The sequence below is a fragment of the Geodermatophilus pulveris genome (genome assembly GCF_900188375.1).
Lineage (GTDB): Bacteria > Actinomycetota > Actinomycetes > Mycobacteriales > Geodermatophilaceae > Geodermatophilus > Geodermatophilus pulveris.
Genome location: NZ_FZOO01000008.1, coordinates 56,939 through 112,747, shown reverse-complemented (window position 1 = coordinate 112,747; position 55,809 = coordinate 56,939). Strand labels below are relative to the sequence as shown.

Annotated in this window: 56 protein-coding genes, 1 pseudogene and 1 riboswitch (2 of these 58 only partly in view); of the genes and pseudogenes, 25 read left to right on the top strand and 32 right to left on the bottom strand. The window is 76.8% G+C overall.

All coding sequences use genetic code 11. From position 1 onward, the window contains the following. The 7 genes from CHB98_RS16110 to CHB98_RS16080 all read right to left on the bottom strand — a co-directional run. Positions 1-957: the 5' portion of an HNH endonuclease gene (locus tag CHB98_RS16110; protein ID WP_089306611.1), read on the bottom strand. 291 nt of this gene lie to the left of the window's left edge; only the first 957 of its 1,248 coding nucleotides appear in the window; the start codon lies at positions 955-957; its stop codon lies beyond the left edge, outside the window. Between the two features lie 337 nt (positions 958-1,294). Continuing rightward, complete coding sequence (locus tag CHB98_RS16105) at positions 1,295-1,969, bottom strand: glycosyltransferase (protein WP_089306610.1); 675 nt, start codon at positions 1,967-1,969, stop codon at positions 1,295-1,297. After that, positions 1,966-2,820: an NAD-dependent epimerase/dehydratase family protein gene (locus tag CHB98_RS16100; RefSeq protein WP_089306609.1), complete on the bottom strand. Its 855-nt coding sequence runs from the start codon at positions 2,818-2,820 to the stop codon at positions 1,966-1,968. Before CHB98_RS16100 ends, CHB98_RS16105 begins: the two co-directional genes overlap by 4 nt. Then, positions 2,817-3,599 carry an aldolase gene (locus tag CHB98_RS16095; protein WP_245821241.1) on the bottom strand — a complete coding sequence of 261 codons (783 nt, stop codon included), beginning with the start codon at positions 3,597-3,599 and terminating at the stop codon, positions 2,817-2,819. Before CHB98_RS16095 ends, CHB98_RS16100 begins: the two co-directional genes overlap by 4 nt. Before the next feature lie 38 nt (positions 3,600-3,637). After that, positions 3,638-4,690, bottom strand: coding sequence for an ABC transporter ATP-binding protein (locus CHB98_RS16090; protein ID WP_089306607.1), 1,053 nt, complete (start codon positions 4,688-4,690; stop codon positions 3,638-3,640). After that, positions 4,687-6,138, bottom strand: a complete 1,452-nt coding sequence (locus tag CHB98_RS16085; protein WP_245821239.1) for an ABC transporter permease — start codon at positions 6,136-6,138, stop codon at positions 4,687-4,689. The genes CHB98_RS16090 and CHB98_RS16085 overlap by 4 nt, the downstream gene beginning before the upstream one ends. 140 nt (positions 6,139-6,278) lie before the next feature. Beyond that, the gene (locus tag CHB98_RS16080; RefSeq protein WP_245821237.1) at positions 6,279-7,301 is read right to left on the bottom strand and encodes an iron ABC transporter substrate-binding protein; all 1,023 of its coding nucleotides are present in this window, start codon (positions 7,299-7,301) and stop codon (positions 6,279-6,281) included. 111 nt (positions 7,302-7,412) lie between these two features. Here CHB98_RS16080 and CHB98_RS16075 point away from each other — a divergent pair, with 111 nt between their 5' ends. After that, a complete protein-coding gene (locus CHB98_RS16075) occupies positions 7,413-7,862 on the top strand; it encodes a GNAT family N-acetyltransferase (RefSeq protein WP_179224584.1) in 450 nt (149 codons plus the stop codon). A gap of 18 nt (positions 7,863-7,880) precedes the next feature. Here the strand turns inward: CHB98_RS16075 and CHB98_RS16070 are convergent, their stop codons facing one another. After that, the gene (locus tag CHB98_RS16070) at positions 7,881-8,768 is read right to left on the bottom strand and encodes a bacteriorhodopsin (protein ID WP_179224582.1); all 888 of its coding nucleotides are present in this window, start codon (positions 8,766-8,768) and stop codon (positions 7,881-7,883) included. A 278-nt stretch (positions 8,769-9,046) separates the two neighbouring features. Between CHB98_RS16070 and CHB98_RS16065 the strand changes: the two genes are divergently transcribed. Beyond that, on the top strand, positions 9,047-9,430 hold the full coding sequence (locus tag CHB98_RS16065; RefSeq protein ID WP_089306603.1) for a PaaI family thioesterase: 384 nt from the start codon (positions 9,047-9,049) through the stop codon (positions 9,428-9,430). A gap of 79 nt (positions 9,431-9,509) precedes the next feature. Continuing rightward, positions 9,510-9,779, top strand: a complete 270-nt coding sequence (locus CHB98_RS16060) for a DUF4242 domain-containing protein (RefSeq protein ID WP_089306602.1) — start codon at positions 9,510-9,512, stop codon at positions 9,777-9,779. On the opposite strand, the gene CHB98_RS22505 is transcribed toward CHB98_RS16060, so the two are convergent. Further along, positions 9,762-10,421: a helix-turn-helix transcriptional regulator gene (locus tag CHB98_RS22505; RefSeq protein WP_245821234.1), complete on the bottom strand. Its 660-nt coding sequence runs from the start codon at positions 10,419-10,421 to the stop codon at positions 9,762-9,764. The two genes, CHB98_RS16060 and CHB98_RS22505, sit on opposite strands and share 18 nt — an antisense overlap. Between CHB98_RS22505 and CHB98_RS23100 the strand changes: the two are divergent. From CHB98_RS23100 to CHB98_RS16040, 4 genes and pseudogenes are all read left to right on the top strand, one after another. Then, positions 10,401-10,445 (top strand): annotated as a pseudogene (locus CHB98_RS23100) (hypothetical protein); the annotation flags it as partial. The gene CHB98_RS22505 and the pseudogene CHB98_RS23100 sit on opposite strands and share 21 nt — an antisense overlap. Before the next feature lie 394 nt (positions 10,446-10,839). Continuing rightward, positions 10,840-11,352 (top strand): BBE domain-containing protein, encoded by a 513-nt coding sequence (locus tag CHB98_RS22500; RefSeq protein ID WP_245821232.1) that lies wholly within the window; start codon positions 10,840-10,842, stop codon positions 11,350-11,352. A 10-nt stretch (positions 11,353-11,362) separates the two neighbouring features. Beyond that, on the top strand, positions 11,363-11,719 hold the full coding sequence (locus CHB98_RS16045) for a cupin domain-containing protein (protein WP_089306601.1): 357 nt from the start codon (positions 11,363-11,365) through the stop codon (positions 11,717-11,719). Positions 11,720-11,771: 52 nt separating this feature from the next. Continuing rightward, complete coding sequence (locus CHB98_RS16040) at positions 11,772-12,053, top strand: DUF427 domain-containing protein (RefSeq protein ID WP_089306600.1); 282 nt, start codon at positions 11,772-11,774, stop codon at positions 12,051-12,053. A 37-nt stretch (positions 12,054-12,090) separates the two neighbouring features. On the opposite strand, the gene CHB98_RS16035 is transcribed toward CHB98_RS16040, so the two are convergent. From CHB98_RS16035 to CHB98_RS16000, 8 genes are all read right to left on the bottom strand, one after another. Next, positions 12,091-12,321: a hypothetical protein gene (locus CHB98_RS16035; RefSeq protein ID WP_089306599.1), complete on the bottom strand. Its 231-nt coding sequence runs from the start codon at positions 12,319-12,321 to the stop codon at positions 12,091-12,093. Between the two features lie 144 nt (positions 12,322-12,465). Further along, positions 12,466-12,888, bottom strand: coding sequence for a hypothetical protein (locus tag CHB98_RS16030; RefSeq protein ID WP_089306598.1), 423 nt, complete (start codon positions 12,886-12,888; stop codon positions 12,466-12,468). 173 nt (positions 12,889-13,061) lie between these two features. Beyond that, entirely contained in the window at positions 13,062-14,033 is a 972-nt protein-coding gene (locus CHB98_RS16025; RefSeq protein WP_089306597.1) for a hypothetical protein, read from the bottom strand. Between the two features lie 400 nt (positions 14,034-14,433). After that, entirely contained in the window at positions 14,434-14,928 is a 495-nt protein-coding gene (locus CHB98_RS16020) for an NUDIX hydrolase (RefSeq protein WP_089306596.1), read from the bottom strand. A 71-nt stretch (positions 14,929-14,999) separates the two neighbouring features. Continuing rightward, positions 15,000-15,611, bottom strand: a complete 612-nt coding sequence (locus CHB98_RS16015; RefSeq protein WP_089306717.1) for an isochorismatase family protein — start codon at positions 15,609-15,611, stop codon at positions 15,000-15,002. Continuing rightward, positions 15,608-17,485, bottom strand: a complete 1,878-nt coding sequence (locus CHB98_RS16010) for a hydantoinase B/oxoprolinase family protein (RefSeq protein WP_089306595.1) — start codon at positions 17,483-17,485, stop codon at positions 15,608-15,610. The genes CHB98_RS16015 and CHB98_RS16010 overlap by 4 nt, the downstream gene beginning before the upstream one ends. A gap of 3 nt (positions 17,486-17,488) precedes the next feature. Next, a complete protein-coding gene (locus tag CHB98_RS16005) occupies positions 17,489-19,549 on the bottom strand; it encodes a hydantoinase/oxoprolinase family protein (protein WP_089306594.1) in 2,061 nt (686 codons plus the stop codon). Then, positions 19,546-20,214 (bottom strand): GntR family transcriptional regulator, encoded by a 669-nt coding sequence (locus CHB98_RS16000; RefSeq protein WP_245821230.1) that lies wholly within the window; start codon positions 20,212-20,214, stop codon positions 19,546-19,548. The genes CHB98_RS16005 and CHB98_RS16000 overlap by 4 nt, the downstream gene beginning before the upstream one ends. 118 nt (positions 20,215-20,332) lie before the next feature. Here CHB98_RS16000 and CHB98_RS15995 point away from each other — a divergent pair, with 118 nt between their 5' ends. Beyond that, complete coding sequence (locus CHB98_RS15995) at positions 20,333-21,220, top strand: isocitrate lyase/PEP mutase family protein (protein ID WP_218822392.1); 888 nt, start codon at positions 20,333-20,335, stop codon at positions 21,218-21,220. A 68-nt stretch (positions 21,221-21,288) separates the two neighbouring features. Here the strand turns inward: CHB98_RS15995 and CHB98_RS15990 are convergent, their stop codons facing one another. Continuing rightward, positions 21,289-22,305: a collagen-like domain-containing protein gene (locus CHB98_RS15990; RefSeq protein WP_089306591.1), complete on the bottom strand. Its 1,017-nt coding sequence runs from the start codon at positions 22,303-22,305 to the stop codon at positions 21,289-21,291. Between the two features lie 952 nt (positions 22,306-23,257). Continuing rightward, positions 23,258-24,052 carry an enoyl-CoA hydratase/isomerase family protein gene (locus CHB98_RS15985; RefSeq protein ID WP_089306590.1) on the bottom strand — a complete coding sequence of 265 codons (795 nt, stop codon included), beginning with the start codon at positions 24,050-24,052 and terminating at the stop codon, positions 23,258-23,260. 90 nt (positions 24,053-24,142) lie between these two features. Between CHB98_RS15985 and CHB98_RS15980 the strand changes: the two genes are divergently transcribed. Further along, the gene (locus CHB98_RS15980; protein WP_143425116.1) at positions 24,143-25,048 is read left to right on the top strand and encodes an SCO6745 family protein; all 906 of its coding nucleotides are present in this window, start codon (positions 24,143-24,145) and stop codon (positions 25,046-25,048) included. A gap of 65 nt (positions 25,049-25,113) precedes the next feature. Here CHB98_RS15980 and CHB98_RS15975 read toward each other — a convergent pair whose 3' ends face one another. The 5 genes from CHB98_RS15975 to ilvA all read right to left on the bottom strand — a co-directional run bounded on the left by CHB98_RS15975 (position 25,114) and on the right by ilvA (position 30,368). Beyond that, positions 25,114-25,293, bottom strand: a complete 180-nt coding sequence (locus tag CHB98_RS15975) for a hypothetical protein (protein WP_089306588.1) — start codon at positions 25,291-25,293, stop codon at positions 25,114-25,116. Next, complete coding sequence (locus tag CHB98_RS15970) at positions 25,242-25,952, bottom strand: alcohol dehydrogenase catalytic domain-containing protein (RefSeq protein ID WP_089306587.1); 711 nt, start codon at positions 25,950-25,952, stop codon at positions 25,242-25,244. Before CHB98_RS15970 ends, CHB98_RS15975 begins: the two co-directional genes overlap by 52 nt. A gap of 53 nt (positions 25,953-26,005) precedes the next feature. Next, positions 26,006-28,147, bottom strand: coding sequence for a transketolase-like TK C-terminal-containing protein (locus CHB98_RS15965; RefSeq protein ID WP_245821268.1), 2,142 nt, complete (start codon positions 28,145-28,147; stop codon positions 26,006-26,008). Then, complete coding sequence (locus tag CHB98_RS23095; protein ID WP_089306585.1) at positions 28,113-28,988, bottom strand: CoA transferase; 876 nt, start codon at positions 28,986-28,988, stop codon at positions 28,113-28,115. Before CHB98_RS23095 ends, CHB98_RS15965 begins: the two co-directional genes overlap by 35 nt. Positions 28,989-29,084: 96 nt before the next feature. Beyond that, positions 29,085-30,368, bottom strand: coding sequence for a threonine ammonia-lyase IlvA (ilvA, locus tag CHB98_RS15955; RefSeq protein WP_245821228.1), 1,284 nt, complete (start codon positions 30,366-30,368; stop codon positions 29,085-29,087). A 621-nt stretch (positions 30,369-30,989) separates the two neighbouring features. Between ilvA and CHB98_RS22790 the strand changes: the two genes are divergently transcribed. The 6 genes from CHB98_RS22790 to CHB98_RS22085 all read left to right on the top strand — a co-directional run bounded on the left by CHB98_RS22790 (position 30,990) and on the right by CHB98_RS22085 (position 43,085). Further along, on the top strand, positions 30,990-36,929 hold the full coding sequence (locus tag CHB98_RS22790; RefSeq protein ID WP_089306584.1) for a DUF4011 domain-containing protein: 5,940 nt from the start codon (positions 30,990-30,992) through the stop codon (positions 36,927-36,929). A 296-nt stretch (positions 36,930-37,225) separates the two neighbouring features. Further along, positions 37,226-38,323, top strand: coding sequence for a serine/threonine-protein kinase (locus tag CHB98_RS15940; protein WP_179224580.1), 1,098 nt, complete (start codon positions 37,226-37,228; stop codon positions 38,321-38,323). 35 nt (positions 38,324-38,358) lie between these two features. Next, a complete protein-coding gene (locus tag CHB98_RS21765; RefSeq protein WP_179224578.1) occupies positions 38,359-38,496 on the top strand; it encodes a hypothetical protein in 138 nt (45 codons plus the stop codon). Positions 38,497-38,498: 2 nt separating this feature from the next. Continuing rightward, the gene (locus CHB98_RS15935; protein ID WP_089306582.1) at positions 38,499-39,659 is read left to right on the top strand and encodes a TRAFAC clade GTPase domain-containing protein; all 1,161 of its coding nucleotides are present in this window, start codon (positions 38,499-38,501) and stop codon (positions 39,657-39,659) included. Beyond that, positions 39,656-41,317, top strand: coding sequence for a GAP1-N2 domain-containing protein (locus CHB98_RS15930; RefSeq protein ID WP_143425114.1), 1,662 nt, complete (start codon positions 39,656-39,658; stop codon positions 41,315-41,317). The genes CHB98_RS15935 and CHB98_RS15930 overlap by 4 nt, the downstream gene beginning before the upstream one ends. Before the next feature lie 259 nt (positions 41,318-41,576). Continuing rightward, entirely contained in the window at positions 41,577-43,085 is a 1,509-nt protein-coding gene (locus tag CHB98_RS22085; RefSeq protein ID WP_089306580.1) for a serine/threonine protein kinase, read from the top strand. Positions 43,086-43,092: 7 nt separating this feature from the next. Here CHB98_RS22085 and CHB98_RS15920 read toward each other — a convergent pair whose 3' ends face one another. Next, positions 43,093-43,449: a cupin domain-containing protein gene (locus CHB98_RS15920; RefSeq protein WP_089306579.1), complete on the bottom strand. Its 357-nt coding sequence runs from the start codon at positions 43,447-43,449 to the stop codon at positions 43,093-43,095. Between the two features lie 224 nt (positions 43,450-43,673). On the opposite strand from CHB98_RS15920, the gene CHB98_RS15915 reads away from it, so the two are divergent. Further along, positions 43,674-44,048, top strand: a complete 375-nt coding sequence (locus CHB98_RS15915) for an STAS domain-containing protein (RefSeq protein WP_089306578.1) — start codon at positions 43,674-43,676, stop codon at positions 44,046-44,048. Between the two features lie 31 nt (positions 44,049-44,079). Here CHB98_RS15915 and CHB98_RS15910 read toward each other — a convergent pair whose 3' ends face one another. Further along, positions 44,080-45,048, bottom strand: a complete 969-nt coding sequence (locus tag CHB98_RS15910) for a TIGR03557 family F420-dependent LLM class oxidoreductase (protein ID WP_089306577.1) — start codon at positions 45,046-45,048, stop codon at positions 44,080-44,082. Positions 45,049-45,245: 197 nt separating this feature from the next. On the opposite strand from CHB98_RS15910, the gene CHB98_RS15905 reads away from it, so the two are divergent. Further along, positions 45,246-46,145 (top strand): SMP-30/gluconolactonase/LRE family protein, encoded by a 900-nt coding sequence (locus tag CHB98_RS15905; RefSeq protein WP_089306576.1) that lies wholly within the window; start codon positions 45,246-45,248, stop codon positions 46,143-46,145. Positions 46,146-46,189: 44 nt separating this feature from the next. On the opposite strand, the gene CHB98_RS21760 is transcribed toward CHB98_RS15905, so the two are convergent. The 3 genes from CHB98_RS21760 to CHB98_RS21755 all read right to left on the bottom strand — a co-directional run bounded on the left by CHB98_RS21760 (position 46,190) and on the right by CHB98_RS21755 (position 47,645). After that, positions 46,190-46,351: a hypothetical protein gene (locus CHB98_RS21760; RefSeq protein WP_179224576.1), complete on the bottom strand. Its 162-nt coding sequence runs from the start codon at positions 46,349-46,351 to the stop codon at positions 46,190-46,192. 96 nt (positions 46,352-46,447) lie between these two features. Next, positions 46,448-47,404, bottom strand: a complete 957-nt coding sequence (locus CHB98_RS15900; protein WP_218822391.1) for a D-2-hydroxyacid dehydrogenase family protein — start codon at positions 47,402-47,404, stop codon at positions 46,448-46,450. 70 nt (positions 47,405-47,474) lie between these two features. Then, a complete protein-coding gene (locus CHB98_RS21755; RefSeq protein ID WP_179224574.1) occupies positions 47,475-47,645 on the bottom strand; it encodes a hypothetical protein in 171 nt (56 codons plus the stop codon). A 330-nt stretch (positions 47,646-47,975) separates the two neighbouring features. Then, positions 47,976-48,127, top strand: a riboswitch (cyclic di-AMP (ydaO/yuaA leader). 12 nt (positions 48,128-48,139) lie between these two features. On the opposite strand from CHB98_RS21755, the gene CHB98_RS15895 reads away from it, so the two are divergent. Continuing rightward, positions 48,140-48,649 carry a C40 family peptidase gene (locus tag CHB98_RS15895; protein ID WP_089306575.1) on the top strand — a complete coding sequence of 170 codons (510 nt, stop codon included), beginning with the start codon at positions 48,140-48,142 and terminating at the stop codon, positions 48,647-48,649. A gap of 63 nt (positions 48,650-48,712) precedes the next feature. Here the strand turns inward: CHB98_RS15895 and CHB98_RS15890 are convergent, their stop codons facing one another. Next, complete coding sequence (locus CHB98_RS15890) at positions 48,713-49,069, bottom strand: hypothetical protein (protein ID WP_143425113.1); 357 nt, start codon at positions 49,067-49,069, stop codon at positions 48,713-48,715. Positions 49,070-49,182: 113 nt separating this feature from the next. Continuing rightward, complete coding sequence (locus CHB98_RS15885) at positions 49,183-49,872, bottom strand: NUDIX domain-containing protein (protein ID WP_089306573.1); 690 nt, start codon at positions 49,870-49,872, stop codon at positions 49,183-49,185. On the opposite strand from CHB98_RS15885, the gene CHB98_RS15880 reads away from it, so the two are divergent. The 5 genes from CHB98_RS15880 to CHB98_RS15860 all read left to right on the top strand — a co-directional run bounded on the left by CHB98_RS15880 (position 49,865) and on the right by CHB98_RS15860 (position 53,589). Further along, on the top strand, positions 49,865-51,394 hold the full coding sequence (locus tag CHB98_RS15880; protein WP_245821225.1) for an ADP-ribosylglycohydrolase family protein: 1,530 nt from the start codon (positions 49,865-49,867) through the stop codon (positions 51,392-51,394). The two genes, CHB98_RS15885 and CHB98_RS15880, sit on opposite strands and share 8 nt — an antisense overlap. Beyond that, positions 51,391-52,059 carry an HD domain-containing protein gene (locus CHB98_RS15875; protein ID WP_089306571.1) on the top strand — a complete coding sequence of 223 codons (669 nt, stop codon included), beginning with the start codon at positions 51,391-51,393 and terminating at the stop codon, positions 52,057-52,059. Before CHB98_RS15880 ends, CHB98_RS15875 begins: the two co-directional genes overlap by 4 nt. Positions 52,060-52,123: 64 nt before the next feature. Beyond that, positions 52,124-52,975, top strand: a complete 852-nt coding sequence (locus CHB98_RS15870; protein WP_179224572.1) for a carbohydrate kinase family protein — start codon at positions 52,124-52,126, stop codon at positions 52,973-52,975. 36 nt (positions 52,976-53,011) lie between these two features. Beyond that, positions 53,012-53,215: a DUF6290 family protein gene (locus CHB98_RS15865; protein WP_179224570.1), complete on the top strand. Its 204-nt coding sequence runs from the start codon at positions 53,012-53,014 to the stop codon at positions 53,213-53,215. Continuing rightward, on the top strand, positions 53,212-53,589 hold the full coding sequence (locus CHB98_RS15860) for a type II toxin-antitoxin system death-on-curing family toxin (protein ID WP_089306569.1): 378 nt from the start codon (positions 53,212-53,214) through the stop codon (positions 53,587-53,589). Before CHB98_RS15865 ends, CHB98_RS15860 begins: the two co-directional genes overlap by 4 nt. Here the strand turns inward: CHB98_RS15860 and CHB98_RS15855 are convergent. Beyond that, a complete protein-coding gene (locus tag CHB98_RS15855) occupies positions 53,572-54,633 on the bottom strand; it encodes an NAD(P)/FAD-dependent oxidoreductase (protein WP_218822390.1) in 1,062 nt (353 codons plus the stop codon). The two genes, CHB98_RS15860 and CHB98_RS15855, sit on opposite strands and share 18 nt — an antisense overlap. Before the next feature lie 486 nt (positions 54,634-55,119). On the opposite strand from CHB98_RS15855, the gene CHB98_RS15850 reads away from it, so the two are divergent. Then, entirely contained in the window at positions 55,120-55,638 is a 519-nt protein-coding gene (locus CHB98_RS15850; RefSeq protein ID WP_089306568.1) for an HAD domain-containing protein, read from the top strand. A gap of 42 nt (positions 55,639-55,680) precedes the next feature. Continuing rightward, positions 55,681-55,809: the beginning of a winged helix-turn-helix transcriptional regulator gene (locus CHB98_RS15845; RefSeq protein ID WP_245821223.1), read on the top strand. It continues 378 nt past the right edge of the window; 129 of the gene's 507 nt are visible here — the first part of the coding sequence; the start codon lies at positions 55,681-55,683; its stop codon lies off the right edge, out of view.

Below are 55,809 nucleotides of genomic sequence, written 5' to 3'. Positions count from 1 at the left end.
GCGCAGGTGCGCCGGCACGACCCGCTGGGTGCGGCCGACGTCCAGCGGCAGCCCGTCCGGGCCCATCACGATGCGGGTGACCGCGCCGTCGCAGGCCAGCCAGCGGGCCCGCGCGGCGGAGATCAGCGCCCCGGAGCCCAACTGCGCCGCGTCCGCGCCCGCGCCGGTGGCCGGGTCGGCCAGGTCCTCGACGTCGACGGTGACCACGACGTGCGGCTTGACCGTCCGGAGCACCGGTAGACCCCCGGAGGCCAGCTGGTTGTCGCTCAACTGCACCAGCGCGTCGGCCTGCTGCTGGCTGCGGGTGCGCTCGTCGCCGGCGCACCGGCCGGCCTGCACGATCGCCTCGATCGCGGTGCAGAACCGCTCCCCGCCGACGGCGTCCAGGTCGAATCGCCCGGACACCGAGCCGTCGGCGTGCCGCACGATCGACAGCCGGCGGCCCTCGGTCGGGTCGGGCTCGGGGCCGTCGGCGTCCAGCCGGTCGGCATAGTGCCGCACCGCCTTCGCGGTGTCGGCGTACGGCCGGGTCCGGGCCACCCCGGTGAGCAGCCCGTCGACGACCGCCAGGTCCACGTTCTGCTCCGCGGCGAGGGTCAGCTTGCCCGGCTCGGCAATCGTGCCCAGCACGGCGGCCTGCTCGCCGGTCACCTCCCCGGCGGCGAGCGCCGCGGCCATCGCCGGCAGGTGCACCAGCGCCCGGCCGGCGCGCACCACCCGGGCGGCCTCGGCACCGGACAGGTGCCCGTGCCCGCGCAACCAGGACGCCATGGTCGTCAGCCCGTCGTGCTCGGCGGCGCCGGACACCTCGCACTCGGCCACCGTGCGCGCCACCTCCGCCGCCAACCGGTTCTGCGCCACCAGCAGCGGCCGCAACCGCTCCAGCAGCGCCGGACCGCACAGCGGGGCCAGGTCCTCGGCGGCCAGGGCGTCGACGGCAGCCAGCAGCTCGTCCACGACACCCCTCCCCACCGGCTCGATCACGTGTTCGAAGTCTACCACGGACACAGCGGTTGATCAACGCGAATCCGCAGCTCAGACGGCCGTCCACAGATCGACCGAAAGGCTTGACAGCCTGCGGAGGAGCGGCCGGCCGCGTCGGTCGTCGTGGGGAACGTCCCCGTCGTCGAGACCATCCGGAGACAGGCCTGGCCAGCACTCGGCAGCAGACGGCTCCCCTCACCGTCCGTCGTGATCGGGTGGATCGCGTCCCAGGGCCCGACGGCACGGAGAGGCGCAGCAACCTGACGGCGCCCGACACGTCGGTCGACTGCGCGGTGCGCACCGCGTACTGCTACCGCTGGCGCAGCGCCCAGCCGAGCGAGCGCGCCGACTGGCTCAGCCGGGCCCGCGCCGTCCACGCCGACCGTCCCTCCGGCCGGGCGTCCCGCGCCACCGGCAGGCTGGTCACCGGCCGCCCGGCCAGCCCGACGGCGAGCACCACGCTCGGGGCCTCCGGAGCAGCCAGCACGGCGGCCCGCACCGCCGGGCCGAGCGCGAGGAACGCGCCGGCGTCCGGCGGCAGCCCGGTCAGCCGGGCCGCCACCCGCCGGTGCAGGTCGCCCGACACCCGCCGCGCCCACGACTCGTAGGCGCCCCGCCGCCCGGCGAACACCGCCTCGACGTCGCCGCCGGCCAGCCGGTCGAGCAGCCCCGGCACGGCCTCCGGCGGGTCCTGCAGGTCGGCGTCCAGGCACACCCAGGCCCCGGCGTCCGGCTCGAGGGCCAGCCCCCGCCGCAGCGCGGCGTGCTGGCCGCCGTTGACCGGCAGCACCGTCACCGCCACCCGCGGCCCGGCCAGCGACCGTGCCACCTCGGCACTCCCGGCCGGGCAGGCGTCGACCACCAGCCGCAGCCGCCAGTCCCGCCCGGCCAGCGCCAGGCCCAGCCGGTCGACCAGCGCCGGCAGCGTGGCCGCGTTCCGGTACACCGGGACGACGACGGCGACCCGGCCCCCCGCAGCGCTCACGCGAGCGCGGCCCAGGTGCGGGCCAGTCCCTCCGCCAGGTCGACCGTCGGCACCCAGCCGAGCAGCGAGGCGGCGAGCGCCGGGTCGCTGACCCAGCAGTCGGTGTCCCAGTCGCGCCCGGGGTGCGCGCCGGCGGCCACGGCGATCGGCCGGCCGGTCACCCGAGAGGCGACCGCCGCCAGCTCCTCCGTCGAGGTCTGCACACCGGTGCCGATGTTCAGCACCTGGCCGGGCGGCAGGTCGTCGGCGAGCGCGGCGCGGACGCAGGCGTCGACGACGTCGCCGACCCACACCCAGTCCCGCCGGCTCACCCGCGCCGGCAGCGGCACCGCGGCCCCGGTGCGGGCGGCGTCGAGCACGACGGGCACCAGCCGGGTCGGGTGGTCGCCCGGCCCGTACACTTGGAAGGCCCGCAGCACCGCCGCGCGCACCCCGCGCTCGGCGGCCGCGGCCTGCAGCAGCAGCGAGCCGGCGGCCTTGGTGGCCCCGAAGAAGCCGCGCGGGCGCAGCGCGGCGTCCTCGGCCAGCGGCACCGGTGCCGCGGCGTACTCGGTGGAGGACCCCAGCCGCACGACCACCCGGCAGCGCGCAGGCAGCGCGTCGACCAGCCACGGCGACGTGTTGACCGCCGTCGTCGCCGCCCGCTCGGCCGCGGTGGCCCGGCGTCGGCCGGCGGCCAGCGAGAAGACGACGTCGGGGTCGGCCGCACGGACGGCCGCCGCGGCGGCGCCGGCGTCGGCCAGGTCGACGCCGGCGCGGGTCAGCGGGACGACGTCCCAGCCGTCGCCGCGCAGCCGGGCGACCAGGTGCCGGCCGACGAACCCGCCGGCCCCGGTCACCAGCGCCCTCACGCGACCACCGGCACCCTCCCGGTCACCGCCGCCACGAGGGCGGCCCGCCGCCCGGCCACCTCCGCCGGGCCTGCGGCGGCCATCCCGGCGAGGGCGGCGAGCAGCCGGGGCACCTCGACGAACGGGTCGCGGCCGGCCATGTCGGCGGTGAACGACCGGCGCAGGAAGGTGAAGTCCGCGCCGCAGCGCACCAGCTCCGCGGCGAGCAGCTCGGCCGGCACCGGCGCGCCACCCTCGGGCAGGGTGAGCCCGCCGACGCCGAAGGAGCCGGGCACCACGGCGCGGACGGCGTCCACCGTGCCGTCGACCAGGGGCGTGAACAGCTGGTCGGCGCCACGGTCGATGCGCAGGTCGTTGAGGCCCACGTACACCCGGGACAGCGGCCGGCGGGCCAGCTCGGCGGCGCGGGCCACGCCGTCCTGCGTCTCGACGAGGATGCCCAGCCCGCAGCGGCCGGCGACCGCGTCCAGGGTCCGGTCGAGCTGCTCGGTCGTGCGGACCATCGGCAGCAGCAGCTCGTCGGCGCCCCGGGCGACGGCGTCGTCGACCTCGGCGGGCGTCCACGGGCCGAAGCCGTTGAGCCGGCAGACCAGCAGGCCGTCCGTGGCGGCCCGCATGCGGCTGAGGTCGGCGGGGGTGTCGTCGTTGATCTGGGTGCCCTCGCCGAGCTGGCGGCGGTGCTTGCCGCGCCGCTCCCAGTCCACGACGATCCCGGCCGCACCGGCGGCGACCACGTCGGCGCCCCACGCGGGGTCGACCGTGAAGAGGAGGAGGTCCACGCCGGTGAGCTTAGGCACACCTAACTCACCGCCCGCACTCAGGCCGGGACGCGGGCGCCGTCCCCCGGGAACGGCAGGGCCGCCCCCAGCACGCCGACCGTCACGTCCTCCCCCGCCGCCGGCAGGTCCCAGCCCTCCAGCCGGGCGCTGAACGCCACCCCGGAGGGCAGCTCGAGGCGCACCCGCGCGTCGTGGCCGTAGAAGTCGACGGCGCGGACGCGGGCTCGCGGTCCGGCCCCGGACGGCGGCCCCAACCGCAGCTGCTCGGGGCGCAGCAGCACCCGCGCCGGCCCGTCGGGGCAGGACCGCTCCAGGTCGAGCACGCCGAGGGCCGAGTGCGCCCGGCCGCCGCGGACGTCGGCGTCGAGCACCACCGACTCCCCGACGAAGGTGGCCACGTCGAGGTCCCGCGGGCTGCGGTAGAGGGTGCGCGGGTCGGCCAGCTGCACCAGCCGGCCGCCGCGCAGCACGGCCACCTGGTCGGCCATCGACAGCGCCTCGGCCTGGTCGTGGGTGACCAGCACGGTGGTCGCGCCCGCGGCGGCCAGCGCGTCGGCGACCGCCTGCCGGGTCTCCTCCCGCAGCGACGCGTCCAGCGAGGAGAACGGCTCGTCGAGCAGCACCAGGGACGGCGCCGGCGCCAGCGCGCGGGCCAGCGCGACCCGCTGCTGCTGGCCGCCGGACAGCTGGTGCGGCGCGCGCCCGGCCAGCGCGGGGTCCAGGCCGACCAGCTCCAGCAGCGCGGCCACCCGCCCGGCGTCCCGGCGCTGCCGCCGGGGCAGGCCGAAGCTGACGTTGCCGGCCACCGACAGGTGCGGGAACAGCCCGCCCTCCTGCGGCACGAAGCCGATCCGGCGGCGGCGGGCCGGCACGCTGCGGCCGGCGCCGGCGACCGTCCGCCCGCCGACCTCCACGGTCCCGGTGTCGGGGTCGTCGAAGCCCGCGACCAGGCGCAGCAGCGTCGTCTTGCCGCACCCGGACGGGCCGAGCAGCGCGGTGACGCCGCCCTCGGGCACGTGCAGGTCGACGCCGGTGAGCACCGGCGTCCCGCCGTAGGACCGGGTCACGCCGGTGACCGTCAGGGAGCTCACGTCAGCCGTCCTCGGGTGGTCAGGGCGTCGCGGGACAGCAGCACGGTCGCCGGTGCCGACAGCAGCACCATGACCACCGCGTACGGGGCGGCCGCGCCGTACTCCAGCGCGCTGCTGGCCGACCAGAAGGCGGTGGCCAGCGTGGTCGTCCCGGTGGGGGCGAGCAGCAGGGTGGCGGTCAGCTCGGTGACCACGGCGAGGAACACCAGCGCCGCCCCGGCCCCGAGCCCGGGGGCGAGCAGCGGCAGCGTCACCCGGCGCAGCCGGTCGGCCGCCGAGGAGCCCAGCGAGGCCGCGACGTCGTCGTAGAGCGGCGGGGCCTGCTCCACGGCGGCGCGCACGGGGACCAGGCCGCGCGGCAGGAACAGCACCGCGTAGGCGGCCAGCAGCACCGGCACCGTCTGGTAGGCCCACGGCGTCACCTCGAGGGAGACGGTGACCAGCGCCAGGGCGATGACGATGGCCGGCACCGAGCTGCCCAGGTAGGTGCTGCGCTCCAGCAGCGTGGCCACCCGCCCGCGCGCCCGGACGGCGAGCCAGCCGGTGGGCAGCGCCATCGCGGTGGTGACGAGGGCGGCGACCGCGGCCAGCCCGAGGGTCGTCCCGGTGGTCCCGGCCAGCGCGGGCAGGGACACCGCGGTGGACGAGCCGCGCACCATCCACAGCGCCAGGCTGCCCAGCGGCACGGCCAGCGACAGCGCGACCAGCCCGCCGAGGGCCAGCAGCGCCGGCGCCGCCCAGGCGCGCAGGCGCACCGGCCGCCCGGCGCGGGCCACGCCGGCGCCGGTGCGCGCGTACCCGCGCCGGCCGCGCAGCCGCAGCTCGGCCAGGAGCAGCAGCAGGCACAGCAGCAGCAGGACGCCGGCCAGCGCGGTGGCGCCCGGGCCGTTGAAGGTGGCCCGGTACTGGTCGTAGATCGCGGTGGTGAAGGTCGGGTAGCGCAGCATCTGCAGCGCGCCGAACTCGGCGAGCACGTGCAGCGCGACCAGCAGCGAGCCGCCGAGCAGCGCCACCCGCAGCTGCGGCAGCTGCACCCGCGCGAACACCGCGGCACCGGAGAGCCCGAGGCCGCGGGCGGTGTCCTCCAGCGCGGGGTCCAGCCCGCGGAAGGCGGCGACCACCGGCAGGTAGACGAACGGGAAGTAGGACAGGGTCACGACCAGCAGCGCGCCGCCGTAGGTGTCCAGCCAGGGCAGCAGGGAGATCCAGGCGTAGCTGTTCACGAACGCCGGCACCGCCAGCGGCGCGACCAGCAGCACGTGCCACACCCGGCGTCCCGGCAGCGCGGTGCGCTCCACCAGCCACGCCGCCGCAACGCCGAGGACGGCGCACAGCAGCACCGTGCCGCCGACCAGCCGCGCGGTGTTGCCCAGCAGCTCGGCCACCCGCGGGCGGACGACCAGGTCGCGGACCCCGGCCCAGCCCACGTCGGCCAGCGCGACCACCACGTAGCCCAGCGGCAGCAGCGCCAGCAGGGCGACCGCGGCGGCGGCGAGCAGGGCCAGCGGGGACCGGGCCGCGCGCGACCGCCCCGGGACGGCCGGCCGGGCCGTCGTCCGCGGGACGGTCCCCGGTGCCGCGGGTGCGCTCAGAGCAGCCCCGCGTCCTGCATCAGCTCGGTGACCCGCTCCTGGTCCAGCTCGCCGGGGTCGACCTCCGGTGCCTGCAGCTCCTCCAGCGGCGGCAGCGCCTCCGCCGACGGCACGCCGGTGGCCACCGCGTACTCCAGCGCGGTGCTCTCGGCCAGCCGCCGCTGGGCCTCCTCACCGGTCAGGTAGGCGACCAGCTGCTGGGCCTGCTCCGGCTGGTCGGAGGACGCCAGCACGCCGGCGCCGGAGACGCTGAGGAAGGCGCCGGGGTCGGCGTTGCGGAAGTGGTGCAGCTGGGCGTCGTCGCCCTTGAGCCCGTTCTCGGCCTGGTCGCGGTACCAGTAGTAGTGGTACATCACGCCGGCGTCGATCTCGCCCTCGTCGGCGGCGACCATCACCGCGGTGTTGCTCGGGTAGACGCCGGCGTTGCGCTCCAGCCCCGCCAGCCAGGCGCGGGTCTCCTCCTCGCCGCGCAGCGCCAGGACGCCGGCGACGATCGCCTGGAAGTCCGCGCCGCCGGCGGCGATGCCGATGCGGCCCTCCCACTCCGGGCCGGCGAGGTCCATGATCGACGCCGGCAGCTCCTCGGCGGGCAGCAGCGCGGGGTTGTGCACCAGCACGGTGGAGCGGGCGGCGAAGCCGGTCCAGTTGCCCGACGACGGCCGGAACTGCTCGCCCACCTGGTCCAGCGTCGACTGCTCCAGCGGCGCGAGCAGACCGGCGCGGTCCAGGACGTCGATCGACGGGCTGTTCTCGGTGAGGAAGACGTCGGCCGGGGACGCCTCCCCCTCCTGCACGATCTGGTTGGCCAGCTCCGCGTCGTTGGCGTCCCGGAACTCCAGCGTGATGCCGGTCTCCTCGGTGAAGCCCTCGAGCATGGTGCGCACCAGGCTCTCGTGCTGGGCGCTGTAGACGGTCAGCGTCTCGGCGGCCGCCGCGTCGCCGGTCCCGCAGCCGGCGAGCACCCCGGCGGCGGTGAGGGCGGACAGCGCGGACGCGGTGGTGCGGACGAGCCTGGTCACGACGCTCCTGGGAGAGATGGGCAACGAGAAGATAGGCAAGCCTGACCTCATCAGAAGGTGTACCACGGCCGGCCGGGGGTCGGGCCCGCGCGGTCGGCTACAACTGCGTGCGTGACCGCCGCACCGCCGCGCCTGCGCACCGCCCGCTTCACCGACCTCACCGGCGGCGAGGTCTACCGGCTGTGCCGGCTGCGCGTCGACGTCTTCGTCGTCGAGCAGCAGTGCCCGTACCCGGAGCTCGACGGCCGGGACACCGAGGACGGGACGGTGCACGTCTGGTTCGAGGACGACGACGGCGCGGTGGCCGCCGGCATCCGGGTGCTCGACGACGGCGCCACCCGGGCGATCGGCCGGGTGGTGACCGCGCCCGCGCACCGCGGCCGGGGGCTGGCCGCCCGGCTGGTGCAGGCCGGCATCGCGCTGTGCGGGGACGTGCCGATCACGCTGGGCGCGCAGGCCCACCTGGCGGACTGGTACGCGCGGTTCGGCTTCCGGCGCAGCGGTCCCGGCTACGTCGAGGACGGCATCCCGCACGTCCCGATGCGCCGCGAGCCGTCCTGAGCCCGGCCGGGCGGCCGGTCAGCTCCCCGCGGGCCGGCGTCCGGGCACCGGCGGCACGGCCTCGCTCTCCCGCACGTTCGCCGACCACACCGGTTCCGGGTGCGTGTCGGCGCCCGCGGCGACGTCCTCGGCGGTGCGCAGCTTGGCCACCTTGTGCACCAGCACACCGAAGCCGACCTTGGCCACGACGTCGGCCACGGAGTAGCCGACCTGCATGGTGACGAACCAGGCGGGGGTGACGTCGGCGAACACGGGCACGGCGTAGACGACCGGGTAGGCGCCGAAGGAGGCCAGCAGCACCGTCGTGGCGTTCCGCAGGCTGGCCGCCGCCTCGGGACCCATCGTCGGCAGCGACCGGCGCACCGCACCGATGAGCGCCACGTACAGGTAGCCGAGGAACGCGGTGCTGACCAGCCCCCACACCACCAGCGCCAGCCGGTCCCGGCCCTGGTCGACCACCTGGGCGCCGAGGTAGCCGGTGAGGATCATCAGGAAGGCGGCGGCCATGGTGCTGGCGCGCAGCCGGCGGGCGGCGGTGCCGGCGACGGAGCAGACGGCCAGCAGCTCGACGGTCAGCAGCGGCACGGTGACCGACCAGTCGACGTAGCGGGTGCCCTCCGTGGTGCGCGCCTCCTCGGTGGGCCGGTAGCTGCCGTCCACCAGCCGGAAGCCGGTGTCCCAGTCCAGGAGCAGCAGCGCGTAGGCCGCCGTCGCGACCCCGGCCAGGCAGATGGCGGCGTGCGCGGACGGGCGGTACCGGGCGGAGACCTCGTCCCGGCTGACCACGGCGTAGAGGAGGTAGGCGAGCAGCGCCAGGCCCGCGCCGAGGACCGCGAACTGCCCCACGTCGTAGAGCGCCGGCGACAGGGTCTGCAGCTCGGGCACGGGCGGGTCGGTCTCGGCCACGGGCACTCCGGGGGCTGGGGAGGGGGGCGGGAGCCCGGGCCGGTACCCCGACGGGAGCGGGGCGCAACCGCGGCGCGACCCCCGGTGTCCCCGGGCGGCTCGGGCGTCCGGTGTCCCGGCGCCCCCGTGACGCCGGGACACCGGCACTGTACGAGACGGCGGGGTTCTGTTCCGGGAGCGGGCCGCAGCGGCGCGTCGGATGCCGGAGGACCGGGTAGCGCGGCGGCATGAGCGGACGACGGGCATGAGCGGACGACGGGCATGAGCGGACGACGGGCATGAGCGGACGAGGCGGACCCGGCGGCTTCGCCGAGCGGATCGGCGCGCAGGTCGAGGACGCCGATGACGGCGGCGCGCGGATCGCCTTCGAGGTCGGCGAGGAGCACCTCAACCCGGCCGGCACGCTGCACGGCGGGGTGCTGGCCACGCTGGTGGACACCGCGATGGGCCAGGCGGTGCGCACCACGACCGGGGAGGGCGAGGTGCCCGCCACCAGCCAGCTCACCGTCACCTACCTGCGGCCCGGGAAGCCCGGGGCCCTCACCGTCACCGCCCGGCTGCGCACCCGCGGGGCGCACCTGACCGTCTGCGAGGCCGACGTCGAGCAGGACGGCGAGGCCCTCGCGCACGCCGTCGCCACCTTCGCGCTGCTCGAGCGGTAGGGCCGCAGTCCCCTGTCCCGGGGACGGCGGCGGCCGGTACGGTCGGGCCAGCCGCGCCCCCTCCCCGGGAGGACCTGCGATGCCCGTCTTCATGGTCGAGCGCCGGTTCGCCGACGTCCTGGAGGTCGACGCCGGGGCCGCCGAGGGCATCAACCGGATCAACGGGGACGAGGACGTCCGGTGGCTGTACTCCTTCCTCTCCGCCGACAAGCGCAAGACGTACTGCCTGTACGAGGCGCCGTCGGCCGAGGCGATCCGCCGGGCCGCCGAGCGGGCGGGGCTCCCGGCCGACGTCGTCGTCGAGGTCACCGCCACGGTGCGGCCCGACGGGTCACTGCAACCGGTCTGACCCGGCGAGCAGGCCGTGTGCCGCGGCGAACAGCGCCGCCTGGGTCCGGTTCGCCGCCCCGGTCTTGGCCAGGATGCTGCGCACGTGGTTGGCGACGGTGTTCTCGCTGATCACCAGGCGCGCGGAGATCGCCCGGTTGAGCAGCCCCTCGCCGACGAGGCCGAGCACCTCCGTCTCCCGGGCGGTCAGGCCGGCCGGCCGGGACGGGGTCCGCGCGACCGCCGCCCGCGGCGCGCCGAGTCCCGGGCGCCCGTCCAGGACCTGCAGCACCCGGCGCAGCCCGAGCTCGCGGGCGACCGACCGCGCCTCCTCCGCCAGTAGCCCGGCCCGAGGGCCCGGAGCACCGGTGCGGCGCAGGTACCCGGCCAGCGCGACCTGGCTCTGCGCCCGGTGCAGGGTCGCCGCCATCCGGGTGTCCCTCTCCAGCGCCGACTCCAGCAGCGGTCCGGCGCCTGGCCGGCCCAGCGCCGCGTCGACGGCCCCGAGCAGCCGGTCGGCGCTGCGGAGGACCGCCACGAACTGCCCGGCGACCAGGTTGGTGCCGGCGTACTCGGCCAGCCGGGGCCGCAGCGCTCGCAGCGCCTCCTCCTGGTCCAGGTGCAGCGCATCGGCGGGCTGACCCTGGGCGGCGGCATCGGGCACCTCACCCGCGGCTACGGCCTGTCCTGCGACAACCTGCTCGCCGCGGAGGTGGTCACCGCCGACGGCCGCGTGGTGACCGCCGACGAGCACCGGGACGCCGACCTGTTCTGGGCGCTGCGCGGCGGCGGCGGGAACTTCGGCGTGGTCATCCGCTTCACCTACCGGCTGCACCCGGTGGACACCGTCGTCGCCGGCCCGATGTTCTTCGAGCTCGACGACGCGCGGGCGCTGTTCGAGTTCTACCGGGAGTTCATCCCCGACGCGCCGCGCGAGTACGGCGGCTTCCCGGCGTTCCACCAGGCCCCGCCGCTGCCGTTCATCCCGGAGGGCCGGGTGGGCGAGCCGATGGCGGTGGCCGTCTCCTGCTGGACCGGGTCGCCGGCCGGGGGGGGAGCGGATCGCGGACCGCATCCGCCAGGTGGCGCAGCCGGTCGGCGAACACGTCGGCCCGATGCCCTACGCGGCGCTGAACAGCGCCTTCGACGCGCTGCACCCGCCGGGGCTGCAGCACTACTGGAAGGCCGCCTACGTCACCGAGCTCACCGACGAGGCGATCGCGGCGCACCTGGAGCACGGGCCGCGCGTGCCGGCGGTCAGCTCGGTCATGCACCTGTACCCGATCAACGGTGCGGCGCACGACGTCGCCCCGGACGCCACCGCGTTCGGCCACCGCGACGCCACCTTCGCCGCGGTGATCGCCGGCATGTGGCCCGACCCGGCCGACAACGAGGCGAACACCCACTGGGTGCGGGACTACCACGCGGCGATCGCGCCGCACTCGGCTCCCGGGGGCTACACCGACTTCGCCTCGGCCGACGACGCGCCCAAGGTGGCCGAGAACCACGGCGCCAACTACCAGCGGCTGCGCGAGGTCAAGCGGCAGTGGGACCCGGGCAACCTGTTCCACCTGAACCAGAACATCCGGCCCTGAGGAGCGACTGATGCAGGTGATCGAGCGGACCGCCCTGCCCGTGGCGATCGAGGGCGACGGCGTCGACTTCCGCACCGACCGGTTCGGGGAGATGAGCGTCGCCTGGGTCCGGTTGCCCGCCGGGGCCGACCTCCGGCCGGCCCTGTCCGGGCTCCCGGGGGACCGCTGCCCGTGCCCGCACTGGGGGTACGTGATCAGCGGCCGCCTGGTGATGCACGCACAGGAGGGCGCCAGCACCTACGAGGCCGGCCAGGCCTTCTACTGGGGGCCCGGCCACGCGCCCGAGGCGGTGACCGACTGCGAGTACGTGGACGTCTCGCCGACCGAGGACCTCGAGCGGGTCCTGCGGCACCTCCGGGGCGGTTGAGCCGCCCGCGCGCCGCGGAATGCGGGGGCGGGCGGCGGGTGTTCCCGGTCACATGGCAACCGCGAGCTGGAACGGGACCGTCATCGCCGAGTCCGACGACATCGTCACCGTCGAGGGCAACGCCTACTTCCCCCGCGAGGCGCTGCGGGAGGACGTGCTGCGCCCCTCGGCGACCACCACGGTCTGCCCGTGGAAGGGCACGGCGTCCTACTACACCGTCGAGGTCGACGGGCAGAGCAACCCCGACGCGGTCTGGTACTACCCGGAGCCCAAGGACGCCGCCGAGGAGATCACCGGCCGGGTGGCGTTCTGGCGGGGCGTGACGGTCACCTGAGACAGGGGGGCGCCGTCCGGCGCCCCCCTGCCGACGGTCAGCCCCCCATCCGGGCGGCCAGCAGGGCCTTGCCCCGCTCGGCTCCCTTGCGGCTGTCACTCTGCGCCTTGCGGAACAGCTCGGCGAGCTCGCCGTCACCGTCCCGTTCGGCGTCCTGGACGTAGGTCTCCAGCCGCAACGCGTTGCTCAGGCACTGCTCGGTGAACCAGATGAGGTTGTAGTCCTTGTCCTTGGTGCCGGTGACGTCGCCGGTCTCGGCCGTGCTCATCGCGTTCCTCCTCGACTGCTCGGGGCCCCCGCCTGCCGGTGCTCCCCGGACGGCTGCCCGGGGTCGACGCCGGCCGGGACAGTCCAGCGGATCGGCTCCCCGAGCGGAACCGGACCGTGCGCGCCGGGCGTCCGGGGCCCTCCGTCAGCCGGGGCGCGTGCCGGCGAGCTCGCGGGCGGCCTCGGCTGCCTCGGGGGCCAGGGTCTGCGCGCGCTCCTCGCGCTCGATGAGCCGGTGGTAGCGGGCCCACGCCTCGTCCGGGTGCACACCGAGCGCCGCGGCGACCTGCTCCCAGGAGGCCCCGCCGCGCAGGGCAGCACGGAAGCCGGTCAGCTCGCCGTCGCGCGCCCGGCGGGTGACGACCTCGCCGAGCGCGAGCAGCTCGAGGGCCTCGGCGGTGTCGAGCGACGTCGTCGCGTCCTTGAACGAGGTCCAGTCGTCGGCGTCCACGTCGGCGGCGGTGTTCAGGGAGGTCGCCCCGGAGTCCCGCCGGCTGAGGAAGTCCAGGCGGGTGACGGCCGTCGTCAGGGTGAACTCCTGCTCGAGGACCTCCGGTGTGATGTCCATGCCGCACCCCATCCCCCCGGCCGTCGGTGGGTCAAACCCGGTGCGACGGAGATCTCCCGGACCCCGCGAGCCCCGACCGACCGCGCCCGGGCGTGCACGTCGTGGAGCTCCCCGGACGTGCGCGAGGGCCCGCCCCCGGTTCGGGAGCGGGCCCTCGTGCGGGGCGGTGCGCGTCAGGCGTCGACGCCCACGGCCTCCTTGGCCAGCGTGGCGACCTGGGTCTGCGCGGCGTTGACGATGCTGGTCCGCTTCTTGTGGGTCTCCTCGTAGCGGATGACCACCCGGACGTCGTGCGCGGTCCTGAGCTCCTTGACCGCCTTGACGGCGTCCTGCGTCGACAGCGAGTCGTAGCCCTTGATCGGCAGCTCGTCGGCGGTGACGTCGCCGAGCTCCTCGCGGGCGGCGCGGGCGGCGTCGGCGGCCTCCCGGTTGCCCTCGCGGCGGGCGATGCGCTCGGCCCGGCGCAGGGCGGCGCTGCGGCCGACGGTCAGCGTCTCGCGGACGGCGTCGGTGAACGACGAGGCCTTGTCGCCGGCCTCGCTCAGCCGCTCACCGGCCTCCTCGCGGCGCTGCTGCACCGACTCGACGACCTCGTTGACCCGGTTGGCCCAGAAGCGGACCGGGGCGTTGGCCGCCCGCGCGGCGGTACCGGCGACCCGCTGGAACGCGGTGGCCTGCAGCGCGGCGGGGCCGCCCATGGCCTCCTCGGCCAGCACGACGGTCAGCCACTCGATGGTGGCCTTGTGCGCGGTCTGCAGGCGCTCGGCCAGCGCGCGGACCCGGGGCAGCTCGGCCTGCTCGGCGAGCACCTTCAGGTAGGTGGCGCGGTCGTTGAGCTGGTGCTCCAGGGAGAGGTCCTGCAGCAGGGCCTCCTCGAGCGGCTCGGCCTGCTCGAAGCCGGCCTTGAGGACGGCGGACAGCCGGCCGATGGCGGGGGTCACGACGTCCGGCACGCCGCCGAGGGCGCGCAGCTGCTCGGTGATCGCGCGGATGCGCTCCGCGGCGTTGTCGGCGTTCTGCGTCAGCTCGCGGCGCACGGCCTCGGTGCGGGCCTGCGAGATGCGGGTGCGGGCGACCTGCTCCTCGGTCTGGGTCAGCAGGACCAGCGCGCGCAGCTGGTTGATGATCTTCGTGTTGTCAGCCATGGTACGGGTACTCCAGGTGGATCGGGGACGTCCTGCGCTCTCTGTCATGCCCCGGTCACCCCGCCCGCTAACTCCTGCAAGCGTATTGCTTGCTGTGAGCCCCCTCACGCCCCGCCACCGCGACGGACGCGCGGCGCGTCAGCGGCCGGGGACCGCCGGGCGCGACGGGCGCTCCAGGCGCAGCACCGGCTGGGTGGGCTCGTCGGCCAGCGGGGACCGCGGGCGAGGCGCCGCGGACGGCGGGACCGCCGTGCCGCAGCCGACGCAGAACCGGCCCTGCTGGCGGACCGCCCCGCACGTGGCACACGCCGACACGGCGACCTCCTGACGCACCGGGGTCCGGCGACCCCACCTGCGGGCAGGGTGGCAGGACACCCGCGCCCGCGGGTGCCGCGTGGGATCAGTGGGACGAGTCGTCGCCCGACCGTTGCACGGCCGGCAGGCCGAGCAGCCGGTCCAGCAGCGGCACCTGGCCGGCCACCAGCTTCTCCCGCGCCTCCTCGACGCCCACCCAGGCGGCCCGGTCGATCTCGGGGACCTGCTGCACGCGGCCCGAGCGCGGCGGCCACTCCAGGGAGAAGGTGTTGCTGACCGCGGCCGCGGCGTCGAAGTCGCCCTCGGCCGCGAACGCGGTCAGCCGCTTGCCCCCCGCCTGCCGGACCTCCCCGAGCGGCACCAGGTCGGTGACCGGCGCCGGCGCCCCGAGCTCCTCGGCGAACTCACGCAGCGCGACCTCCCGCGGCTCCTCCCCGGGGCCGTACTCGCCCTTGGGGATCGACCAGGCGCCCGCGTCCCGGCGGGCCCAGAACGGCCCGCCCATGTGCCCGATGAGCACCTCGACCCGGCCGCCCGGACCGACCCGGTGCAGCAGCAGCCCCGCACTCGTCCTCGGCACCTCACTCCTCCCTGCCGTGGTGGAGCGACGCCGCCCGGCGCCAGGGGGGAGCAGCCGGGCGGCGCCGCGGTCTAGAGGTGGGCCAGCGCCTCGGGCAGGTCGACGACGTCGGCGTACTTGGCGTCCAGGTCGGCCAGGTTGGTGTCGTGCAGCGTCGCGCTCCGGTCCGCGCACGCCTGGCGCACCACCTGCGGGCGGAAGCCGGCGGTGAGCGCGTCCGTCGCGGTGGCGCGCACGCAGCCCGACGTCGAGACGCCGGCGACGACCACCGTGTCCACGCCGGCCGCGTGCAGCGTGGCGGCCAGCGACGTGCCGGAGAACGCCGACGCGTACTGCTTCACCACGACCGGCTCCCCCGGCCCCGGCTCCAGGGTCAGCGCCCCCCAGTCGCCGGGCGCGTCCTCGGCGAAGGCGGCCAGCGCCGGCACCTTGCGCACGAACAGCCCGCCGTCGGCCAGCCCCGCGGCGTAGCGGACGGCGGTCCAGACGACCGGCCGGCCGGACGCGCGCGCCGCCTCGACCAGCGCCGACGTCGCCTCGACCGCCGGGCCGGGGTCGGGCAGGGCGAACGGCCCGTCCGGCTCGGTGTAGGCCCGGCACAGGTCGACGACGAGCACGGCCGGCCGGCTGCCCCAGCCGACGCGGCCGGAGAACGCCGGGCCGTGCGGCGCCGGGGCGCTCATCCCGCCGCCCACACCGGACGGCGCGGCGCGGGCAGGCCGGTCTCCTCCTCGCAGCGGGCCAGCAGCTCCTCGATCGGCGGTCCCATGTCGAAGACCGGCAGCTCGGCGGGGCGGTCGGCGCGCAGCTGGTCGCGCAGGGTCTCGGTCGCGTCGGCGTCCACCTCCCCGTCCTCGGTGACGCACACCCCGTACCGCTCGGCGCCGCGGAGCGTGACGAGGCCACGGCGGACCTCCCGGGCCACCAGCTCCGGGTCCCGCTCCAGCGGGTCGCCCCACCCGCCACCGCCCCAGGTGACGAAGTGCAGGACGTCGCCGGGGTGCACCGGCACGCCGTGGCACTTGCTCGGCAGCACCTCGCGGGTGCCGTCGGCGCGGTCCACCCACTTGCGGCCGCGGGCGCCGGGCTGCCCGCCGTTGACCCCCCACGGGTGGGTGAGCCAGCGGTCGTCGTGGATGGCGATCTCGCCGGGCTCCTCGAAGACGTAGGCGACGTCGACGCCGTTGCCTCCGCGGTGCAGGCCGGCGCCGCCGGTGTCCGGCACGGTCTCCCACTGCTCGATGCGCAGCGGGTAGTAGGACTCGAGGTACTCGCAGGGGATGTTGACGAAGCTCGGCCACAGCGAGTGCCCGTCCGGCCCGTCGCCGAGCGGCCGGCCGGGGATGCCGCCGAAGCCGATCGAGTAGAGCTGGAACCACTCGCCCTTCCGGTCCCCGGACGAGTAGTGCCCGGAGTACATGAAGTGCGGCGAGGAGGAGAAGCCGGCCGCGTTGAGCAGCGCCGGGTTGGTCTGCCCGAGCAGCCCGCCGAACAGGTCGAACACCCGCCCGATGCCGTGGTTGCGGCCGTTGAGCGCCGCCGGGTGCCTCGGCTTCCAGTACGAGCCCTCCGGGATCGTGACGTCGATCAGCGGGTAGAACCCGTCGTTCCACAGGATCTGCGGGTCGGCCACGGTGATCATGTAGATCCCGAAGAACATCCGGGTCAGGTTCTCGTTGATGTAGTAGTTGATCGGCCCCGCGGCCTGCGGCGAGGACCCGGTGAAGTCCAGGTGCACCCTCTCGCCGGTGCGGGTCAGCGACAGCTTCAGCTCGTACGGGCCGTTGCCGACGCCGTCGTCGCAGATGTGGTCGGTGAAGGAGAGGGTGCGGCCCTCCTCGAACACCATCTGCAGCAGCACCTTCATCGCGTCGTGGTTGCGCTGCAGCAGCGCGTCCAGCGCGGACAGGTAGGTGGCCGTGCCGAAGCGGGTGCACATCTCCTGCACCCGCCGGGCGGCGGTGCGGCAGGCGGCGACCAGGCCGTTGAGGTCGGCGCGGTTCCAGTCCGGCATGCGGACCTGGTTGAGGATGATCCGCAGCGCGTCGTCGTTGAGCACGCCCCTGCGGTAGAGCTTGAAGGGCGGGATGACCACGCCCTCCTCGTAGATGGTGCGCGCGTCGGTGGGCATGGACGACGGGGTCTTGCCGCCCACGTCGGACATGTGCCCGAACATCGACGCCCAGCCCACGACCCGGCCCTCGTGGAAGACGGGCAGGACCAGCAGCCAGTCGTTGGCGTGGCTGATCGCCGCGCCGCAGGCGTACGGGTCGCTGGTGAGCAGGACGTCGCCCTCCTCGACGGTGTCGTCGAAGCCGCCGAGGAAGTCGGGGACGGACAGGCCGAACTGGCCGACGACCATCTTCCCGTCGGGGTCGCCGATCAGCGGGAACTCGTCGTGCTGCTCGCGGATGCCCGGGGACAGGGCGGTGCGGAACAGCACCTCGTCCATCTCGTAGCGGGCGTTGCGCAGCCCGTTCTCGATCAGGTCCAGGGTCACCGGGTCGACGTCGACCCGCGCGACCTCGCCGGTGGCGGTCTCGATGATCCGTGCCATGGGTCAGCCCTCCGCCGGTTCGATGAGCAGGGAGCCCGAGGGGTGCACGGTGGCCGCGTGCCCGGGCAGGACGAGCGTCGTGGAGTCCATCTCGGTGACGATCGCCGGGCCGCGGACGACGTCGCCGGCGCGCAGCCGCTCCCGGTCGTAGACGCCGGCGATGGTGTGCCCGCCGTCGACGTACACCCGGGTCTCGGTGACCAGCGCCGCCGCCGGGTCGCCGTCCCCGGAGTCGAGGTGCACCGGGGCGACGTCGGGGCGCGGGCCGGTGACCGTGGCCCGGGCGTTGACCAGCTCGTGGTCGACGTCGAGCAGGAAGGAGAACAGCCGGTCGTGCTCGGCGTCGAACGCCTCGCCCAGCCGGGCCAGCGCCGCCCCGCCCTCCAGCCAGGACGGGTCCACCGACACGGGGATCTCGAAGCCCTGGCCGTGGTAGCGCACGTCGACCTGGTAACCGACCGTCTGGTCCTCCCGCGCCAGCCCCTGGTCGGCCAGCCGCTGCCCGGCCTCGTCGGCCAGCTCGCGCAGGATCTGCACCAGCTCGGCGTCGGTGAGCTGGCCGAGCCGGCGCAGCACGGTGCGGGCGCACTCGTCGCGCCGGCTGGTGGTCGCGTCGCCGAGCGCGCAGAGCAGCCCGGGCCCCGGCGGGACGATCACCGGCCAGGCGCCGGTCAGCCGGCCGAGGGCGTTGGCGTGCAGCGGGCCGGCGCCGCCGAAGGCGACCAGGGCGAAGTCGCGCGGGTCGAAGCCCTGCTGCACCGACACCAGCCGCAGCCCGCCGAGCATGTTCTCGTTGACGATGTCGACGATGCCCGCGGCGGCGGCCTCGGGGGACTCCAGCCCCATCGCCTCGGCCACCTTGCCGACGGCGGCCCGCGACGCCTCGGCGTCCAGGGTGATCTCCCCGCCGGCCAGCGACGAGGGCAGGTGGCCGAGGACGACGTTCGCGTCGGTGACCGTCGGGTCGGTGCCGCCCCGCCCGTACGCGGCCGGCCCGGGGTCGGCGCCGGCCGACTGGGGGCCGACCCGCAGCGCACGGGTCAGCTGCGGCACGTGCGCGATCGAGCCGCCACCGGCGCCGACGGTCCGGACGTCGACGCTGGAGGCGCGCACCGCCAGGTCGCCGACCTTCGTCTCCCGGCCGATCCGCGGGCGGAGGTCGCGGACGAGCGCGACGTCGGTCGACGTCCCGCCCATGTCGAAGGTGATGAGGTCGCGGTGGCCGCACTGCTCGGCCACCCACACCGCGCCGGTGACCCCGCCGGCCGGGCCGGACAGCAGCATCGAGACCGGCGCGGCGACCGCGGCGTCGGCGGACTGCAGCCCGCCGTCGCTGCGCAGGATGGACAGCTCCCCGGCGACCCCGCCCTCGCGCAGCCCCGCCGAGAGGTGCTGCACGTAGCGCGCCACCTGCGGTTGCACGTAGCCGTTGGCCACCGTGGTCAGCGTCCGCTCGTACTCGCGCAGCTCGGGCAGCACGTCCGACGACAGCGACACCGGGACCCCGGGCAGCACCGCGGCGGCCAGCTCGGCGACCCGCCGCTCGTGGGCGGGGTCGGCGAAGGAGTTGATCAGCGAGACGGCGAGGGCCTGCACGCCCCGGCCGGCCAGCCGCTCCAGCCGCCGGCGCACGTCGTCGTCGTCCATCGGCCGGACCACCGAGCCGTCGCTGGCGATCCGCTCGTCGACCTCGACGGTGTCCTCCAGGTCCGCCAGCGGCTCGGGCTTGGGCCAGATGATCCAGCCGGCCAGCCCGCCGGGGACGAAGGAGCGGGCGATCTGCAGCACCTGGCGGAACCCGCGGGTGGTGACCAGGCCGACCCGGGCGCCCTTGCCCTCGAGGATCGCGTTGGTGGCGACCGTGGTGCCGTGCAGCACCTGCGCCACCTCGCCCATCGCGATGCCGGCGTCGGCGCACACCTTCCCGATGCCGGTGAGCACCCCGACCGCCTGGTCGGCCGGCGTCGAGGCGGTCTTGGCCCGCCAGGTGGCGCCGCTGTCCTCGTCGACCAGCAGGACGTCGGTGAAGGTGCCCCCGACGTCGACTCCGAGTCGGTAGCTCATGCGGTGTCCTCTCCTCGGGCCGTCTGCAGCCGGGCGGCCCGGACCATCACGGCGCGGGCGTTGGCGATGTGCGAGGTCATGACGGCGCGGGCCCACCCCGGGTCCCCGGCGCGGAAGGCGGCGACGATCTCGCCGTGGTGGCCCAGGCTGCGGCGCAGCGAGGCCTCGTCGTAGGTGAGGAAGTTGCGGCGCACGATCGGCGGGTGGATGGCCGCGGCCAGCGCGGTGGCCAGCGTGGGGTGCGCGGCCAGGGCGACCAGCCGGTCGTGGAAGGCACGGTTGAGCGGCACCAGGGCGTCGAGGTCCTGCCGCGGGCCGGGGCAGCCGGTGTCGACCATCCGCCGGGCGAGGTCGTCGAGCTCCTCGACGTCGGCGGGCGTGGCGTTCGGGACGGCGTACGCGGTGAGCTGCGGCTCCAGCACCGACCGCAGCTCGAACACCCCCTCGAGCTCGGCGAGGGTCCAGGTGGCCACCCGGGCGCCGCGGTTGGGGGTGATCTCCACCAGACCCTCGGCGGCCAGCCGGGACAGCGCCTCGCGCACCGGCGTCCGGCTGACCCCGAGGCGGTCGGCGAGCTCGACCTCGCCCAGGCGCGCGCCGGGGGCCAGGTCGCCGCCCATGATCATGTCGCGCAGCGTGCCGAGGGCCCGCTCTGCGGACGTCAACGAACGTGTCAGCGGTCACACCCCCTCGCGGATTGTGTGCAAACCTAGGGGCGCTCCGCGGTCGTCGGCAATGCCTGTCCGCGACGGATTGGGAACGTGCATACAAGGAGGGACCGACGTGGGGGATCTATTGGGCGGGGTACGGGCGCCGCGGGCCCGGCTTCGGGAGCTGCTCGCCGCCCCGGCGCCGCTGCTGGCACCCGGCGCCTACGACGCCCTCTCCGCCCGGCTGGTGGAGCAGGCCGGCTTCGGCGCGGTCTACATGACCGGCTTCGGGACGACGGCCTCGCTCATCGGCCGCCCCGACGTCGGCCTGCTCACCGGGGCGGAGATGGTCGACAACGCCCGCCGGATCGCCGCCGCGGTCGACGTCCCGGTGATCGCAGACGCCGACACCGGGTACGGCAACGCCCTCAACGTCGTCCGCACGGTGCAGCTGTACGAGCAGGCCGGGGTCGCCGGCATCCAGCTCGAGGACCAGGTGATGCCCAAGCGGTGCGGGCACATGAGCGGCAAGGCGCTCATCGAGGCCGGCGAGATGGCCGCCAAGGTGCGCGCCGCGGTGGCCGCGCGGCGCGACCCCGACCTGGTCGTCATCGCCCGCACCGACGCGGTGGCGGTCAGCGGGGTGGACGACGCCCTGGAGCGCGCCCGGGCCTACGCCGACGCGGGCGCCGACCTGCTGTTCGTGGAGGCCCCCACCACGGAGGCCGACGTCGAGAAGGTGGCGGCGGCGCTCGACGGCGTCGCGCCGCTGGTGTTCAACTGGGCCGAGGGGGGCCGCACCCCGCCGCTGTCGCTGCAGCGGATGGCCGAGCTCGGGTTCGCGCTGGTCATCTACCCGATCGGCACGCTGCTGGCCGCGACGGCGGGCATCCGGGCGCTGCTGGCCGCGCTGCACCGCGACGGCGTCCCCCCGCTGGACGGGCTGCCGTCCTTCGGCGAGTTCACCGACCTCGTCGGGCTGCCGGAGGTGCAGGAACTGCAGCAGCGCTTCGGCGGCTGAGGGAGGGGCGGGCGAGGGCGCCCCGTACCGCCGCGGCGGTACGGGGCGCTCCCGGTGCTGTCGTGCGATCAGGCGATGGAGCGCACGTTCGAGCGGTCGGCCGTGGGGCTGGTGCCGTCCGCCGCGTCGGTGTCGACGACGGCGCGCAGGAACAGCCCGCCCTGCAGCTTCACCAGCCGCGAGGTCAGCGTGGCGAGGTAGCGGACGCCCACGCGCGGGTCGAGCACGGTCCGCGGCGAGACGTCCAGCGCGGCCTGCTTCACCTTGGCGGCCAGCTCCGCGGGGCTGGGCTGGTACAGCCGGGCCGGGCCGGACGGGCCCTGCGGACCCTGGACGCCGGGCAGGCCGGCCGGACCGGTCGGGCCGCTGGGGCCCTGGGCGCCCTGCGGACCCTGCAGGCCGCGGACGCCGGACTCGCCCCGCTCGCCGAGCTCGCCCTGCCGCCCCTGCAGCCCGCGGAGGCCCCTCTCGCCGGCCGCGCCGGTCTCCCCGATCACCCCGCGCTGGCCCTGGGCCCCGCGCAGACCCTGCGCGCCCTGCAGCCCCGGAGCGCCGACCGGGCCGCGCTCGCCGGCCACGCCCTGCACGCCCTGCTGGCCGCGCTCGCCGGCCAGGCCCCGCTCACCCTGCTCGCCGGGCAGCCCGGTGGAGCCGGGCACTCCCCGCTCACCCTTCGGGCCGGTCTCGCCCTCGGGACCCTGCGTCCCCCGGGGGCCGGTCTCGCCCCGGGCACCCGCCTCGCCCCGGGCGCCCGCCGGCCCCTGGAGGCCGCGCTCGCCGACCGGGCCGACGGCGCCGGTGGCGCCCTGTGTGCCCTGCTCACCGGTGGGGCCGGTCCCGCCCCGCGCGCCGACGGACCCCTTCGGACCCTGCTCGCCCACCGGACCGGCCGGGCCGGCCGGACCCTGGGGCCCCTTGTCGCCCCGCTCGCCGGCCGGGCCGGCCGGACCCTGGGGTCCCTTGTCGCCCCGCTCGCCGGCCGGGCCGGGTCGGCCGGCCGGGCCCTTGCGGCCCGGGTCGCCCTGCTCGACGGTGACGTCGGCCGGCGGCGTCTCGGTGCTGGTCGTGCTGCTGGACTCGGTCATGGGTGTTGCCTCTCGTCGTGGCGGGCGGTGTCACCGGACGGTCTCCGGACACGCTGCCCGCCGTGGGGTCCGTCCCGGGTCGCTGCTGACCGGGTGGGGCCGACCGGAGCCGGCACCGGACCTGCCGGACCTCCGCCCGACACCAGTCACCGTGCCCGGCTCCGGTGAACGGCCGACGTCGTTCCGCGGTGACACCGCCCACAGCGGCGACCCGGTGGACCGGCCCACCGGCGCCCGCGCCCGCACGTCCCGGCCGGCCTCGCCCACCCGGCCGGTACCCGGCCACGCCACTGACCAGCGCCCACGGCAGCTGCGGCCCGTGGGGCCGTCGGGTGGCGCCGAGGGCCGGCACCCCGCTCGGGGCACCCGGGACGCACGCAGCGGTGGAGCGACATCAGCGGGGCCTCCCGAGCGTGTCGTCACCGCGAGCGAGCCCCACCCGCCCGCGGGGGGCTCCCGCGCCCTCACCCTCCGTACGGACAAGGGCCTCTCGCGCGCGGAAGGCCGTCCGGAGGCCGGCGGTCGGGCGCGGGAGGCTCAGCGGACCCGGGCTGCGGCCCCGGCGAGGACGTCGCGCAGCAGGTCCCCGTCGCACCGCCCAGTCGCCCGGTCGGTGAGGTGCACCGCCTGCGGCGAGGGGGCGGTGGGCGCAGCACCACCGGCCCCCGGGCCGCACGCCGCCGGCGTCCCAGGCGTGCTGGGCGAGCCGGCCGAGCAGGACGACGACCCGCACCTCCGGCAGCCACCGGCGCCCGGACCCCGCCGGACGCCGGGTCGAACGACGGCACCCGGCGGCGCTCGGCGGCGGCGACCCCCCGCGCCCAGCCGTCCAGCTCCGCGACGTGCGGCTCGCCGAGGCGGGCGCGCCGCGCCGTCACCGACCCCGGCACGATCCGCTCGTCGAGCAGCACGCCCTCCGCGAAGGCCAGCCGGTTGCGGACACCCGGGACGCTCAGCGGCCGGTCCACCGCGGCGGGCGCCCCTCCCGCTGGGCCGCGATGCCCTCCACCCGGTCCTCGGACAGGTAGGGGTTCGGGCCGACGTCCAGCCGCAGCGCCTGCCACAGCGGCAGCTCCAGGCCCTTGACCGCGGTGGCCTTCATCCGGCGTACCGACACCGGCGCGTTGGCCGCGATGGCCTCGGCCAGGCCCAGGGCGGTGGGCAGCACCTCCTCGGCCGGGACCAACCGGTTGACCAGGCCCCACCGCTCGGCGACCTCGCTGGTCACGTACTCGCCGGTGTAGAGCAGCTCCAGGGCGATGCCCATCGGGATGCGCTTGGGCAGGACGACGGAGCCGAAGTTGGCGCCCATGCCGATCCGCGCCTCGGGCAGCCCCATCCGCACGCCGGGCGCCACCACCCGCAGGTCGCAGGCCAGGGCCAGCTCGAAGCCGCCGGCGACCGCGGCTCCGGCGACGGCCGCGACCACCGGCACCGGCACCTCGGTGACCACCTCGAACAGCGCGCGGGTGGGCCGGTCCATCGGCGGGCGGAACCGCTCGCCGCGGCGGTCGGCCTCGCGGATCTCGTCGAGGTCGAACCCGGCGCAGAACGCGGGCCCGTTGGCGGCCAGGACGACCGCGCGCACCTCGCCGTCCTCCCCGCAGCGCAGCAGCTCCTCGACCAGGTCGGCCTGCAGCGGGCCGGACAGCGCGTTGCGGCGCTCTGGCCGGTCCAGGGTGAGCACCCGCACGTGCCCGCGTCCCTCGACGACCAGCCCGGACTCCCGCCGCTGCACAGCACCCATGCGGGCCAACCTGCGGCACGCGGCCCGCTCGCGCAAACGACCGCGCCCTGCGGGTGGTGGCCGGCGCCGTCGCGGACCACGATGCGCGACGTGGACTATGCCACCGCCCGCACGGTCTTCCTGTCCCCGCCGGCCGACCCGCGCCCGCCGTCCCGGCTGCCGGACACCCCGGCCCGCCGGCTGCGGGACGCCGCCGAGCCGCTGGCGACGATCAGCTTCTGGTCCCGGTCGGTCAACGAGCGGTACGCCGCGCTGGGGCTGGACTTCCTCACCGGCTACGTGTGGGGGCGGGCGGCGCCGATGGGCGAGCCCAGCGCCCCGGTGGTGGTCGCCGCGTTCGGGGTCTTCGAGCCGGGCCTGATCGGCTCGCTGTACGACCAGGCCCGCGGCGTGGCCTCGCGCGAGCAGGTGCTCGCCGCGCGGGAGGAGGGCTCGGTCGACTCGCTGCGCGCGCTGCTCGGCGGCGCCGACGTCACCGACGCGGTCGCGCTGCTGCGCCGGGGCACCGACGCCGTCGCCGGCGACCTCGCCGGCCGGCCGCTGTTCGCCGGGCTGGTGTCGCTGCCGTGGCCGACCGACCCGCTCGGGCAGCTGTGGCACGCGACCGCGCTGCTGCGGGAGTACCGCGGCGACGTGCACCAGGCCGCCAACGTCGCGGCCGGGCTGACCGGGCTGCAGATGAACCTGGTGACCGAGCACTGGGTCGGCTGGGAGCCGACCGCCTACGCCGCCACCCGCGGGTGGTCCCCGGAGGCCATGGCCGCGGCCGCCGGCGACCTCGCCCGGCGCGGCCTGGTCTCCGACGCCGGGCTGACCGGGGAGGGCTCCCGGCTGCGGGCCGGCATCGAGGAGCAGACCGAGGCCGCGATGGCGCCGGTGCTGGACGCCATCGGGCCGGCCCTGCCCGAGCTGACCGCCCGGCTGGACGAGTGGTCGGCGATGGTCACCGCCGGCGGCGAGGCCCCGCCGGACCCCTACAAGCGGACCAGCGGCTGAGAGAGGGCCCTCTCGCCCGCCACCGCTCGCACGCTCGGGCGGGGCCCTGCGAGGGGGCCGTCGGTTCACACGTCGATGAGGACCTTGATGGCGCCGTCCCGCTTGGTGGCGGCGACGTCGAAGGCCTCGGCCACGTCGGCCAGGCCGAACCGGTGGGTGACCAGCGGGGCGAGGTCGACCCGGCCGGTGCGGATCAGCTCCAGCGACCGCTCGTACTGCCCGCGCCCGCCGGTGCGGTCCAGCACCTGCTGCACCAGGTCGCCGGCCCGGCCGTCCAGCGTGGCCGTGGCGCCGTAGGCCAGCGACACGGGGAAGACCTCGTCGCGGACGTCGGTGACCAGCAGCTGCCCGGCGCCCGAGGCGGCCGCCAGCCGGGTGACCGCCAGCCCGATCGGCCCTGCCCGAGCACCAGCACGGAGTCCCCGAGCCGCAGGTCCAGCCGGTCGACGCAGTTGAGCCCGACGGCGGCGAACGGCTCGAGCAGCGCCGCGCCGTGGAGCGGCACGCCCTCGGGGACGGGCACCAGGTTCACCGCGGGGACGGCGATCCGCTCGGCCAGGCAGCCGTCGGACCACAACCCGATGAGCGTCTTGCGCGGGCAGTCCAGCGGGGCGCCGGCGGCGCAGGCCGCGCACTGCCCGCAGGGCAGGGACGGCTTGACGGCGAACTGCCGGCCGGCCAGTCCGGGGTCCACGCCGTCGCCGACGGAGTCCACCGTGCCGGCGAAGTCGTGGCCGGGCACCCGCGGGAACGGCGAGTCGATGCGCCCCTCGTACTGGTGCGCGTCGGTGCCGCACAGCGAGGCGACGTCCACCCGGACGACGACCCAGCCGGGCCGGGCGACCGGATCGGGCCGGTCCTGCACCTCGACGTGCCCGATGCCGGTGAGGACGGCGGCGCGCACCTCAACCCTCCACGCCGGCGGTCTGCGCCGTCGCGGTCATGGCGGGTCCTCCCTCAGTCGACGAGGTCCAGGGCGGCCCCGACGACGGAGTCGACGTCCAGGCCGTGGTGGCGGTACACGCTGGCCAGGTCGCCGCTCTGCCCGAAGGCGGTGACGCCCAGGTGGGTGGCCGGCACGCCGCGGACGCCGGCCAGGAACGCCAGGGTGTGCGGATGGCCGTCGAGCAGGGTGACCATCGGCGCCGCGCGGTCGGCGGGGAACACGCTGTCCAGCACCCAGCCGGGGGTGCCGTCCAGGCCGCGGCGGCCCTGCACCGCCCGGAACAGCAGGCCGGGGCTGGTCACGCACACCACGTCGGCGCCCAGGCCGAGGGACTCCAGCCGCTCGGCGGCGCCCAGCGCCTCGGGCACCAGCGCGCCCATGGCCGCGAGGGTGACCACCGGCCGGGCGCTGCGGCGCAGCGGGTAGGCGCCGGCGACCACCTGGCGGCGGCGGCGCTCGCGGGCGGCCGGGTCGGCCGGGACGGCGGCCAGCGTCTGGTCCACCGGGCGGGTGGACAGCCGCAGGTAGGCCGAGGACCCGTCGGGCCGGCCCAGCCGGGCCATCGCGGCCAGCAGGCACCACTCGGTGTCCAGCGCGAACGCCGGCTCGTAGCTGGTGCAGCCGGGCTGCTCCAGCCCGACCGACGGCGTGGTGATCGACTGGTGCGCGCCGCCCTCGGGGGCCAGCGTCACGCCGGACGGCGTCCCGACCAGGATCGACTGCCCGCCGGCGTAGATGCCGAAGCTCCACGGCTCCAGGGCGCGCTCGACGAACGGGTCGTACAGCACGCCGATCGGCAGCAGCGGCTGGCCCCACCGGCTCCAGGTGGCACCCAGCTCGCCGAGGGCGCCGACCAGGTTGGTCTCGGCGATGCCCAGCTCGACGTGCTGGCCGGTGGGGCGCTCCCGCCAGTGCAGGATCGTCTCGGCGTCGTCGGCGAACCAGTTGCGCCGGTCCTCGTGGGACCACACGCCGACCTTGTTCACCCACCCGCCGAGGTTGGTCGAGGAGCTGACGTCCGGGCTGACGGTGACCACGCGGCGGCCGGCCTCGGGCGCGGCCCGGTTGAGGTCCAGCAGGGTGCGGCCGAGCGCCGCCTGGGTGGTCGCCGTCCCCGACGGGGTGCGGCCGAGGTCGGCGGGCACCGGCGGCGCGGGCTGCGGCTCGTGGGCCCGCCGCTGCAGCCGCTGCGCCGCCTCGGCCAGCAGCCCGGCCGCGGGGCTGCCGGCGGGGAAGCCGGCCCACGGGTCGGCCGGGTCGGTGCCCAGCCGGGCGGCCAGCTCGTGCAGCTGCGCCTCGGAGAGCAGCGCGGAGTGGTTCTGCGGGTGGCCCTCGGTGGCCAGCCCGTAGCCCTTGAGCGTGTAGGCGAGCACCACCGTCGGCCGGGTGTCGTCGATGGCGGTGAAGGCGTCGCGCAGCGCGGCCAGGTCGTGGCCGCCGAGGTTGCGCACCGCGGCGACCAGCTCGGCGTCGGGGACGTCGGCGATCAGCGCGCGGACGTCCCCGGCGCCCGGCCCCTCGCCGGGCAGCAGCCGGCGCAGGTCGGCGGGGTCGCGGCGCAGCAGCCGCTGGTACTCGGGGTTGCTCATCTCGTCGATGCGGTCGCGCAGCGCGCCGCCGCCGGGCCGGGTGAACAGCTCCTCGAGCAGCCGCCCGTACTTGACGGTGAGCACCTGCCAGCCGGCCGCGGCGAACATGCCCTGCAGCCGGGTGGCGCCCATCATCGGCACGACGCGGTCCAGCGACTGCCGGTTGAGGTCGACCACCCACACGACCTCGCCGAGGTCGGCGACCATCGGGTCGAGCACCGCCTCCCAGACCGCGCCCTCGTCCAGCTCGGCGTCCCCGACCAGCGACCACTGCCGGCCGGTGCCGCCGGCGCCCAGCTGGGTGTTCACGTAGCGGCGGGCGATGGCCCCCCAGATCGGCGCGGTGGCCCCGATGCCGACGCTGCCGGTGGAGTAGTCGGCGGGCACCGGGTCCTTGAGCCGGCTGGGGTAGCTCTGCAGCCCGCCGAACTCCCGCAGCGTGGTCAGGTAGGAGCCGTCCAGGGAGCCGAGCAGGTACTCCAGGGCGTGCAGCACCGGCGAGGCGTGCGGCTTGACCGACACCCGGTCCTCAGGCGTCAGGTGCTCCAGCCACAGCGCGGTCATGATCGTGACCATCGAGGCGCTGGACGCCTGGTGGCCGCCGACCTTGAGCCCGCCGGGGTTCGGGCGGACGCGGTTGGCGTGGTCGACGATCGCGGTCGCCAGCCAGAGCACCCGCTGCTCGATCTCGCGCAGCACCGGGTCGGTGCCGGTGTCCGCCGGGGTGGCCGTGAGACTCATCGGGCGCTGTCCTCCAGGGTGCTCGGTGGTGCTCTCGGACGACGCCGCGCTCGCGCAGCCGTGCCAGGTCCGCGGGGCCGACCCCGGCGATCTGGGCGAGCACCTCGGGGGTGTGCGCGCCGAGGTCCGGGCCGACCCCGCGGGTGCTGCCGGGGCAGTGCTCGAGCCTGGGCACCACGCCGGGGAAGGCCACCGGCCGCACCTCGCCCGGTGCCACCTCCACGTCGTGGCGCACCAGCATGCCGCGCGCGGCGACGTGCGGGTCGGCGAGGACGTCCGCGGCGTCGTGGACCGGGCCGACCGGCACGCCGGCGTCCTCCAGGGCGGCGACGGCCGTGCGCAGGTCCCGGCCGCCGGTCCAGGCGGCGATGGCGCCGTCGACGAGCGCGCGGTGGGCGACCCGGCCGGCATCGTCGGCCAGCCGCGGGTCCCCCGCCAGGTCGGGGCGGCCGACCGCGGTCATGAGCCGGCGGTGGAGGGCGTCCCCGTCCCGCCAGCCGCGCAGCTCGTCGCCGGTCCGCGGCCGTTCCACCTCGACCACGTCGGCGCCGAAGTCGGCGAACAGCCGGCCGGTCGTCGGCGCGGCGATGAGGCCGCCGAGCTCCAGGACGCGGATCCCGGACAGCGGCCCGGCGGCGTCCGCGCTGTCGACCGGCTCCGTCACCGCCGTGCCTCTCGTCCGTGCCGACGGGTTGGTGCGGCGGACGCTACCCACCGGTGGGGGCGGCGCAACTCGCCGTCCGGTGGCGCCGGCGGCCGCTCAGACGAGGAACCGGTAGGCCGTCGTCCCGGGGGCCAGGTGCTGGATGCGCAGCGGGCTGGTCTCGATGCGGGCCAGCAGGGCGGGGAAGGCGGCGGGGTCGCCCAGCTCGATGCCGGTCAGCGCGGCGCCGGTCTCCCGGTTGTCCCGCTTGACGTACTCGAACAGCACGATGTCGTCGTCGGGGCCCAGCACCTCGTCGAGGAACCGGCGCAGCGCCCCGGGCTCCTGCGGGAACTCGATGAGGAAGTAGTGCTTGAGCCCGCGGTGCACCAGCGAACGCTCGACCACCTCGGCGTACCGGCTGACGTCGTTGTTGCCCCCGGACAGCAGGCAGACCACGGTCTCCCCCGGCGCGACGGGCACCAGCCCGCCGGTCAGCGCGGCGGTGGCCAGCGCCCCGGCCGGCTCGGCGATGACGCCGTCCACCTGGTAGAGGTCCAGCATCTCGGTGCAGACCTGGCCCTCCGGGACGGCGACCAGCTCCGCGCCGGAGTCGCGCACCAGCGGGAAGGTCACCTCCCCGACCCGGCGCACCGCCGCGCCGTCGACGAAGGTGTCCATCGAGGCCAGCTCCACCGGTGCCCCGGCGGCCAGCGCGGCGGCCATGCCGGCCGCCCCCGCCGGCTCCACCCCGACGACCCGGGTGCCCGGGCTGTGCTCGCGCAGCCAGGTCGCGCACCCGGCCAGCAGCCCCCCGCCGCCGACCGGCAGCACCACGACGTCCGGGACGGCGGGCAGCTGCTCGAGCAGCTCGGCCGCGACGGTGGCCTGCCCGACCACGGTGGACGGCGCGTCGAACGCCGGCACCAGCGTCGCCCCGCTGTCGCGGGCGTGGGCCAGGGCGGCCGCGGCGGCCTCGTCGTAGCTGTCCCCGGTCACCACCAGGTCGACCATCGCCCCGCCCAGGGCGGCGATCCGGTCCCGCTTCTGCCGCGGCGTGGTCCCCGGCACGAACACCGACCCGCGCACCCCGAGGGCCCGGCAGGCGTAGGCGACGCCCTGCCCGTGGTTGCCGGCACTGGCGCAGACCACCCCGGCGGCCTGCCGGCCGGCGTCCAGCTGGCTGATCGTGTTGTAGGCCCCGCGGATCTTGTAGGAGCGGCCGACCTGCAGGTCCTCGCGCTTGACCCACACGTCGGTCCCGGTCACCTCCGACAGCCGCGCGTTGCGCTGCACCGGCGTCCGCTCGGCCACCCCGGCCAGCCGGCGCGCGGCCGCCTGCACCTGGGCGCCGAAGCGCTCCGCCGTCCCACGGTCGGCCACGTCGATCCGGTTCTGCACCGGTCCATCCTCCGCGACGGGCGCCACCGGCGGGGGCACGGGTCACCACGAGCGGGTGCGCCGCCCGGTGCGGCGGTCGTGTCGTGCGCGATCGTGGCGCACGGCACAGGCCGGTGAGCGGCGCAGGGCGGCTGACCGGTCAGGGCCCCACCGGGACGAGGAGAGGCCCGTGACGACGGCCGAGACCGAGCTGCAGGAGTTCCGGCTGTTCGTCGACGGGCGCTCCGTCGACGCGCTGTCCGGGGCGACGTTCGAGTCTCAGGACCCCTACGCCGGCCGCCTGGGCCCGGGTCGCCGACGGCGGCCCCGAGGACGTCGACGTCGCCGTCGGCGCCGCGCGGGCCGCGTTCGACGGCGAGTGGGGCAGCTGACCGCATCGAGGCGCTGCACGAGTACACCGAGACGAAGTCCGTCTACGTCGAGCTGACCGGCGGCACCCGGGACCCCTTCCAGCTCGGCTGACGGAGGGCCCCTCCCCATCGGCGGGCGCGGGAGCCGGCGTGACCGTCCGCAGGGGGTCCCGGGCTGCTCCGTGGTCAGTCGGACCCCTCCCGTCACAGCCGCCGCAGACGCCTCGGCGGCTGACGGGACCGTTCCGTCCGGACCGGTAGACAGGGGGCCATGAGCACCACGCCCGTCTCGGCCTGCGACCCCAGCACCCGGCCGGCCGTGGCGATCCAGGCGACCTCCACGCCGGTGCTCAGCTACGCGCTGGCGCACAACCGCGTCCCGGTGGTCTCCCGGCTGGCCTTCACCAACCACGGCGGGCCGGTCCGGGGCGCGACCGTGCGGGTCGGGGTGTGCGACGCGGAGGGCCCGATCGGCACCCCCGTCGAGCTGCCGGTGGACCTCGACGCGGGGCAGACGACGGTGCTCAGCGACGTCGACCTGGTCATGGACCCCGCGGCGATGCTGCAGATCGAGGAGCAGCGGCCCGGCTCGATCGAGATCGACCTGCTGGTGGACGGCGAGGACGTCGGGGGCACCGCCGTCCCGGTGCAGGTGCTCGCGGCCAACCAGTGGCTGGCCGCCCCCGTGCCGCTGGCCCTCGAGATGCTGGCCGCCCACGTGCTGCCCAACCACCCGACGGTGACCGCGCTCATCGGCGAGGCCGCCGACCTGCTCGAGCAGCGCACCGGCAGCGGGTCGGTGCAGGGCTACCAGTCCGGACCCGAGCGGGTCGACGAGATCGTCGCCGCGCTGGCCGAGGCGGTGCGGCGGCGCCGGGTCCGCTACACCGAACCGCCCGCCGGCTGGGCCGACGTCGGGCAGAAGGTGCGCACCCCCGGCGACGTCCTCGACGGGCGGGTGGGCACCTGCCTGGACACCGTCGTGACGATGGCCGCCGCGCTGGAGCAGGCCGGCATCCGGCCGCTGCTGTGGGTCGCCGAGGGGCACTCCTTCCTCGGCTACTGGCGCGAGGAGCGCAGCGCGGAGAGCGTCGCGACCACCGACGTCGCCATGCTCGTGGACCTCGTCGACCTGGGCCTGATCCGGCTGGTGGAGACCACGCTGCTCACCAGCCGGGGCACCGAGGGCGCCGACCTGCACGGCGCGGCGCACGCGGCCTGGCTGGCCGGCGACGTGGACCGGGTGCTCGGCGTCACCGACGTGCACCGGGCCCGCCGCGACGGCATCGTGCCGCTGCCGGCCCGCACCCGCGGGCGGGACGGCGCGGTGCAGGTCGTCGAGTACCGCCCGGCGGTGCACAGCGTGGCCGCCCGGCCGGTGGAGCGGCCGCCGGCGCCGGGCGGGCCGGCCGACCCGTCCGGGCGCCCGGAGGTGCCGGCCCGGGTGCAGCAGTGGAAGAACGGGCTGCTGGACCTCTCGCTGCGCAACCGGCTGATCAACTACACCGAGCGGGCCGGGCTGCCGCTGACCGTTCCCGCGTCGCACCTGGGCGCCCTGGAGGAGCTGCTGCACTCGGGGGCCGCCGTCCAGCTGCTGCCCGACGACCGGGTCGCCACCGCGGACCGCGAGGCCGGGCTGGCCTCGGCGCGCGCGCTGCCGAACGGCCGGCTGGCCGGGGTGCTCCTGGACCGCCGGATGGTCCACGTCGACGTCAGCGAGGGCGGCTACCTCCCGCGGCTGCGCCACCTCGCGCACAAGGCCCGGACGGTGCACGAGGAGACCGGCGCCAACAACCTGTACCTCGCCCTGGGCAGCCTGCTGTGGGAGCTGGACGGCCGGCCGCTGCGCTCCCCGCTGGTGCTGGTGCCGGTCACCCTCACCCCGACCAGCCGCAACGGCGTCTACCGGATGGCCCTGGACGACACCGGCGCCGGCACGCCCAACCACTGCCTGCAGGAGTTGCTGCGGCAGGTGCACGGCCTGACCGTCCCCGAGCTCACCGAGCCGCACCCGGCCGACGACGAGGGCGCCGGCCCGGCCGTGCCGATCGACCGCGCCCTGGACGCGGTCCGCCGTGCGCTGGCCGACGCCGGCCTGCCGTACCGGGTCGAGCCCACGGCCGACCTCGCCGTCCTGCAGTTCGCCAAGTACCGGCTGTGGCGCGACCTCGACGAGCACTGGGCCGAGCTGGCCACCAACCCGCTGGTGCACCACCTGGTGCACCGGCCGGACGGGGAGTTCGCCGACCCCGCCCCGGACACCGCCGGCGGCACCGATCTCGACGAGCTGGCCGCGGCCTGCCCCGCCCCGGCCGACGCCAGCCAGCTGCGCGCGGTCGCCGAGGCCTGCGCCGGGCGCACCTTCGTGCTGGAGGGCCCGCCCGGGACCGGCAAGTCCCAGACCATCACCAACCTGCTCGCCCGCGCCGTCGCCGACGGCAAGCGGGTGCTGTTCGTCGCGGAGAAGCGGGCCGCGCTCGACGTCGTCGCCCGCCGGCTGGCGGCCGCCGGCCTGGGCCCGTTCGCCCTCGACCTGCACGACAAGGGCGCCCGCGCCTCCACCGTGCGCGCCCAGGTGCGGGCGGCCCTGGAGCACGCCACCGGCGCCGCCACCGGCGCCGGGGCCGACGACGAGGGCGGCGGCGCGGCCGGTGCGGACCTGCGCGCGGCCCGCCGCACGCTGGCCCGCTACGCCGGCCGGCTGCACGCGGAGAACGCCGCCGGGCTGTCCTACTACACGGCGCGGACGGCGACCCTCGCCCGGCGGGACGGCGTCCCCACCCTGCCGGTCTCCCCCGCCTTCGTGGCCGCCGCGTCCCCGGAGTCGATCGCGGGGGTGCGCCGCGCGCTGGCCCTGCTGCCCGAGATCGCCGACATGGTGCGCCCCTCGCCGCGGCACGCCTGGGCGTTCGTCGACACCGCGCAGGTCGACCTGGCCGCCGCGCAGCGGGCCGCGGCCGCCGCCGACCGCGCCGTCCGTGAGCTGCCCAGCGAGCCGCACCTGGCCCGCGTGCTGCGCGAGGTCCGGACGCCGGCCGACCTCGACGCGCTGGCCCACCTGCTGTGCGGCCCGGCGACGTCGCTCGACGTGCTCGACGAGGTGCCCACGGCGCGCTGGGCCGCGGCGACGACGGCCGTGCTCGGCGAGGTGGCCGCCTTCTCCGGCACCGTGCACCCCGGCCTGGAGCTGGCCACCCCGGCGGCGCTGGAGCTGCCGCTGGCCGAGCTGTACGTCGCCGCCCAGACCGCGCAGGCCGGCCGGTTCATGACCCGCCGCACCGGGCTGGCCGCCGTCCGCGACCGGCTGGCGCCGGTGCTGCGCCCGGGCGTGAAGGTCCGCCTCGGCGACGTCCCCGACCTCGTCGCGCAGCTGTGGCGGCTGCAGACCGTCGCGCAGGGCATCGCCGCGCGCGCCGCGGTCGTCCCGGGCCTGGCCGTGCCGCCGGGCTGGAACCCGCTGGCCGAGCCCGAGCGGCTGGTCGGCCAGGTGGAGTGGCTGGAGCGGGCCGGGGCGGCCACCGACAGCGCCAGCGACTTCGCTGTCGCGCTGCGCCGCTGGGTGGTGCAGGGCGAGGGCCCCGACGCGGCCGCCGGGGCCGCGGTCACCCGGGTGCGCGACACGGTCACCGCGCTGCTGCGGGTCTGCCGCAGCAGCCCGCGGCGGCTGGCGGAGTGGGCCGGCGACGACGGGCTGGTGCTGCGCTGGCAGATGACCCGGCCCGAGCGGGGTGTCGAGCACACCGGGCTGATGTCGCTGCGCCGCTGGGCGGACCTGGTCGACACCCTCGAGCCGCTGCGCGAGGCCGGCCTGCACGAGGCGCGGGCGCTGTTGGTCACCGGCGAGCTGCCCGCCGAGGACGCCGTGCGGGCCTTCGACCGGGGCCTGGCGCGGGCCTCCGTCGCCGAGCGGCGGGAGGCCTCGGGCCTCGACGACTTCGACGCCGACGCGCACGAGCGGGCCATCGCCCGGTTCACCGCCGCCTCGCACGTGGTGCGTGAGCAGCTGCACACGTCACTGCCGGCCGGCGTGCTGGCCCGGCGGCCGGCCGGCACGGACGGCGAGGTCGCCGCCCTGCTGCAGGAGCTGACCGGCACCCGCCGCGGGATGGGCGTGCGCACGCTGCTGGCCCGGCACGGCCGGCTGGTCACCGCGCTGATGCCCTGCGTGCTGGTCAGCCCGGACTCGGTGGCCCGGTTCTTCCCCGCCGAGGCCGGCCTGTTCGACCTGGTCGTGTTCGACGAGGCCTCGCAGATCCGGGTGGCCGACGCGATCGGCGCGCTGGGCCGGGCGCGCGCGGCCGTCGTCGTCGGCGACAGCCGGCAGATGCCGCCGACGTCCTTCACCGAGCCGGCCTACGGCACCGCCGAGGACGACGCCGCCGAGCTGCCGGGCACCGCGACGGAGGACGAGGAGTCGATCCTCTCCGAGTGCGTGGCCGCCGGGGTGCCGCGGCAGTGGCTGTCCTGGCACTACCGCAGCCGGGACGAGTCGCTCATCGCGTTCAGCAACGCCACCTACTACGGCAACCGGCTGTCCTCCTTCCCCGCGCCCACCCACGGCCGGCCCTCCGCCGACGTCGACGGCCGCGGCATCTCGCTGGTGCGGGTCGACGGCACCTTCCACCGCTCCGGCGCCGGGCGGCTGCTGCGCACCAACCCGATGGAGGCCAAGGCGGTCGTCGCCGAGGTGCGCCGCCGGTTCGACTCCGTGCCGGCCGACGCCGAGCCGCCCTCGATCGGCGTGGTCACCTTCAACGCCCCGCAACGGGCCTACATCGAGGGCCTGCTGCGCGACGCCGGCGACGACCGGCTGGTCGCGGCGCTGGACCGCACCGACGGCGAGGGCCTGCTGGTCAAGAACCTGGACAACGTGCAGGGCGACGAGCGCGACGTGGTGCTGTTCTCCACCGGGTTCAGCGTCGACGACCGCGGCGTCCTGCCGCTGGCCTTCGGCCCGCTCAACCGGGTCGGCGGGGAGCGGCGGCTCAACGTGGCGATCACCCGCGCCCGCCGGCAGGTCGTCGTCTTCTCCTCCTTCGACCCCGCCCAACTGCGCGCCGAGCAGACCTCCTCGGTCGGCGTGAAGCACCTGCGCGCCTACCTGGACCTGGCGGCGCTGGGCACCGACGCGCTGCCGCGGGACGCCCGCCCGGTCGCCGTCCCCGACCGGCACCGCGAGGAGATCGCCGCGGCGCTGCGCGACCGCGGCCTGGCCGTGCGCACCGACGTCGGGCTGTCCGGCTTCCGCGTCGACCTGTCGGTGGCCCGCGCCGCGTCCCCGGACGAGCCGGTGATGGCCGTGCTGCTCGACGGCCCGTCGTGGGCGCGCCGGCGCACCGTGGGCGACCGGGACGGCCTGCCGGTCGAGGTGCTCTCCGGGATGCTCGGCTGGCCGGTCGTCGAGCGCGTGTGGCTGCCGGCCTGGCTGCGCGACCGCGAGGCGGTGCTCGACCGGCTGGGCGCCGCCGTCGCGGCCGCACCGGTGACCGCCGCGCCGCGCCCGGCCGCCCGGCCGGCCGCCCCCGCACCGGCGGTGCCCGCGCCGGCCGGCCCGCCGGCGGTGGAGCTCCGGGCGGTGGCGCCGCTGCGCGCCGCGCCCCCGGCGGTGGTGGACACCGTGCCGGAGGCCGGCACCGACCCCGCGGACGGCGACCCGCCGGCCGACGGCGAGACGCCGTTCGTCCCCTGGACCCCCCGCGGCGGCCTGGAGCGCAAGGCGCTGGACTCCCTCGACGACCCCCGCGCCGCCCGCACCGTGCGGCGGGTGCTCACCGCCGGCGTGCAGGCGGAGGGGCCGGTGCACCGCGCCCGGCTGGTGCGGCTGACCGCCGCCGCCTTCGGCCTCACCCGGGTCAGCGAGGCCCGCCGCGACGCGCTGCTGCGGCTGCTGCCCGACGGCGTCGTCGACGGCGACTTCGTGTGGCCGGAGACGCTGGACCGTGCCACCTGGACCGGGTACCGGCGCCAGGCCGCCAGCGCCGACCGGCCGCTGGACCAGGTCGCGCCGGAGGAGGTCGGCAACGCCATGGTGGCGCTGTGCCGGGGCACCGGCGGGCTGGCCGAGGACGAGTTGTTCCTGCGCACCGCCGAGGTCTTCGGCTACCGCCGCCGGACGCCGTCGCTCACCCCGCTGCTGCAGGCCGCCCTGGCCCGGGTGCTGGGGTCCGGCCGGCTGGTGCGCCAGGAGTCCGGGGCGCTGACCGCGGCCTGACCCCGTCCCACGGCACGGACCTCGCCCCACGGTGCCCGACCTCGTGCTGCAGCGCGAGGTCGGGCACCGTGGGATGGGGTCGGGCGGGACACCAGGACCTGGCGGGCGTGTTCGTCACCGCCGCGTCGCGGCGCGCCCGGCCGGCCGGGCTCAGGGGCGGGATGGGGGACCTCCCCGATGCGGTCGGCCTCCGCGGGCGGGCACCCTGGCAGGCCGGGCGGGGCCGACTCCCACCCGGCTCCCAGGGAGGGGGCCTAGCGTCGGTGCGTCGCCGACGTCGAGGGGAGGCCGACCGCGTGGACGAGGCGCTGGAGCCCGCCGGGGCGGTCGCCGACCTGGCCGGGACCCGGGAGATCCGGCTGCTGGAGCCCGGCGACCCGGACCGCATCGGCCCCTACGACCTGATCTGCCGGCTGCCGCGCGGCGGTCAGGGCGCCGACGTCTTCGTCGGCTCGGCCGGCGAGGACGGCGCGCTGGTGGTCATCAAGCGGCTGCCCGAGGCCGCCCCGGACCTGGCCCGAAGGCGGCTGGCGCGGGAGGTCGAGAACGCCGCCCGGGTGACCAGCCCCCGGGTGGCCAGCATCGTCGACCGCGACCTCACCGCCGACGCGCCCTACTACGTGCAGCAGTACGTGCCCGGGACGCCGCTGGACGAGTTCATGGCCTCCCGCGCGGGCGGGCTCACCGCCGGCGAGCTGCGCCGGATCGCCCTCGGCCTGCTGGCCGCGCTGCGCGACGTGCACGCCGCCGGCGTCGTCCACCGCGACGTCAAGCCGGGCAACATCATCATCTCCGGCGACCGGGTGTGGCTGGTCGACTTCGGCATCAGCCGCTACGTCGGCCCGGAGCCGGGAACGGTCACGACCGGCATGGCCGCGCTGGGCACCAAGCTGTTCGCCAGCCCCGAGCAGCTGGCCGGCGCGGTGCTCACCGAGGCCAGCGACGTCTACAGCTGGGGCCTGGTGGTCGCCTTCGCGGCCGGCGGGGTGCACCCGGTGGACCCCGACGACTCCCTGCCGGACTCCGACTACTACCTGGCGCTGCGGGCCGGCCGGCTGGACCTCGGCCGGGTGCCCGCGGACCTGCTGGACAGCGTGCAGCAGGCGCTGCGCTTCATCCCCGAGCGCCGCCCGACGGTGGACCGGCTGGCCCGCCAGGTCGAGCAGCGCACCCGCTGGCTGGACACGGCCCTGCCGAACGGCGACCCGCGGACGGCGACCCGGGACCTGCCCTCGCTGGGCGCGGTGACCGACACGGCCCGGCAGGGGCTGGCGCGGGTGGAGCGCGCCGTCGCCGACACCTGGGCCGGCTTCGCCGTCGCGGCCGCGCTCATGGTGCTGCTCGGCCTGGTCGCCGGGCTGGTGCTCGCCGTCGCCTTCCACGCCGTCCTCTGATCCGCCGCCTTCTGACGCCCCCGAGGAGGAGCCCCGTGTCCGGCCTGTACGAGCGCGCGCTGGCCCAGCAGCAGCGGGACGCCCGCCGCCAGCGGTTCCGCGAGCGCCGCGCGCTGCTGCTGGCGCTGCTGTGCGCGAGCACCGTCGTCTTCTTCGTCCTGTTCGTGCGCTGACGATGCGCCGCCGCGTCTGCCCCCGCTGCCTGGAGCCGCTCACCGCGCCGGTGTGGCGCGACGTCACCGGCGCGCCCGCGCGCCCGCCGGTGGAGCGGCGCGGCCGCTGGCAGCGGCTGGTCGACCCGCTGCGCACCGACCCGCCGCCGGCCCCCTCCGCCCGCGACGCCGCCGGCGCGGCCGCGGCCAGCGTGGTGCCGACCTGCCCGCGCGGCCACCGGCTGCCCCCGGAGTACCTGGAGCGGCCGACGCTCGTGGTCGGCCTGGTGGGGCTGACCGGCGCCTCGAAGAGCACCTACCTGACCGTGCTCATCGACCTGCTGCACGAGGGCGCGCTGGCCCCGCTCGGCGTCTCGGTGGAGATGGACGAGGAGAGCGCGGCCCGCTTCGACGACCACCGCTACCGGCTGCTGGTGCAGCGCCAGCAGCTGCCGCTGACCCTGCCGCTGCTCGGCGGCGGCAGCTCGCCGGACCCCTTCATGCTCGTGCTGCGCGGCACCGGCGGCGGGCCCGCGGTGAACCTGGTGTTCTTCGACGCCTCCGGCGAGCAGCTGTACCGCAGCGAGGACATGGGCCAGTACGGCCGCTTCCTGTACGCCGCGTCGTCCCTGCTGGTCGTGCTCTCCCCCGGCGTCTTCCCGCGGCTGCGCCCGGTCGCCGACCCCGGCGAGGACGCCATCGGCCTGGCCCGGCACACCCAGATGGTGGTGAACCTGGCCACCGTGCTGCGCGCCGCCCGCGGCCTGCCGCCCGACGCGCACCTGGACGACGTCGCGACCGCCGTCGTCCTCAGCAAGGCCGACAAGCTGCGCGGCGTGCCGGACTTCCCGGCCGGGACGCTGCGCGACCCCGACCTGCGGGCGGTGCCGCTGGCCTCCTGGTTCGCCGACGTGCGCGCCACCAGCTCGCAGCTGGTCGACTTCCTGGAGGCCAGCGGCGGCTCCAACCTGCTGACGGCGGTGCTGCACCGGCTGCCGCAGCCGACCGTGCACGCGGTGTCGGCGACCGGTGCCGACGCCCGGGACGGCGGCTACCCGCGGATCGCCCCGGTGGGCGTGCTCGACCCGCTGCTGGTGCTGCTGGCCCGCGCCGGCCTGCTGCCCGCCGACGGGCTGGACCCGGAGGAGCAGGACACCGGCCCGCGCCGCGGGTGGTCCTGGTGAGCTCGCGGGCCTGCCCGCAGGCGCTCTACACCTCGGCCAGCCGCACGCTGGAGGGCCCCGGGTTCGGCGTGTACGCGCACTCGGCCGACTGGCCGGCCGAGGTGGGCCGCACCCGCACCGCGCTGGGCGCGCTGGTCGGCTCCGCGCCCGCGGACGGCGAGGCCTACGGGGTGCTCTCCCGCGCGGGCGGCCGGGTCCTGTACCGCACGGTCGCCGCCGCCGCCGACGGCTTCGGCCGGCCGGGCAACTACCTGGTGCACCTGGTGTGGGACGGCAGCGGCCGGCTGGGCCCCCGCGACCTGCTGGCGCTGCGCCGGGGCGGCCGGTTCCTGGACGCGCTGCCCGAGGACTCCTCACCCACCGCCGACCTGCCGCCGCTGCGGGTGGCGCCGGCCGCCCGCCGGCCGCCGGCCCTGGGCCCCGAGGACGTCGACGCCCTCACCCCGGCGCTGGCCGCCCTGCTGGCCGCCCTCGCCGCCGGCTCGGGCGAGTGCGCGCTGCCCGCGCGGACGGCCGCCGGGCGGGACGTGGCCGAGGTGCTGTTCGCCGTCCTGCCGCGCGCGCTGGCCGCCGGGGTGTCGCTGCACGCGGGCCCCCGCCGGGACGACGGCGACACCGCGCCGGTCGTCGTGCGGCTCACCGGCGCATCGGGGCTCCCCCCGCCCGGGCCGCCGGACGCCGAGCGGGCCGCCACGCTGCTCGAGGCCGCCGCCAAGGCCGAGCTGGCGCCGGACGACCTGGCCGACCTGCGCCGGCTGGACACCTGGCTGTTCGCCGGCACCTGGGCGGGGCTGGACGCCGGCCGGCTCACCCCCGACCAGGTGGCGAGCGTGCTGGAGTCCGCGGCGGCGCCGGGCTGGCTGGTCCGCGGGGACAACGCGGGTACCGCGCTGGGCGCCGCCGCGGACAGCGCCGCGGTCGAGGCGGCCCTGCGGGCGGCGGTCGACCGCTGGCCGGCGGTGGCCGGGCTCGTCCGGGGCCGGGTGCTGGCCGCGCTGCTGGACGAGGTGTTCGACGGCGCGGCCGGGCCGGCCGAGGTGGCCGTCGAGGTGGCCGCGATCGGCCCGCGGGACCTGTGCGCGGCGCTGGCCGCCGAGGTGCGCCGCGGCCGCCGGGTGGCCCGCCTGGACCGCGCGGCCGGTCTGCTGGTGGAGCGGGCCCTCGACCTCGGCGTGGACCTGCCGTTGCTCGGCCTGACCGACCAGACCTGGGAGCTGGCGCTGCTGGCCACCCGCTCGCCGGTGGTCGGCGACGCGCTGGTCACCCAGTGGCGGGCGGCCGCGGGGTGGACGGCGGCGCACGGCGCGCTGCTGGGGCACCTGCTGGTCGCCGACCCCGGCTGGCTGGCCCGGCTGGACGGCGCCGTCCCGGCGTCCGCGCTGCCGGCGGCGCTGCGGTGGGCGGCGCTCCGGCTGGACGCGGCCGGGGTGGAGGCGCTGGCCCTCGCGGTGGCGACCGGGCCCCGCGCCGGGCAGGGCTGGGCGCTGCGCGAGGTCGTGTTCGGCTCCGAGCTGCCCGCCGCCGAGGTGGAGCAGGTGCTCGGCCGGCGCCTGGAGCTGCTGCTGGTCGACGACGGCTGGCCCGCGGAGGTGGCCGGGTCCCTCGCGCGCGGTCGCGGCGGGGACTCCCTGCGCCGCCGCTTCCGCCGCGACGGCTGAGCGGCTCGACGGCTGAGTGGCTCGACGGCTGAGTAGCTCCGCGGCCGGGCGCCGGCGACTGCGGCTGCTGGGACAGCAGTGACGGCGCGGCGGCGCCCGGGCGCGGGGCGGTCGCGATGCGGAGCTGCCCGCGTACTGTCGGCGCCGGCCGGCCGCCCAGCTCGGATGGCCGCGGGAGGGAGGGAGGACCCGGCGTGGACACCGCCTGCACCGTCCACCTCGCGGTGGGCAGCGGCAGCCCGGCCGGCGCCGCCTGAGCATGCCGTCAGCCGGGGACGTCCTCCAGGACCGCTACGAGCTCACCTCCTCGATCGCGACCGGGGGCATGGGCGAGGTGTGGCGCGCCCAGGACCGGGTGCTGGGCCGCGCGGTCGCGGTCAAGGTGCTCAAGAGCGAGTACACCGGCGACCCGGTCTTCCTCACCCGCTTCCGCACCGAGGCCCGCCTGTCGGCCGGGCTGAGCCACCCGAACATCGCCGTCCTGCACGACTACGGCGAGGTCGAGCCGGCCGCCCCCGGCGGCGACCGGCTGGTGTACCTGGTGATGGAGCTGGTCGACGGCGAGCCGCTGTCGGCGGTGCTGGCCCGCGAGGGGCGGCTGGTGCCGGGGCGCACGCTGGAGCTGCTCGGCCAGGTCGCCGCCGGGCTGGCCGCGGCGCACGCCGGCGGGGTCGTGCACCGGGACGTGAAGCCGGCCAACCTGCTGGTCCGCCCGGACGGCGTCGTCAAGATCACCGACTTCGGGATCGCCTGGTCGGCGGCCAACGCCACCGTCACCCGCACCGGCCACGTCGTCGGCACCGCCCAGTACCTCGCCCCCGAGCAGGTGCAGGGGCAGAAGGCCACCCCGGCCGCCGACGTCTACGCGTGGGGCACGGTCGCCTACGAGTGCCTGGCCGGGCGCCGCCCCTTCGACGGGCCGGTCGCGGTCGAGGTCGCGCTGCAGCGGCTCACCGAGCAGCCCGCGCCGCTGCCCGCCGACGTCCCCGCGCCGGTGCGCGAGCTGGTGGAGCGGACGCTGGCCACCGACCCGGCGGCGCGCGTCCCCGACGGCGCCGCACTGGTCGCCGCCGTCGCCGGCGCCGCCGCGGGCCACCTGCCCGAGCCGTCCGGCGAGACCGACGACGGGCGGACGGCGACCCGCGTGCTGCCCACCGTCCCCGCGCAGCAGCCGGTCACCCGCACGCTGCCGGTCGCGGCGGCCGCCGACCCGGTCGTCCCCGGCCTCCCCGGCGGCGAGGACACCGACGGCTCCGTGGCCGACGACCGCGGCCGGCTGGGCCGGCTGGCGGTGCCCGTCCTGGTCGGGCTGGTGGCGACCGTGCTGGTCGTCACCGGGCTGGTGCTCGGGTCCCGTGACGTCCCGGCGCCCGCCGCGCCCGCGGCCGCGCCCGCGACGACCAGCGCGCCGCCGTCACCGGCCGCGCCGCGGCCCACCCTGGTGCGGGTGGACCCCGCCGACCACGTCGGGAAGCCGGTGGCCGAGACGCAGGCCTGGCTGACCGGGCTGGACCTGCAGGTGGTGCTGCGCGGCGTCCGGACGACCGACGTGCCGGCTGGGCGGGTGATCGGGGTCGCCCCCGCCGGCGAGCTGGCGGTCGGGACGCCGGTGACCGTCACCCACGCCGTCGCCCCGCCGCCTCCCCCGCCTCCACCGCCGGCGCCCTCCCCGGCACCGGCGTCGCCCACCGAGGCGGCCGGCGGGGACGACGACGATGACGACCGCGGCCGGGGCCGCGGGCGCGGCCGGGACGGCGAGGACGACTGACCCGGGGTCAGGCGGGCGGGGCGTCCCGGCCGGCCTCGCCGGCCGGCGGCGAGGTGGCCTCGACCGCGGTGAACGCCTCGACGATCTCGTAGGTGTGCCGCACGCCGGCCGGCACCACCCAGGAGTCCCCCGGGCCGAGGTCCAGCGTCTGGTCCTCCGCGCGCAGCCGGGCGCGGCCGGAGACGACGTAACCGACCGTCTCGTACTCTCGCGCCGCCTCGGGCTTGCCCTCGCTCTCCGGCTGCTCGTCCCACAGCCGCATGGCCACCCGGTCCCCCGCGGCGAGGTAGCGCTGCCCCATCCGGCCGGTGCTCGCGCCGACCACCTGGACCTTGCCGACCTGTCCGTCCGTCGTCTCGCTCATGGACGACGCCTACCCGCACCCGTGCCCGCCAAGCCTCGGCCGCCCCCGAGTCGACGCGCGTGTCGCAACCGTCCGCTCAGGGGCGACTCCGGTGGACACTGGCCGAGCGGCGAACGACTGGTTAACGTTGTACTCGGTCGAACCACCGGCCCGGGACGTGCACGCAAGCCAGAGGCCGTCCGGCGGTGGGACCGCCGACCCGGCACTCCCCGTCAGGAGGGGTCATGTACCCACGACCGGTGTCGCCGCGCTCGACCGCGCGGTTCCCGCGCCCCCTGCTCCTCTCGATCGACCTGCAGACCGGCCGCGTCACCGTGGCCGGCGAGCTGGACCGGGCGGTCGCCCACCGGCTCGCCGACGCCCTGGACGCCCTGACGCTGACCGGCCACCGCGCCTGGACCGTCGACGCCGCGGCCGTCACCTTCTGCGACGCCGAGGGGCTGCGGGTGCTGGCCGCCGGGTCGCTGCTGGCCGACGCCCGCGGCTGCACGCTGCAGGTGGTCGGCGCGGCGCCGTTCACCGCCCGCCTGCTCCGGCTGGTCGGCATGGGCGCCCTGCTCGACGCCCCGGGACACCGGGCGCCGCTCGGCGTCGGCTGAGCCCACCGCGGCCGGCCGGGGCGGTCCTCCCTCAGGACGAGGTCGTGAGGTCCCGCACCCGGCCGATCAGCTCGCGCTCGCAGGCGTCGAGGAAGCCGTCGGGGTCCGGCCCGGCGTTCTGCAGCACGATGTGGTCGAACCCGGCGTCGACGTAGGGCTGCGCCTGCTGGACGTGCGCGTCGAGGTCCGGGCCGCAGGAGAACTGGCCGCGGATGTCGTCGGGGGTCACCGTCGCGCTGGCCGCGGCGAAGTTGACCGGGTTGGGCAGCTCGCTCATCACCTTCCAGCCGGTCAGCGCCCAGCGGCTGGTCTCCAGCGCCGCCTGCACCGCGGACTCCTCGTCGGGCGCCCAGGCCATCGGCACCTCCGCGTAGCGGGGGCCCGAGCCGCCGGCCCCGGTGTAGGCCTCCACCAGGTCGGCCCGCGGCTCGGTGGCGAACAGCCCGTCGCCGTACTCGGCGGCCAGCGCGGACGCGTTGCGCCCGCCGCTGGCCACCGCGATGACCGGCAGCCGGTCGGGGAGGTCGAAGACGCGGGCGTCCTCCAGCTGCAGGTACTGCCCGTCGTAGGACTGGTAGCCGCCCTGCCACAGCAGCTTGATGATCTCCAGCGCCTCGCGGAGCATCTTGTGCCGGGTGCGCACGGCCGGCCAGCCGGCCCCCACGACGTGCTCGTTGAGCCGCTCGCCGGCGCCGACGCCCAGGGTGAACCGGTTGCCGGACAGGATCTGCACCGTCGCCGCCGCCTGGGCGATGACCGCGGGGTGGTAACGGATCATCGGGCAGGTGACGCCGGTGGCCAGGCCGATCCGCTCGGTCCGCGCGGCCATGGCGCCGAGCAGCGACCAGGTGAAGGCGCTGTGGCCCTGGCTGTCCAGCCACGGGTGGAAGTGGTCGCTGAGCTCGACGAAGTCGAAGCCGGCCGCCTCGGCGCGCACGGTCTGGCGGACGACCTCGTCCGGGGGGAACGCCTCGGTGGCGAGCTTGTAGCCGACCTGCATCGTCGTCGTCCTCCTGTGGGCGTCGGGCGGGTCGGCGGGGGCCTGCCCGGGTGATCACCCGGGGAAACCGGGCACCGGACCGCCGGGTCCGCCCAGCCGGCCGACGACGCCGCGCAGCAGCTCGCCCGAGCGGCGCCGGGCCGCCCGGTGCCCGCGGACGTCGCACGGCGGGGCGGGGTCACGTCTAGGGTCCGGCCATGGCGGAACGGCAGCTCAGGACGGTCCTGGAGGGTGGCGCCTTCTTCGAGGGGCCGCGCTGGCACGACGGCACCTGGTGGGTGTCGGACTTCTACCGGCACACGGTGAGCCGGGTGACCACCGCCGGGGCGGAGACCGTGGTCGTCGAGGTGGAGCAGCAGCCCTCTGGGCTGGGCTGGCTCCCCGACGGGTCCCTGGTCGTCGCCTCGATGAAGGACCACCGCGTGCTGCGGTACGCCGACGGGGCCCTGTCCACGCACGCCGACCTGTCCGCCCACTGCGGCGGGCACCTCAACGACCTGGTGGTGACCGGTGCCGGGCAGGTCTTCGCCGGCGACTTCGGCTTCGACCTGATGGGTGGAGGGGACGCGGCGACGGCGTCGCTGAAGCGGGTCGACCCCGACGGCACGGTGACGGTCGCGGCCGACGGGCTGCAGTTCCCCAACGGCATGGTCCTCACCCCCGACGGCGGCACCCTGCTGGTGGGCGAGACGCTGGGCAACCGGTACACCGCCTTCGACCTGGGCGCGGACGGGTCGCTGACCAACCGGCGGGTGTGGGCGTCCCTGGGGCCGGAGGTCACCGGCCGGACGACCGCGGAGGTGCTCGGCCAGCTGGTCGTCGCGCCCGACGGGTGCACCCTGGACGCCGAGGGCCACGTCTGGGCCGCCGACGGCGTCGGCCGCCGGGTGGTGCGGGTCGCCGAGGGTGGCGCGATCGTCGACGAGGTCGCCGCGCCGGAGGGGCTCGGCGTCTTCGCCTGCATGCTCGGCGGGGACGACGGCCGCACGCTGCTGATGTGCTGCGCCCCGGACTTCTACGAGCACACCCGGGCGCCGGTGCGCGAGGCGGTGCTCGTGGCGACCGACGTCGGCGTCCCGCACGCCGGCCGCCCGTAGCACCGGCCGGGCGGCCCGCGCCGGTCCGGCGCGGGCCCGGGGGCTCAGCCCCGCCCGGTGCCCCGGCCGCTGGCGGCGCCACCGCCCTTCCTGTTCGTGAGGTTCGCGACCAGGTCCTTGATCTTGCGCTGGTTCTGCGGCTTGCGGGCCTCGTCGACGACCTTCTTGGCCAGGCCGGCCTTCATCGCTCCGCTGAACAGTCCCATGGGGTGCCTCCTGTGCTCGTGTGCCGGTCCCCAGGGGTGCCCGGCGGGGCGGGGCCCAACCGGCGCCGGGCGTTGCGATCCGGTGTCGGCCGTCGCCTACGCGGGGTGCAGCACGCGCACCGGGTCGCCCCGGAGGAAGGCGGCGACGTCCTCGACGGCCTCGCCGTAGAAGACCGCGTACGTGTCGCGGGTGACGTAGCCCAGGTGCGGGGTGAGCACGGTGCGCGGGGCACTGCGCAGCGGCGAGTCCGCGGGCAGGGGTTCGCGGTCGTAGACGTCCAGCCCCGCGCCGGCGATGCGGCCCTCGTGCAGCGCGGCGAGCAGGGCGGCCTCGTCGACGACCGGGCCGCGCGAGGTGTTGACCAGGATGGCGGTGGGCCTCATCCGGGCCAGCTCGTCGGGACCGACCAGCCCGCGGGTGCGCTCGGAGAGCACCAGGTGCACGGTGACGACGTCGGCGGTGGCGAACAGCTCGTCCTTGTCCACCCGGCGGACGCCGGCCTCCGCGGCGCGCTCGGCGGTGAGGTTCTGGCTCCAGGCGACCACGTCCATGCCGAAGGCCGCCCCGATCCGCGCCACGCGGGTGCCGAGGCGGCCGAGGCCGACCACGCCGAGGGTGCCGCCGGCGAGGTCGATACCGACGGTGCGCTGCCAGCCGCCGGCCCGCAGCCCGGCGTCCTCCTCGGGGACGTGCCGGGCGACGGCCAGGACCAGCGCCCAGGTGAGCTCGACGGTTCCGGTCGGGTGCGCCCCGGTGCCGCAGACGGTGATGCCGCGGTCGGCGGCCGCGGCGAGGTCGATCGCGGCGTTGCGGGCGCCGGTGGTGACCAGCAGCCGCAGCCCCGGCAGCCGCTGCAGGAGGCTGCGCGGGAACGGGGTGCGCTCGCGCATCGCGATCACGACGTCGAACCCGGCCAGCCGCTCGGCGACGGCGTCCTCGTCGTCGAGGTGGTCGCGGAAGGCGACGACGTCCGCGGCCTCCGGCAGCTGCGACCAGTCGGCGAAGTCGGCGGCGGCGGACTGGAAGTCGTCGAGGACGGCGATGCGCAGCACCGCCCGAGCATGCCGAGGACCCCCGCCCGCGGTGCGGGCGGGGGTGACCGTCAGGGCCGGTGTCCTGCGGTCAGCGCGAGGGGCCGCTGCCGTAGCCGCGGCCGCCGCCCGGCTTCTTGTTCTGGTCGGCCATCTTGGCGATGAACGCCTTGATCTTCGCCTGGTTGTGCGGCTTGCTGGCCTCCTGGACGACCTTCGCCGCGATCCCCGACGCCAGCAGCTTCCTCAACATCCCGGCCATGTCCTCGTCCTCTCGTCGTCCGCGTCCCGACACCGTCCCGTTCCCCGTGCCCGGTGCCGGACCGGTCCAACCACCGGCGCGGTCCGTCATCCGGCCGTCACCTTATGTTCGGACGCTCCGCGGTGCGGCGAAGTTCTCGACACGCCGCTGACCTGCGCCTTTGCTCGGGAGCACGGCCGACCGGGGAGCCGTCCGTGCAGGTCGGCGCGGCGTGTCGCCCTCCCGGGAGGGCGACCCCCCGGAGGGCCCGGCTCGTTTTGTCGGGGCGCGGACCCCGCACCTACCGTTCGCGCCGTCCGTCGGGCCGTTCGCCGCCTCCCTGGTGGCACCCGCCGGACGCCGCCGAACCGCGGGCCGGTCGATGACCGGTGCGCGGACCGGGGACCCACCGCAGCACTGGGGTGAAGCGCGATCCGTCGCGCCGGGCGACTCCCCCGTCCGAACCCGTCAGCTAACCCGGTAGGCGGTCGTGGAGAACAGGAGACCCGTCGTCGATGACGACTGCCCGCACCACCTCGCGCCGCTCGTTCCGCGGCCTCGCCGTCACCGCCATCGCCGGTGCCGGTCTCGTCCTCGCCCCCCTGCCGGCGTCGGCGAACAGCACCGCCCCCTCCGCCGCGGTCGTGACGGCCGCCCCTGTCGCGGCCGCCAGTGGCGCCGCGCAGACCGCCGTCGACACCGCACTCGCCCAGGTGGGGGACCCCTACTCGTGGGGGGCCACCGGCCCCAACGCCTTCGACTGCTCGGGGCTGACCAGCTTCGCGTACAAGGCGGCCGGCGTCTCCATCCCGCGGGTGTCGCGGGACCAGGCGACGTTCGGCACCGCGGTGGCGAAGTCCGACCTGCAGCCCGGTGACCTGGTGTTCTTCTACAGCCCGGTCTCGCACGTCGGCATGTACATCGGCAACGGCCAGATGGTCCACGCCCCGAGCTCCGGCTCGTCGGTGAAGGTCGTCAACGTCGACTCGATGCCGAGCTACTCCGGCGCCCGCCGGGTCGCCTGACCCGACCCCCGGACCGGTCCCGCACGGCCACGACGCCGTGGCCGTGCGGGACCGGCGGGTCGGTCAGCCCCCACCCGGGGCACACGGGTGCGGCAGGTGGTCGGCCGGCTGCAGCGAGAACACCGAGCCGGCGTCCCGCGGCCCGGTGCGCACGAAGAGCAGGGCGTAGCGCTCGTCGAGCAGGACACGGGGGCCTGCTCCGGCGGCCAGCGACAGCAGCCGCCCGCTGTCGTGGTTGCGGTAGCGCCGCAGCTCCGCCCCGCAGGCGAGCGTGACGACGTCCCCCACCGCACCCAGCACGACGACCGGCACCCGCGTCGCGGCGGGGCGGTCGAGGCACCGCCGCAGGCGGGTGGGGTGCACCGCGTGGCCCGCAACGCGGACGGCGCAGCCCTGACGCCCGGCCGGGCGATCGGTCACAGCGCCCTCCCTGCCGTGGTGCCTCTCGGTCAGGCACAGCAGAGCACCGGGACGGGCCCGCGGGGAGAGCTGGAGCACCCGGCCTCCCCCCGTCGCGTGAGGCAGCGCCCCGGTCAGCGGCGGCGGTAGAGCTTGGCCGGCCGGCCGACGTCGAGCTTGCGCGGCGGCTCCGGGGAGGGTTCGAGCAGCCGGACGGCGCGCAGCCGGAAGGCGTCCTCGGTGGAGTCGAAGTGCCCGGCCACCGCGTCGTGCACCACCCACAGCTCGTGCAGCGTGAAGGAGCCGGGCAGCAGCCGGCCGGGGTCGGCGCGCTTCGCGTACTCGGCCCGCCCCTGGGCGACGGCCTCCGCGACGATCTCCGGGTGGTCGAACGGCATCGGCCCGACCTCACCCACCGGCACCAGGCGCAGCCCCCCGTCGGCGGCCTCGACCACCGGCGCCAGCCGGGCGTGCGGCACCCACACCTTGTGCGCCACCGAGAGCACCCGCCCCCGGGTGTCCCGCTCCACCGCGTCGAAGACCCGCAACTGCCGCGGGACGACGTCGTCGCCGAGCCCGGCCTTCTCGCGCAGCGACCGCGCCACCGACCCGGCGAGCAGTTCCCCCTCGTGCAGGAAGGTGCCGAGCAGCGACCACTCGCCCCGCTTGTGCCCGCCCGTGCGGCGGACCTGCAGGACGGCGAGCTCGCCGCGGTCGTCGCCCCGCCCGGTGCGCTCGGGGGGCAGCACGGTGAGGACGGCGGTGTCGACCGCCACCGAGGGCCGCGGGTAGTCCTGCAGCGTCCGCTTGCCCTTCTTGGCCACGACCCCACCCTACCGCATTAATCGAGCACTGCTCGAAATGGTGTGGTATTCTCAAGGCGTGCTGGAGAACTCGGCGACCTCTCGCATCCACCGCTCCTCGCGTGCCGCCGGCGCGCTGGTCGGCTCGGCCGTCGGCGACGCCCTCGGTGCCCCGTTCGAGTTCGGCCCGCCCGGCGCCTTCTCCGCCCGCTTCCCGCGGCCGGCCCGCGGATCCGGCACCGAGATGTGCGGTGGGGGACTCTGGCAGCCCGGCGAGGTCACCGACGACACCCAGATGGCGCTGCTCGTCGCGACCTCGCTGGTCGAGCGCGGCGACCTCGACGAGGCCGACCTGTTCGACCGGTTCCGGACCTGGGCGGCGGCCGACCCCCAGGACGTCGGGAACCAGACCCGCGCCGTCCTCGGCTCCGGCCGGCCGTGGGACGTCGCGGCCGCCGAGCACTTCGCCCGCTCGGGGCGCGCGGCCGGCAACGGGTCGCTGATGCGGACGACACCGGCGGCGATCCGGTTCGCCCGCGAGGGCCGCGAGGCCACCATGGACGCCGCCCGCCGGATCTCCGCGCTCACCCACGGCGACCCGTCGGCCGGCGAGGGCTGCGCGGTGTTCCACGAGCTGGTGCGGGTGGCGCTGGACGGCGGTGACCCGCTCGCGGCGGTCCCCGAGGCGCTGGAGGCGGTGGCCGACGAGCACCGCGCGCGGTGGGCCACCGTGCTGGCGCCGGGCTGGACGCCGGAGCAGGCGACGGAGTCCAACGGGGCGGTGTGGCCGACCCTGGGCCAGGCGGTGTGGGCGCTGCGGCAGGGCGGCGGCGTCGAGGCCGTGCTGCGCCGGGTGGTCGACCTCGGCGGGGACACCGACACCGTCGCCGCGGTCGCCGGCGGGCTGGCCGGGGCGGTGTACGGGATGGGCGGCATCCCGATCCGCTGGGCCTCCGCCGTCCACGGCCGGGTGCCGGGCCACGGCGACCGCGTGTGGCGGCTGGCCGACCTGCAGCAGCTGGCCGCCGCGCTCGACGGCGGCGCGCAGCAGAGCTACGACCCCGGGGTGATCCCGCGGATCGGCCCGCGGGAGGTGCTGCCGGGCATCTGGGCCGGCAACCTCGACGGCGCCCGGTACAGCGAGGAGGACTTCGCGGTCATCTCACTGTGCCGGCTCGGCGAGCCGTTCACCCACCCGCTGCACCGGATGGCCTACATCGCCGACAACGAGGCCAACGCCGACCTCGACGGGATGCTGGCCGACGTCCTCGACGACATGGTCGCGCTGCGGGCCGAGGGCCACCGGCTGCTCGTGCACTGCCACGGCGGGGCGTCGCGCACCGGGCTGGTGCTGCGCGCCTGGCTGGTCCGCCAGGAGGGGATGTCGGTGCAGGAGGCCACCGCCCACGTCGCGCAGCGGTGGGAGCACCTGGGCCTGTGGAACGACAGCTTCACCGCCGCGCTCACCCGCCTCGAGGCGTCCTGCACGGCCGACGACGGAGTGGACGGCGCCGCCGTCCTGCGAGAGGAGGGGAACGGATGACCGCCACGCTGGAGGCCCGCACCACGATGGGCTCGGGGCCCCTGTCCAGCCGCTACGACGAGGCGCTGGCCCACGCCGCTGCACACCACCGGGACCAGCGGCGCAAGGGCTCCGAGGTGCCCTACCTGACGCACCTGATGAGCGTCAGCGCGCTGGTGCTCGAGCACGGCGGCACCGAGGACCAGGGCATCGCCGGCCTGCTGCACGACGCGGTCGAGGACTCGGGGGAGCGCACCGGTGCGGAGGTCCTGGCCGAGATCACGTCGCGGTTCGGGGACGCGGTGGCCGCCATGGTGCTGGCCTGCTCCGACGGCCTGGACGCCGCCGGCAACCGCAGCGGCACCTGGGCCGAGCGCAAGCTCGCCCACGTGGCCGGCCTGTCCGACAAGCCGGCGGACGCGCTCCTGGTGACCGCGGCGGACAAGACGCACAACGCCCGGTGCATCGCCGCCGACGTCCGCCGCTACGGGCCCGGCTTCTGGAAAACCTCCAACGCCGGCACCGACGAGCTGCTCTGGTACTACACGAGCGTGGAGGGGGCGGTCACCGAGCGGCTCGGGGACGCCTCGGTCGTCGACGCCCTGCACCGCGCCGTCGACGAGCTCCTCGCCGCGGCCGGGAGGCGGCGGGAGGACGTCCCACCGGGGCTGCCGGTCCGCGGCTGAGCGGACGATGCAAGTGACAGCCGGTGACCCGGGCTGGCCCCGGCGGGCCGGACCGGGGCCCGTCGTGGCGCTGGGCAAGCTGGTCGCCGACCAGGTGCTGGCGCTGTCCGCGCCGCTGGTGGCCGGCGGGCAACAGCGGGTGGTGCGGACGACGACCGCGGGCGGGGCACCGGCCAACGTGGCCGCGAACCTGGCGCGGCTCGGCGTCCCGGCGCGGCTGGCCGGCTGGGCGGGTGCCGACCCGCTCGCCGACGGGCTGCTCACCGGGCTGGCCGCCCGCGGCGTGGAGGTGGCGGTGGTGCGCCGCGGCCGGGCGCCGCTGTCGACGGTGCTCGTCCACCCCGACGGCGAGCGCACGCTGCTCACCGACCGCGGCGAGGGCGGGTTGGAGCCGGCCGACGTCCGCGCGGCGTGGCTGGCCGCCGCCGCCGTCCTCCACCTGGACGGCTACGACCTGCTGCGCTTCCCGGAGGCGGTGCAGGCCGCGGCGTCACTGGCCCACGCCGAGGGCGTGCCGGTCAGCGTCGACGTCGCCGCGGCCACCCGCATCGAGCGACACGGCACCGGTGCCTACGCCGGGCTGCTGGCCGGGCTGCGCGCCGACGTCCTGTTCTGCAACGCCGCCGAGGCGGAGGTGCTCGGGCTCGGCGGCGAGCTGCCGGGGTGGGCGCCGGAGCTGGTGCTGGTGCACGCGGCGGCGCGCCCGACCCGGGTGACGACCCGCTCGGGGACGGCGGAGATCCCGGTCGGGCCGCTTCTCCGCGGACCGCGCGACACCACCGGCTGCGGGGACGCCTTCGCCGCAGGCGTGCTGGCCGGCTGGCGCGCCGGGGTCCCGGTGCCGGACGCCGTCCTGGCCGGTCACGCGGCGGCCGCCGCGGTCGCCGGTGTGCTCGGTGGCCAGCCGCCGCCCTGACGACCCTGTGGTATCACACATGATACCGTCGTCCTCATGGCCATGACGCTGCGTCTCGACGAGCAGGAGACCGAGGCCCTGCGCCGCAGGGCGGAGCTGGAGGGCCGGTCGATGCAGGAGGTCGCCCGCCAGGCGGTGCGCGACTACATCGAGCGGAACAGCAAGCGAGAGGCACTCGACCGCGTGCTCGACCGGGAACTGCCGCGCTACGCCGACGCACTGGAGCGGCTCGGTCGGTGATTCACCTCGACCTCGACGACCTGCTGCACGTTGCCGGGCGGACGCTCGGGGAGGTCCAGGTCCGCGACATCGGCCTCCTGGACTCGGCTGCGGCGCGACCGCGGTCGACGGTGTTCGGCGAGGACGCCTACCCCTCCCTCCACGCCAAGGCCGCGGCACTCCTGCACTCACTCGCCCGCAACCACCCCCTGGTCGACGGCAACAAGCGGCTGGCGCTGGCGGCCACCATCGCCTTCTACGGCCTCAACGGGATCCGGCTGACCCTGTCGAACGACGAGGCCTACGACCTCGTCATGGCGGTCGCAGCAGGAGAACTCGACGAGGTCGAGCCGATCGCCGAACGCCTCCAGGCTGGCTCAGCGTCCTGGGACTGACGGCCGGTCACGCGGCCAGCAGCCGGTGCACCAGCTGGATGGCGATCGACCCCTCTCCGACGGCCGATGCCACGCGCGGTCGCGGAGCACCAGGCGCTCCAGGCGGCCGGTGCCGCCGCCGTCGACGACCTCGGTCGCCGTCCGGACGCCGATGGTGGACGTCTCCTCGATCTGCCGCACCAGGTAGTGCGACATCCCCGCGGCCAGCGTGTCCGCCCGGACGACGAGCGTCGCGCGCCGGGCGTAGCGGGCCAGGTGCAGGACGGCCTGCCCGGCGGAGTTCGCCCCGCCGACGACGTGGACGTCCTGGCCGGCGGCCAGCGGCGCCTCGGTCGCGGCGGCACCGTAGTGGACACCGGCACCGCGCAGCGCCTCCAGGGACTCGACACCGAGCCGGCGGTAGCTGGCGCCCGTCGCCCGCACGACGGCGTCCGCGACGACGACCCCGCCGGTGTCCAGCCCGACGACGATGCCGTCGCGCTCCCGGGCCAGGGAGGTGGCCCGCTGCACGAACGCGAACCGGGCACCGAAGACCCACGCCTGCTGGTAGGCCCGGCGGGCCGGCTCGCCGCCGCTGACGCCGCGGGGGAAGCCGAGGTAGTTGCGGATCGCCGAGCTCGACGTGGCCTGCCCGCCGAGCCCGCCGGCGTCGATCACCAGCGTGCGCAGCCCCTCGGAGGCGCCGTAGACGGCCGCGGACAGCCCGGCCGGCCCGCCGACGACGACGACGACGACGACGACGACGACGACGACGACGAGGTTGTACCGGCGGCGGTCCGGGGCGACCGCGGTGCCCGACGCCCGGGCGATGTCGACGTCGCTGGGGTCCGCGAGCACCGCGCCGTTCGGCATCACCATGAGCGGGAGCCGCCGCTCACCCGCGTCGGCGAGCAGGGCGCGGCCCTCGACGGACCCGGCCAGGACGAACCGGTGCGGCATGGCGCAGCGCTGCAGGACGGCGCGCAGCTCGTCGGCCCGGCCCGACGAGGCCTGGTGGAACTGCTCGTCCGGCGGCGCGGCCGGCCGCAGCGCGACGTGGTCCATCCGCCCGCCGGCGATCGCCTCGAAGATCGCGTCGCCGGTCGCCGGTCGCCGGTCGCCGGTCGCCGGTCGCCGGTCGCCGAGTCGCCGTAGCGGCCGTACCCGATGAGCAGCACGCGCTGGGCCTGCGGGAACAGGCCCCGCACCTCGGCCAGCAGGGAGGTGCCGGGAGCGCCGTCGAGCACCTCGCCGGCGAGGACGAGGGCGACCTGCTCGCCGGCCGCCGCGAGCTCCGCCAGGATGCCGAGCGCCTCGCGCGGCGAGGCCAGGCAGCAGACCCGGTAGTCGCGCTCGTACCGGGCCCGCAGCTCCCGTTCGACGTCCCGCAGCAGGTCCGCGTGGTCGTCGACCGCGACCAGCACCGGGGCGCTCATGCCGGCCGCCCGGGGCGCCGGGTCGCGTCCGCACGCATGCACCGGACGCCAGGAACGGCCGGTGCCCGGCACCAGGGCCGTTGGGACCGGTGCGCAGCGGGGGTAGGGAGGGCGCGTGGCCCCGACCGGTGAGCGTCCGATCCTCCTGCTGGACGTCGACGGCGTGCTCAACGCCGCGCGCACGGACCTGCCCGACGGCTGGGAGCGGGGCCGCTTCAACGGCTACGTGCTGACCTGGGACCCCACGGTCACCGCCCGGCTGCGCGCGCTGCACGAGTCCGGCCGGGTGGAGATCCAGTGGCTGACCACCTGGACGACGGACGCCGACCGGCTGCTGGCCGAACCGATGGGCCTCCCCCGCGGGCTGGTGACCCACGGCCGGGACGACGCCGCCCCGACCGGGTTCGCCGGGTCGCTCGGCGGGCGGGCCGGCTGGTGGAAGCTCACCGCCGCCCGCGCGGTCGTCGAGGCCGAGCCGGACCGGCGGGTGGTCTGGGTCGACGACGACCTGGCCGAGCAGGCGGCCGACACCGGGGAGTGGCTGGCGGCGAACCGGCACGTGCTGGTGGTCGCCCCCGACCTGCGCCTCGGCCTGACCCACGAGCAGCTGGACGAGGTCGAGGCCTGGCTCTGACCCCGCTTGACCGGAGTCGGTTGGACATCCAAACTGACCGCCGTGGAGACCGCCGGTGGGCCCGTGCGGGTGGCGGACCTGCCCGGGCGCCCCTGCTCCCTCGCCGCCGCCCTGCAGCTGGTCGGCGAGCGGTGGGCGCTGCTCGCCGTCCGCGAGGTGGCGCTGGGCAAC

What these genes read in the sequence shown, in the direction of transcription:
- CHB98_RS15875 (WP_089306571.1), top strand. Translation starts at nt 51,391, where the DNA reads ATGACCGCCACGCTGGAGGCCCGCACCACGATGGGCTCGGGGCCCCTG.
- CHB98_RS16035 (WP_089306599.1), bottom strand. Translation starts at nt 12,321, where the DNA reads ATGAGCACGGCCGAGACCGGCGACGTCACCGGCACCAAGGACAAGGAC.
- CHB98_RS15920 (WP_089306579.1), bottom strand. Translation starts at nt 43,449, where the DNA reads ATGAGCGAGACGACGGACGGACAGGTCGGCAAGGTCCAGGTGGTCGGC.
- CHB98_RS16040 (WP_089306600.1), top strand. Translation starts at nt 11,772, where the DNA reads ATGGCAACCGCGAGCTGGAACGGGACCGTCATCGCCGAGTCCGACGAC.
- CHB98_RS22790 (WP_089306584.1), top strand. Translation starts at nt 30,990, where the DNA reads ATGAGCACCACGCCCGTCTCGGCCTGCGACCCCAGCACCCGGCCGGCC.
- CHB98_RS16065 (WP_089306603.1), top strand. Translation starts at nt 9,047, where the DNA reads ATGAGCGGACGAGGCGGACCCGGCGGCTTCGCCGAGCGGATCGGCGCG.
- CHB98_RS16010 (WP_089306595.1), bottom strand. Translation starts at nt 17,485, where the DNA reads ATGGCACGGATCATCGAGACCGCCACCGGCGAGGTCGCGCGGGTCGAC.
- CHB98_RS15910 (WP_089306577.1), bottom strand. Translation starts at nt 45,048, where the DNA reads ATGCAGGTCGGCTACAAGCTCGCCACCGAGGCGTTCCCCCCGGACGAG.
- CHB98_RS16005 (WP_089306594.1), bottom strand. Translation starts at nt 19,549, where the DNA reads ATGAGCTACCGACTCGGAGTCGACGTCGGGGGCACCTTCACCGACGTC.
- CHB98_RS16045 (WP_089306601.1), top strand. Translation starts at nt 11,363, where the DNA reads ATGCAGGTGATCGAGCGGACCGCCCTGCCCGTGGCGATCGAGGGCGAC.
- CHB98_RS16025 (WP_089306597.1), bottom strand. Translation starts at nt 14,033, where the DNA reads ATGGCTGACAACACGAAGATCATCAACCAGCTGCGCGCGCTGGTCCTG.
- CHB98_RS15990 (WP_089306591.1), bottom strand. Translation starts at nt 22,305, where the DNA reads ATGACCGAGTCCAGCAGCACGACCAGCACCGAGACGCCGCCGGCCGAC.
- CHB98_RS21760 (WP_179224576.1), bottom strand. Translation starts at nt 46,351, where the DNA reads ATGGGACTGTTCAGCGGAGCGATGAAGGCCGGCCTGGCCAAGAAGGTC.
- CHB98_RS15935 (WP_089306582.1), top strand. Translation starts at nt 38,499, where the DNA reads ATGCGCCGCCGCGTCTGCCCCCGCTGCCTGGAGCCGCTCACCGCGCCG.
- CHB98_RS15865 (WP_179224570.1), top strand. Translation starts at nt 53,012, where the DNA reads ATGGCCATGACGCTGCGTCTCGACGAGCAGGAGACCGAGGCCCTGCGC.
- CHB98_RS15915 (WP_089306578.1), top strand. Translation starts at nt 43,674, where the DNA reads ATGTACCCACGACCGGTGTCGCCGCGCTCGACCGCGCGGTTCCCGCGC.
- CHB98_RS21755 (WP_179224574.1), bottom strand. Translation starts at nt 47,645, where the DNA reads ATGGCCGGGATGTTGAGGAAGCTGCTGGCGTCGGGGATCGCGGCGAAG.
- CHB98_RS22085 (WP_089306580.1), top strand. Translation starts at nt 41,577, where the DNA reads ATGCCGTCAGCCGGGGACGTCCTCCAGGACCGCTACGAGCTCACCTCC.
- CHB98_RS15855 (WP_218822390.1), bottom strand. Translation starts at nt 54,633, where the DNA reads ATGGACCACGTCGCGCTGCGGCCGGCCGCGCCGCCGGACGAGCAGTTC.
- CHB98_RS15985 (WP_089306590.1), bottom strand. Translation starts at nt 24,052, where the DNA reads ATGGGTGCTGTGCAGCGGCGGGAGTCCGGGCTGGTCGTCGAGGGACGC.
- CHB98_RS15965 (WP_245821268.1), bottom strand. Translation starts at nt 28,147, where the DNA reads ATGACCGCGCTGTGGCTGGAGCACCTGACGCCTGAGGACCGGGTGTCG.
- CHB98_RS15895 (WP_089306575.1), top strand. Translation starts at nt 48,140, where the DNA reads ATGACGACTGCCCGCACCACCTCGCGCCGCTCGTTCCGCGGCCTCGCC.
- CHB98_RS16015 (WP_089306717.1), bottom strand. Translation starts at nt 15,611, where the DNA reads ATGAGCGCCCCGGCGCCGCACGGCCCGGCGTTCTCCGGCCGCGTCGGC.
- CHB98_RS15905 (WP_089306576.1), top strand. Translation starts at nt 45,246, where the DNA reads ATGGCGGAACGGCAGCTCAGGACGGTCCTGGAGGGTGGCGCCTTCTTC.
- CHB98_RS16060 (WP_089306602.1), top strand. Translation starts at nt 9,510, where the DNA reads ATGCCCGTCTTCATGGTCGAGCGCCGGTTCGCCGACGTCCTGGAGGTC.
- CHB98_RS16030 (WP_089306598.1), bottom strand. Translation starts at nt 12,888, where the DNA reads ATGGACATCACACCGGAGGTCCTCGAGCAGGAGTTCACCCTGACGACG.